We start from the raw sequence: 57,671 nt of genomic DNA, 5'->3' as shown, positions 1-57,671 counted from the left end.
TTTTACAGGCTCGAGAAAAGGATAGGCAAAAGGAGAAACTGTTCCATCAAAATCAACAATTTGAATTCCTTTTTCAGTTTCAGAAAAATAATATTTATCATAAGCCATTAGTACATTTTTGGCAGTATTAGGTTTTACGTTTAATGTGCTGTCAATAACGGTATCATAATATGGATTGGGTTTTCCGATTTCTACATTACTTTTCTGTGCCCAAATTTCATTTTTCTTTTTTACATATAAATAGCTTTGAAAATCTTTATACAATTTTAATAGAATCTTTTTATCTGTATTGAGATCAAAATACCCAAATTGATTATCACTATTAAGATAAATCATATTTTTATCAAGATGAGTTATTACAGGATAACTACAAATTTCAATCGCTTTATTATCATCTAAGCGAAATAATTTGTCATTATATTTTGCAAGATTGGTCTGCTCAGGAATTGTTTGCTCACCTAAAAATTGTTTTTTTGTTATAAGATAAAGCTGTTTATTGTGGTTAAAAAGTGATTTTAGACTTTCGCCTTCCTCAAAAGTATATATCAGCTTACCATTTACATTAAACAAAAAATCTTTATAGGACATACTAATGCTGTCTATTAGAGAATATCCAATATAAAAAATCTGCTTTGATGTAGAAGGATAAGGTTTGCCAACTAAATATCGATCTATTGCGGCATACTTTGCAGGAATAAGAACTTGTTTAGTTTCTGTAACCATTACGCCGCTATTAGAACCTTTCATAAATATAGAATAGGGCGTATCTGAAAAAGGGTAATATTTTAATTTTGCCTTGCACGAATTAAAAAGAATGCAAGATAAAATCAGCAATACATAAAGTATATTTTTCATAGACTTACTTTTATTATAATGATATAATAAATTGTAAAAAGGTTGGGATTGGTACGTTTTTATTTGAAAAAACAAAACCTCCAGATAAAGCATTTGGAGGTTTTGTTTATAGTATGTAAAAAACTTAGTCCCGATAGCTATCGGGATAGTATCTCAGCATCTTAAATCGAATTCCGATCAATAAAATTAAAAGGCACTTTAAACTGACCTTTTTCTTTATTCAAAATCATTCTCGCAGCAGTTTCTCCCATAATATTAAAATCAGTAGACATTACGGTGATGCCCAGTAATTCTTTTAAAGGCGTATCATTATAAGAAATAACTCCGATGTCTTTTCCTAAAACATATTCCTCATCGCGAATCTGTTTCATTAAATTAACCAAATCAGATTCTTCAATAGTAATAAATAAGTCCCCCTTTTTAAGAATCATATCATCATAAACTTCACTAAGAATTTCAAAGTTGATTTCATGTTCAACACAAAATTTTCTAAAACCATGCAGAATTCTTCTCGGATATGGGTAAACCGCTTTATCAGGATAAACTAAAATTAATTTTTTGTATTTAGTGATTTTCGTTAAACCCTCTTTCAGTGCGTTGTAAATATCATTTTCAAAATCCTGATAAATTTTAATGATTTCACCTTCATGCGAAAGTTTGATATTATCCATTAAAACCAGTTTCTCTTCCGGAATTCTCTGAATCGCTTTGGCAACTTCATCCGTAAAACTCAAATGTTTTAATTCATCTGTTTTAAAATGCGTCGTAATAACATAATAATCATAAGCGCCTTCAAACTTATCCAGTAAATTTAAAAACAGCGTTTCGTCGCAATGATAAATATGAAGATCAGTATGCGCGTTGGCACCAAGAGTATCAATAAACGAGCTGTAGGTTTTCATTTTATAAGCGCTCAGTTTATTAAATAAGAACAAGATATTTACTTTCGACTCCAGTTTTGTTCGGGTAATATAATAGCCTTTTCCTCTAATCGAAGATATGATTTTTCTTTCCTTTAAAATATTATAAGCTTTTTCAACCGTATCGCGCGACATATAAAACTCTTCGCTGAAACTGTTTATAGAAGGGATTTTTTGGTTGATTTTTAAATTTCCGTTAGAAATATTCTGCAAAATCGAGTCAACAATTTGTTTGTATTTGGGAATCCTCGAATCTTCGTCTATTTTAATTAATTTAATCATGCTGGTATTTTGCAATCTGTTTCAGGTTAGGGGGCATGAAACAAAATTTTTTTAATTATAATTTTATAAAAAGCAATCCTAAAAACGGCTTTATATACTGATTTTACTACTTTCCTTACAAACAACAGCGATAAAATAAAAGTACTCTTTATTTTCAGGCAGTTATACTAAATAGTGGATATAATAATTACGAAATCGATTGCTAAAGTAGCACTTTTAAATTTATTTTTCGAATACAATTGCATTGATCTTTGCAATTAATGCGCACTTTTAACAAAAAATACACGAATCATAAAGGATAGTACAGGACAGTTTTCTTTTCTACATTATATTATTTTACAAAACGAAATTAACTATCGCAATTAACCACAAACAAAATTATTAAATGGGATCATTATTAGGAATCATTTTTCATTCTATCGGAGGATTTTCTTCGGGTAGTTTTTATATGCCTTTTAAAAAAGTTAAAGATTGGGCTTGGGAAAGCTACTGGCTCGTAGGTGGTTTTTTTTCCTGGTTAATTGTACCGCCAATTGCTGCTTATTTAACGATTCCAAATTTTACTGAAATTATTATATCAGCGTCGCCAGCCATCAAAACCTTTACTTTTTCAATGGGACTGATCTGGGGAATAGGCGGATTAACATACGGTCTTGGCGTTCGTTATTTAGGAATGTCTTTGGGAAATTCAATTACATTGGGATTTTGTTCTGCTTTTGGAGCTTTAGTCCCTTCAATATATTACGATTTTAATCCGGCAGAAGGCAAAATTTCATTTTCTCATATGCTTTCTAATTCTGGCGGACAGCTGGTTTTATTGGGAGTAGCAGTATGCTTGTTGGGAATAGCGATTTCTGGAAAAGCAGGAATGCTAAAAGAAAAAGATTTTGCGACAGGTCATGAAGATAAAGACAAAGATTTCAGTTTAGCAAAAGGTTTAACTGTAGCGGTAATTTCAGGAATTTTAAGTTCTTTTTTTAATTACGGAATCGAAGCCGGAAAACCAATGGCAGAACAGGCCGTAATAAATGGCTGTAACCCGTTATTTCAAAATAACGTAACCTATATTGTTTTACTTTGGGGAGGTTTAACCACCAATTTTATCTGGTGTTTGTATCTTAATTTCAAAAACAAATCAATTGGAGATTACTTCAATGTAGCAACGCCAATTACTAAAAACGTTTTGTATTCTGCTCTTGCCGGAACAATGTGGTTCTTGCAGTTTTTCTTCTACGGAATGGGCGAAAGCAAATTAGGAAACGGTGCCAGTTCATGGATTCTGCATATGGCAACCATTATTTTAACAGCAAATTTTTGGGGATTCTATTTGAAAGAGTGGCAGGGTGTTTCGCAAAAAACATTCAGAACTTTTATTTGGGGAATCGGATTGATAATGCTTTCGATCGTTTTAGTCGGAATTGGGAATTCTTTGTAAATACTTGAAAAAATATATGATAACAATGTCAAATACAAATACAAAAAATATGAATTTTAAGCATGTGAGCTATCTTTGGGATGAAGCTAAAGCAGCAGCATTAGCAGGAGATGAAGTAGCGCTTTTCATTTATCGTTCGAACCTTTTAGGAGCCGATTTAAGATTGACTAACTATGGAGGAGGAAATACTTCTGTAAAAATTACAGACAAAGATCCCTTAACAGGAGCAAGTTCAGAAGTTATGTGGATTAAAGGTTCTGGAGGAGATATTGGTACATTGACAAAATCTGGCTGTGCAGCATTGTATTTAGACAGATTACGTAATCTTGAAAACGTTTACAGAGGAATCGAGTTTGAAGATGAAATGGTAGAATTATTCAATCATTGTATTTTCGATCTGGCTTCAAAAGCACCATCTATCGATACGCCTTTACATGGTTTTTTACCATTCAAACATATTGACCACCTTCATCCGGATGCAGCAATTGCAATCGCTGCTGCAAAAGACGGAGCAAAAATCACCGAAGAATTATTTGACGGAGAAATTGGCTGGGTAGGCTGGCAGCGTCCGGGCTTTGACTTAGGACTTCAGTTAAGAAGCTGTTTAGAAGAAGCTGCAAAAAAAGGAAAAAAACTACGCGGCATCATGTTAGGTTCTCACGGTCTTTTTACCTGGGGAGATACTGCGTACGAAAGTTATATTAATACGCTGGAAGTAATCGAGAAATGTGCCGAATATTTAGAAAATAACTACGGTAAAAAACGTCCGGTTTTTGGAGGCCAGAAAATCGAAAGCCTTCCGGAAGCAGACCGTAAATTAAAAGCTGCAAAAGTTGCCCCAATTTTAAGAGGTTTCTGTTCATCAGAACGTCAAATGATTGGACATTATACAGATGATGCAAGAGTATTGGAATTCATCAATTCAAACGATCTTTCAAAATTAGCTCCATTAGGAACTTCTTGTCCGGATCACTTTTTAAGAACAAAAATCAGTCCCCTGGTTTTAACATTAGATCCAAACGAAGATTTATCAGATGTTGATGCGGTAAAAGCAAAATTAGCTCCGGCTTTTGAAGCTTACCGTGCCATGTACAAAGACTATTATAATGCCTGCAAGAAATCAAATTCACCTGCAATGCGTGACCCAAATCCGGTGGTAATTTTATATCCGGGAGTTGGAATGTTCACTTTTGCAAAAGATAAAACGATGGCGCGTTTGGCATCAGAATATTATATCAATGCCGTAAATGTAATGAAAGGTGCAGAAGCTGTTTCAGAATATACTTCACTGCCGCACCAGGAAGCATTTGATATTGAATATTGGTTATTAGAAGAAGCAAAATTACAACGTATGCCAAAACCAAAAGCATTGTCTGGCAGAGTAGCTGTAATTACAGGTTCTGCTGGCGGAATTGGTAAAGCTATCGCGAAGAAATTTGCTCAGGAAGGTGCTTGTGTAGTAATCAATGATATCAACGAAGAGCGTTTAGAAGGTGCAACAGCTGAGTTTATTAAAGCTTTTGGTAAAGATGCAGTTTCAAGCACTTTATTGAATGTTACAGATGAAAAAAGCACAGAATTAGCTTTAGACCAAGCTTCTTTAGCTTTTGGAGGTGTAGATATTATTGTAAACAATGCAGGAATCAGTATTTCTAAATCTATTGCAGAACATACACTTGAAGAGTGGGACAGATTATACGATATCTTGGTAAAAGGACAATTTATTGTTTCTAAAGCCGGAATCGAAGTAATGCGCAAACAAGGTTTTGGAGGCGATATTGTAAATATCGTTTCTAAAAATGCAGTTGTAGCCGGACCAAATAATCCGGGTTACGGTTCTGCAAAAGCCGCTCAGGCGCATTTAACACGTTTAATGGCAGCCGAATTAGGAGCCGATAAAATTCGTGTAAACACCGTAAATCCTGATGCTGTAATCTCAGACTCCAATATTTGGTCTGGCGGATGGGCAGAAGGTCGTGCAAAAGCATACGGAATCACGGTAGAAGAATTACCGGCTTACTATGCAAAACGTACGTTATTGAATGAAATCATATTGCCGGATGATATTGCAAATGCTTGTTTTGCGTTTGTTGGAGGTTTCCTGAACAAATCAACAGGAAATGCCTTAAACGTAGACGGCGGCGTTGCAATGGGCTTTTATAGATAAAAATTATTTAAGTTTTTTTATAAGTTTGTTTAAGCAAAAGTGGTTTTTTGTGGTCTAGCGTTCGAATTTTTTCGAACGTTAGATTTTTTTAGACATCCCATTTTTATAAGCAGACCAATTACCATAAAATAGTAAAGTTAAACCAGAGTTCAGTATAAAAAATTTAAGCTGAAAATATTGAAAATATTGACATAGAACGCGGATAAAACGGATTCGCTATCGCAAAAATGCTGATCTACACAGATTTTTTAATTCATTATTATAAAAAATCCGTCTTTTTCCGCGTCTTCGCGATAGCGAATCCGTAAAATCAGCGTCTAAAATTCATATATTGTAACTCTATTAAAATATCAATAACTATGTTAATCGGATCAAACCACATCGAATCTCATAACGAGGGATTATTAAAAAAACACCAAAACAAACTTGTTTTTACAGCATCAGAAATTGATAATACAGAGTCGATTATTAAAAAACTAATCGATTTTCAAATCGCAATTCCATCTTGGGCTTTAGGAACAGGAGGAACACGATTCGGACGTTTTGCAGGAGGAGGAGAACCACGTTCAATCGAAGAAAAAATCGAAGATGTTGGGTTACTTCATAAATTAAACAATGCTTCAGGTGCCATTTCGCTTCATATTCCGTGGGATATTCCACAAGATTATAAAGCAATCAAAACATTAGCATCACAGCACAATTTAAAGTTTGATGCCATGAACTCGAATACATTTCAGGATCAGGCAGATGCGGAACATACATACAAATACGGATCGTTACAAAACGTAAATAAAGCCGTTCGTAAACAGGCAATTGCACACAATATTGAAGTTATAAAACACGGAATCGAATTAGGATCAGAATCTTTAACTGTTTGGCTGGCTGATGGTTCTAATTTTCCTGGACAGTTAAACTTCCGTAAAGCGTACCAAAATACCTTAGAAAGTTTAGAAGAAATCTACGATGCATTACCTTCAAACTGGAAACTATTTTTAGAATACAAATGTGCCGAACCTAACTTTTATTCCACAACAGTTGCAGACTGGGGACAATCCTATTCTTACGTGAAAAAATTAGGCGATAAAGCACAAACTTTAGTCGATTTAGGACATCATTTACCAAACGCTAATATCGAACAGATCGTTTCATTATTATTAATGGAAAACAAACTGGGTGGATTCCACTTTAACGATTCAAAATATGGAGACGACGATTTAACAGCCGGAGCCTTAAAACCATATCAATTATTCTTGATCTTCAATGAATTAGTTGAAGGAATGGATGCAAGAGGAATGAACCATGCCAAAGATTTAGGCTGGATGATCGACGCATCGCACAACATTAAAGATCCATTAGAAGATTTATTACAATCTGTTGAAGCCATTATGATTGCTTACGCGCAGGCACTTTCTGTAGATAGAAAAGCATTAGAACAAGCACAGCAGGAAAATGACGTAGTAAAAGCACAGGAAATTCTTCAAAACGCTTTCCGTACAGATGTTCGCGCATTAGTTGCCGAAGCTCGTTTACGTTCAGGAGCGGCTTTAAATCCAGTAGAATTATACAGAAGTCTTTCTGTTAGAAAAAATCTTATTGGAGAAAGAGGATTAAAAACATTGGCAACAGGCTTATAATTATAAATTATTAATTGTTAATTATAAATTATAAGTTGATACCAATGTTGCTTATATTGGTTGTTTAATGTAAAAACAAAAATACTTAGCAAAATCATAATCCATAATTAACAATTAATAATTCACAATTCACAATTAAAAAAAAATGAATGTAGTTGCAATTTTTGATATTGGTAAAACAAACAAAAAGGTATTTTTATTTGATGAAAACTATAGAATTGTTTGGGAGAAATCAGTCAATTTTGACGAAACAGTCGACGAAGACGGTTTTCCCTGCGAAGATATAGAGCTGCTTAAAAACTGGATTTTTGAGCGCTTGTCAGAAATAAAAGCCTTAACTAATTATGTTTTAAAAGCCATCAATTTTAGTACTTACGGTGCTAGTTTTGTCTACATTGATAAAGAAGGAAAAGTTTTAACTCCTCTGTATAATTATTTAAAAGATTATCCGGAGGATTTAAAAAACGACTTCTATAAAAAATACAAAGGAAAAGAAGCATTTGCTGTAAAAACAGCTTCTCCCGTTTTGGGAAGTCTAAATTCAGGAATGCAGATTTACCGTTTGAAAGAAGAAAAACCGGACTTGTTTAAAAAGGTAGCATATTGTCTGCATCTTCCGCAATTTTTGAGTTTTCTTTTAACCAATGAAGCTTACGCCGATATTACAAGCGTTGGCTGTCATACCAATCTTTGGAATTTCAAAAAAATGAAATACCACAAATGGTTAAAAAGTGAAAAAATTTCAGGTAAAATTCCACCGTTTTATAACGGAAAAGATGTTATAAAAACAAAAGATGGTTTAGCAGTAGGAGCAGGACTTCACGATAGTTCATCGGCGATAATTCCGTATACCATAAACTTTACAGAACCGTTTGTTTTATTATCAACAGGAACCTGGAGTATTTCCTTAAATCCATTCAATAATAAGCCGTTGACTTTTGAAGAGTTACAAAACGATTGTTTGTGTTATTTACAATACACAGAAAAGCCTGTAAAAGCGGCAAGACTTTTTGCAGGAAACGAACACGAAGTACAGACCAAACGTTTAGCAGAACATTTTAACGTTCCGGTTGATACGTACAAAGACGTTTATTTTGATAAAAATGTTGTTTCAAATTTACGCGCATTAAACTTTCAAATCATTTATCCTAAAAAATATAATTTTGATATTCTGAAAGAATGTCCTTTTCAAAACAGAGACCTTTCAACATTCAAAAATTACGAAATCGCTTATCATCAATTAATGTTAGATTTGGTAGAACAGCAGGTTTTTTCAACTAACTTAGTCATTCATAACAGCCCTGTAAAGAAAATTTTTGTAGACGGAGGTTTCAGCAAAAATTCCATTTATATGAATTTATTAGCCGAAGCTTTTCCGGATGTTGAAGTTTATGCTGCATCGATGGCGCAGGCAAGTGCTTTAGGAGCAGCATTGGCAATTCATCAAAACTGGAATCCTAAACCAATCCAGAATGATTTAATTGATTTGAAGTTTTATAAGCATTAACATAATAACGCAGATAAATAGATTAAGAATTAAAATGTGCGTTAAATTGAGATAGTATTGTCATTTCGACGAAGGAGAAATCTTCGCGAGAAGCTCGACAAAGATTGGACTTTAGTTACGGAGTTACTTACGAAGATTTCTCCTTCGTCGAAATGACAAACGAACGAGTAGATTCATTCAGATTTAATTTTCGAAAACCAGCATGTATCTGTTTAATCTGCCAAATCTGCGGGCTAAAAATAAAATAATAAAAAATGAAAATCGGACTATTTATACCGTGTTATGTCGATCAGTTTTACCCAAAAGTAGGTATTGCGACATACGAACTTTTACAGAAATTAGGCTGTGAAGTTCATTTTCCGATGGGACAAACCTGTTGCGGACAGCCAATGGCAAACAGCGGTTATGCACATTTAACCAAAGGCTGTGATGCCAACTTTGTCGCTAATTTTACCGGATTCGATTATATCGTATGCCCTTCAGGAAGTTGTGTACTGCATGTAAAAGACCATTTGCATGACGAAAAAAATGAAGAAGCCGCAACAAAAATTAGAAGCACCGTTTTTGAATTAACAGAATTTATAACTGATATTTTAAAAATTGACCACATAGACGGAAGTTTTCCTTTTAAAGTAGGAATGCACGTAAGCTGCCACGGACAACGCGGATTACATCTTTCTCAAATGTCAGAACTAAACGCGCCATTTTTCTCAAAACCTGAACAATTACTGCATAATATAAAAGGACTTGATTTAGTTGCTTTAACGAGAAAAGACGAATGCTGTGGTTTTGGAGGAACATTTTGTGTGACCGAAGAAGCTATTTCTGTAAAAATGGGACAAGACCGAATTAAAGATCACGAAAGCCACAATGTAGATTATATTACAGGTGGCGATATGTCGTGTTTAATGCATTTAGACGGAATTTTGAAAAGACAAAAAAGCCGAATAAAAACGATACATATTGCTGAAATTTTAAATTCACTCGAAAATTAAAATAGATGTTGAGTATAAAATTTAACCGCAAAGTTCGCAAAGTTTTACGCAAGGTTCGCAAAGTTAATTTTAATCCTTGCGCAGCTTGCGTTTTTTTCTTTGCGCACTTTGCGGTTAAATAAACACTATCATAAACATTTCAAAATTGACTTTTAAATAATTAAAAATGTCATCAGAAAAAATAATACAGCACAGCGAAGCCGCAGCAAAGTTCAACAAAGATGTAGAGCGTGTCAACTGGCATGATGAAACACTTTGGTTTGTTCGTGCAAAGCGTGATAAATCGGCACATCAAATTAAGGATTGGGAATTATTACGTGAAACCGCATCCAAAATAAAAGCCAATGTACTCTCAAATATTCACGATTATTTAGTTGAATTTGAAGCCAATGCACAAAGAAACGGAATCATTGTACACTGGGCAGCCGATGCAAAAGAACACAACGAAATTGTACATTCGATCATGGCAAAACATGATGTAAAGCAAATGGTGAAATCAAAATCAATGCTTACAGAAGAATGTCATTTAAACGATTATTTAGCCGAAAAAGGCATAGAAGTTATCGACTCAGATTTAGGAGAATATATTGTACAGCTTCGTAAAGAACCGCCAAGTCATATAGTTTTACCAGCGATTCATCTTAAAAAAGAAGATGTAAGTGAAACTTTCCACGAACATTTAGGAACAGAAAAAGGAAATTTTGATCCACAGTATTTGACCGAATCAGCACGTCATAGTTTAAGAAACACCTTCTTAACCCGAAAAGTAGCTTTAACCGGAGTTAATTTTGCCATTGCAGAAACCGGAGAATTTGTAGTCTGCACCAATGAAGGAAATGCGGATATGGGCGCGCATTTAGCCGATGTTCATATCGCGTGTATGGGATTTGAAAAACTGATCCCGCAGCGCAAACATTTGGGTGTTTTCCTGAGATTATTGGCAAGAAGCGCAACGGGGCAGCCTATAACCACTTTTTCAAGCCATTTCAAGAAACCAAGAGACGGAAAAGAACTTCACATAGTTATTGTCGACAACGGCAGAAGCAAGCAGTTAGGAAGAGAAGATTTTAGAAATTCCCTAAAATGTATTCGCTGCGGTGCCTGTATGAACACTTGTCCGGTTTACAGACGAAGCGGTGGACACAGTTACCATAATGCAGTTGCCGGACCAATTGGTTCTATTTTAGCACCCAATTTAGACATGAGCAAAAATGCCGATCTGCCTTTTGCAAGCACACTTTGCGGTTCCTGTACCAATGTTTGTCCGGTTAAGATTGATATTCACGATCAATTGTACAAATGGCGTCAGGTTTTGGTAAAAGACGGTTATACACCAAAAGGTAAAACAATTGCAATGAAAACGATGGCAACGGTTTTAGCCAATCCAACAATTTTTAATATCGCAGGAAAATCAGGAAGATTTGTAATGAAAAATGTTCCGGGAATGGTCAATAATAAATTGAATAAATGGTACGACCAGCGAGAGATGCCAGATGTTCCCGAGGAATCTTTTAGAGAATGGTACAAGAAAAATTCGAGAGAATCTAAAGCAAAAGACAATGAGTAGTAAAGCCGAAATTTTAAATAGAATAAAACTAAACCAACCCGATTTAGTGACAGATCTGCCGGATTTAAGTGTTTTAGGTTCAGAAGATTTTGATATACTTGAAACCTATAAAACAGTTTTAAAAGGTATTGGTGGAGATCCTGTTGAGGTTTCTAATTACAGTGAAATCATCAATTATATAAAATCAAATTACAATCTTCAAAAGAGATTAATTACAACACTTCCTGAACTTTCAGAAATTGCTTCTTTAGACTGGAATAATGTTGATCCGCATTCACTTCAGGATGTTGAATTAACGGTTGTAAAAGCCCATTTTGGAGTTGCAGAAAACAGTGCACTTTGGGTAACCGATGATATTTTAGGACAGCGAATTGCGCCTTTTATTGCACAGTATTTAGCTATAATTGTTCATAAAAAAGATATTGTCCGTACGATGCAGCAAGCTTATGAAAGAATCGGAAATCAGGAATATGGTTTCGGGACTTTTATTGCCGGACCTTCAAAAACTGCTGATATTGAGCAGTCGCTGGTTTTAGGTGCGCATGGAGCGCGAGGGTTGATTGTGTTTTTATTGGATTAAATAAGTGTAGTCCCTACGGGACAAATTTTCGAGGTGTAATCGTGGAATGCTACCGATATTTAATCTCTCCGAGATATTTTGTTGAAATAGATAAAACGTTACAAATTAATTCCGTTAGGAGTTTTATAGGTAGAAAAAACGATAGGATTGACGATTAAAGATACTCCCTTAGGAGTTTCATATCGGTAGAAAACAACGATAGAGTTATCCGCTAAATATACCCCGCTAGGGGTTTAATATCGGTAGAAAAGAAATCAAAGTATAGCAGAGATACTCCGCTAGGAGTATATGGTCGGTAGAAAAAATAAAATTTCAGCACATAACGCATACTCCGTTAGGAGTATTTGAATGATTACAAAAAAATAATAATTATATAAAAAGAGGATTTTTAAATCCTCTTTTTTTTAATACTAGATTTGCTAAACAAAGCTTTAACCTGTAAAAACATTAATTAGTAATTTATAAACATGAAGAAAATTTTATTGGTCGTTATAATTGTTTCCTCTTTCATTAGTTGTAAAAACAACGATGCTGAAAAGGCAGTTGCGAAAAAAACTCCGGTCATTTCAAATAAACCTAATGAAAATATTCAAGATGATAAAAACAATTACAAAGAAAATAATGATGATAAACTTCTGGATTCTATAAAGACAAAATTTTCAAAAGTTTATGAATATAAGGAATTGAATGATGACGAACGAACAACTCAATGGTTAGGAATTACATATCTAGAAAATGATTGTATTGATTTTTATCTTTACAGTGACACTTCTCCTTGCACAACAGAATATTATGGGAAAGCTTGTGCCATTAAAAATGATACAATAAATACTGTAGAGAAAAGCAATGTTGATAAACTCATATTTATTCAGGAAGAAACAGAACATAAGCTCTCAATAATTTTGGACAACAAAAAGAATCAGGCAATAATAGATTATATACGGAAAGATTCCCTAGAAACAGATTGTCTGCCAGTTGATGATACTGTTATGAAGTTGATGAAATAATAAAAAGAGGATTTTTAAAATCCTCTTTTTATTATACAATAATCAATTCCTAGGTCAGTTTTAATTAAAAGTATAACTTTATATTTCAGGATTAACAAAAACAAATTAGGAATGAGTAACGAAAAAAAGCTTAAAGCGATTGCTTACGGAGAAGTGCTGTGGGATGTTTTTACCAACGAAAAAAAGATAGGAGGCGCACCGTTGAATGTAGCTTTAAGAATGAGATCATTGGGATGTGATGTTGCTATGATTAGCTGCGTAGGAAACGACGAAGACGGAAAAGCCATCATAGAAACCGTAAAAGATTTAGGACTCGAAACCGCTTCCATAATTACTTCAGAAGATTTCCCAACCGGATTAGTAAACGTAACTTTAGACAAAACCGGATCTGCAACTTACGAAATAAAATATCCATCGGCTTGGGATAAAATTATATTAAATAACGAAGCAAGAAAACTTACTAATGATGCTGATGTTTTAATTTACGGAAGTTTGGTCTGCAGAGATGAGGTTTCCAGAAAATCATTAGAAGAACTTTTACAAACAAATACTTATAAAGTTTTCGATGTCAATTTAAGAAAGCCGCATTATACCTATGAAATCCTTGAGCAATTAATGAAATCAGCCAATTTTGTTAAGTTCAACGATGAAGAAATCTTAGAAATAGCATCGGTATTAAACTTCCCACATACCAATTTAAAAGAGAATATGAATTTCATCTCATCTTTGGCAGACGTAAAAGGAATATGTGTTACAAGAGGAAAAGATGGCGCTTTGCTATTATGGGAAGGTGTTTTTTATGAAAATAACGGTTATCCAATTGTGGTTGCTGATACTGTTGGTGCCGGAGATTCTTTTTTAGCCACTTTAGTAACCTCTTTACTTACGGATAAAAAACCGCAGCAAGCTTTAGATTTTGCCTGTGCAATGGGAGCTTTGGTTGCGGGTTCGCCTGGTGCAAATCCTAAAATTTCTTTATCTGATATTGAGAATATAATGAAGGAGAAATAGAGTAAAGTAATTTCACTTTTGTATTGTTTATCTTCAAAGTTTGTCATTCCGAGGAACGAGGAATCTTCGTTGCAAGATCGACAAAGATAGGATCGGAGCTACTTGAGAAGATTCCTCGTTCCTCGGAATGACAAAATTGCGAAATGATGATGGTTTTATGTGAAAACATTTTATAGGTATAACTTTATTAAAAACAATCAACCGCTATAAAAATCCTATAAACAAAGGGCAAAATATAATTTTTATATTGTAATTTTTGTAAAATACTGTCAAATTAGCTTATAATTGTACTTTTTACAAGTATTTTAAAAATTAGACTTTGAAGCATTTTGTTCTATATCTTCTACTAATAGGCTTTTCATTTTCAGGATATTCGCAAGATTATCCCGTTAAGTTTTTGGATATATCTGACGGATTATCAAATAATTCCGTAACCACGATATTTCAGGACAGCGAAGGTTTTATGTGGTTTGGAACTTACGATGGTTTAAACCGATATGACGGCTACAATTTCAAAGTTTTTAGAAACCGAATCAACGATCCAAAATCATTATTGTTTAATGCGATTTACAATATCGAAGGCGATTCTAAAAACAACATTTGGGTGGGAGGAAACAACGGAGTTTGTATTTATAATAAAACCTCGGCTACATTTCATTCGGTTGAATATACATCTTCCAATAAAAAAACAAAAAACTTAAAAGACATTGTACATCAGATGCGGTCTGTTTCTGATAAACTGTTTTTAATTGCTTCTCAAAATCTAGGATTAGTTGCGTTCGAAAATGGTTCATTTGTTGGGAAACCAATTCCGCTTACTGTTTTAGGAAACCAAATCAACGTCAATAATTACGATGCGATAGCCATTCAGGAAAATAAAAATAAATCGGGAAGCTGGGTTTATATTCGAAATGTGGGACTTTGCAATTACACTTATAATTCAAAGAAATTGCAAGTTGTTTTTCCGCTTTCGATTGGCGTAAAAGCAATGAAATTATCTTTAGATGGAAATCTTTGGTTCGGAACCGACGAAGGACTTTTTCTGTTTAATACCAAAACCGGAGCACTTTCTGATAATTATTTCTCAAACAAATGCAGTGTAACGGATATTCTCGCAGACAAAAAAGGAGAAATCTGGGTAACGACAGATGGCTGCGGCATTTTTCAGGTTATTGGAAACAATAAAAAAGCAGTGCCTTATAATTCAGTAAAAAACAATCCACTGGCAAAAAGCAATTCGGTTTGGAGTTTATACGAAGATAAATCCGGTAACAAATGGTTTGGTTCCCTTCGAGGCGGAATCAGTATGCTGAGCGATACGCCAAAATATTTTAAAAGCATCAGATACAATGGAAAAGATCCTGCCGAAAACTTTATTTTGTCTTTTTGCGAAGATGAAAAAAAGAATTTATGGGTTGGGACAGACGGCGCAGGTTTAAAATATTGGGACCGAAAAAACAATACTTATATAAACTACAACAAGGCACTCTCAAGCAGCTTTATTACCGGAATTGTTCGTGATAACAATAATGATATCTGGCTTTCTACCTGGGCTGGCGGCGTAAACCGAATCAATAAGCAAAATAATACCGTAACAAAATTTTCTTGTTACAATCCGTACACCAAACAAGTGGAGAAAAACATTTGGTTTGTTTACAAAGATTCAAAAGCAAATATTTGGGCAAGCGCCACTAATGAAGGTGCTTTGTACCTTTTTGACCGAGCCCAAAACAATTTTGTTCTTTTTGATAAAAATGTGACCAACCTGCAATCTATTATAGAAACAAGCGACGGGAAACTTTGGGGTGGAAATTATACTTCATTATTTTCGATAGAAAAAAACACCAAAAAGATTACCAAAACTACAATAGGAAATCCTGTTCGATGTATTCATGAAGACAAAGACAAAAATCTTTGGCTGGGAACGCAGGAAGGCGGTTTGCTTTTATTTGACCGAAAAACAAATAAATTCAAAAGATTTACATCTGATGACGGACTTCCATCCAACACCATTTTAAGGTTATTTGAAGATAAAGAAGGAAATCTTTGGATGAGTACGTATAATGGTATTTGTCGATTTGATAAAAAGAGAAAAACCTTCCGTAATTTTTCTGTAAATGACGGACTTCAAAGCAATCAGTTTAGTTTTAATGCCGGACTTCAATTATCTACAGGAGAATTTCTTTTTGGCGGAATAAACGGTTTTAATATCTTTTTTCCTGAAGCCATTAAAGGGTTCAATCAAAAGAATAATGTTTTGCTGACTGATTTTTATGTAAACAATCAGCCAATTGAAGAAAGCAAAGCCGAAATTAGAACTGATTCTGAAAAAATAAAAGAAGTCGAACTGGCTTACGATCAAACCACTTTATCTTTAGAATTTGTTGCCTTAGATTATAATAATGCCGACAAAATAAATTATGCTTATTTTTTAGAAAACTGGGACGAACAATGGAATTATGTGGGTCAGGCCCGAAAAGCAAATTACTCCAGACTTCCGGAAGGAAAATATACTTTTAAAGTAAAAACAACCAATTTTAAAGGAGGCTGGAACAAAGAAGTCAGCCTTGTTTCGATACAAGTTCTGCCGCCTTGGTACAGAACCTGGTGGGCTTATTTATTGTATATTTTGAGTATTGCCGGACTTCTTTTCGTTTATCTCGATTATCATAAAAACAAAGAAAAGCTAAAATATAAAGTCAAAATTGCCGAACTGGAAAGCAAGAAAGAAAAAGAAATTGCCGAAAAGCAATCTTCGATGTTTACTTATATTTCACATGAATTTAGAACACCGCTTTCGCTGATTATAAATCCGTTGAAAAAAGCAGTTCAGAAAGAAGACGTCCAAAATGGTTCTTCGGGAAGTGATTTGGCCATTGCGCACCGAAATGCTAGAAGACTTTTAAGTCTGGTAGATCAGCTTTTACTTTTTAGAAAAGCAGAAAATGATGCCGATTCGCTGCGTTTATCGCCAATAAATGTGAATAACCTTTGTAATGAAGTGTATCAATGTTTTGTAAATCAGGCAAAAGATAAAAACATCGATTATAATTTTACGATTCCCGATCATGAAATTGTGATTATTGGCGATTATGAAAAAATTGAGATTTCCTTATTCAACTTAATGTCAAATGCTTTTAAGTACACACCAATTGGCGGCGAAATTAATCTTATAGTAACAGAAAGTGATGAGGAGGTTTTTCTTGAAATTTCGGATAACGGCGACGGAATCGAGAAAAAAGATATTGAGGTAATTTTTGAAAAATTCAAACAAATCAATTCAAAAGTTTCAATAGGAACCGGTTTCGGAATTGGGCTTTTTATTGTCAAATATTTTGTAGACAAACATAAAGGAAAAGTAAGCTGCGAAAGTGAAATTGGAAAAGGAAGTATATTTAAACTAGCTTTTCTAAAAGGAAACAGTCATTTTGAAAATGTCGAAATTACAAATGAAGCTCCGCAAAGAAGCCAGTTATTTGATGAATTAATAATTGACGATTCCGAAGAAAATAATGCAACTTCAAACACTATAGTTTCAGAAAGTGATTTCCAAAAAATCATGCTTACTGAAAAACGCACCGTTTTAATTATTGATGATAATGCTGAAATCAGAGCGTATCTGATAAAATTATTCTCAGAAAACTATGTCGTTTACAGTGCCGAAAATGGAGAAGAAGGTTTAAAACTAACCAAAAAACACATGCCGGATCTTGTAATCAGCGATATTACAATGGAAGAAATGGACGGTTTAGAATTATGCCGAAAAATAAAAGAAAGCAACGACTTGTCTCACATTCCGGTGATTCTGCTCACGGCATCAAAAAATCCTGAAACTCATTTGCAGGGAATAAATGACGGTGCTGATGATTATATCACAAAACCATTTGATGATGATATACTTAAAGCACGTGTAGAATCTTTATTGCGAAATAGAAGCAACCTGAGAACTTATTTCTTAGACAGCATTACACTTAAGGAAAACACCCAAAAAGTTCCGGTAGAATATCAGGAAATGCTAAAAAAATGTATTGACATTGTAGAAGCTAATATTCATAAAAGAGATTTTACCATCAAAAACTTTGCGCTCGAAATGGGAATGAGCCACAGAACGCTTTATACCAAAATCAAGATCATTTCGGGACAAACTTTAAATGCTTTTATACGTTCAGTACGTATTCGAAGAGCTGCCATGTTAATGCTGACTGAAGATATGAATATTACTCAGGCAAGTGCCGAAGTTGGCTTTGAAGATCCAAAATATTTCAGACAGCAGTTTGTAAAACTCTTTGGAATGACACCATCAGAATACATTAAAAAATACAAGAGTTCTTTCAACTCAGATCTCAATATTATCAAATAATAAGGTTCTATTATCATTTACTTGTAACTCGACAAAGATTGGTCATTGCGAAAAACGAAGCAATCTCACGTGCTGAATCAATTAGTAATTTTTGTTAGTGTGATTGCTTCGTTCCTCGCAATGACAAACGGTATAAAACAAAAAACGCAAACGTTTTAATCTCAAAAAAACATGAAATTTAATAATTACGTATTGTGTAAAAATATGCTGATATTTTTTCATAGTCCTTAAAATTTAACTCAAAATAATGGTTAATTGCAAATTTGACCTCCTTTTTTTTCCATTTTACCCCTGCTGGAGAGTTTGAATTAAACATTTCTTTGCAGTAATAGTAATGAAGTTAGTCACATTACTATGTTATAATCATAAGTGTTTGTTTCGATAAGTTTTTTAGCCGTTTAAAAAATTGAGCCTTTTTTAAACAATAAGTAAGAGTTGGTTTTACAGTATAACTTATAATACCCGCAGCTCTTAAAAACTGCGGGTAAAATAACAAACAGCAAGACTTAAAAGATGAAAGAGTAAAGAAGAAAGAAAAAAAGGAAAAAAATATACTAACAATTAACCAAACTCACCAATATGAAAATAACAAGATAACCAATTGCAGTCTGTTTTGCCTCAGGAACAGATAAACCAAACTTAAAAAATGACCTACAAGTTTAAACCAACTTACGTTTTTAGAAAACGACAAACTAACTAAACCTAACTTTAAAAATTAAGAAATGAAAAAAAATGTATTTTTATTTTTTCTTACCCTTTTTGCCATCTTTTTTACCGGATGTCAAAATAACGAATCAGGATTTCCAAGTTCTGATAATCCTACGGTAGTTGTATCAACAAAAGAAATTTATGGTGCACCAAGCAGAAAATTTGAAATCAAAGCCGCTCTGGCTGACGATTTAGGATTAAAAAGCGTAGAGATTCAAATTCCCGAATTATCGCTTGATAAAGTAATCTCATTTGCAACAGATCCTCTTTTAAAATCATACGATTTGAGTTACTTTTTTGAAGTTCCGGCAAACAGAGGAACTTCTGAAGCATTCAAAATAAAATTAATTATTACAGATGTTTCTGGAAATGTGGTAAACGAAGAAGCTAATCTGCGTTTAGACGGCGAATTTGCAGCGCCATCCATAACAATGGTTACGCCAAAAGAAGGTGCCGTTATCTTGTTATCAACAAGTAACCAAATGCCGGTAAATTTTGTAGTAAATGACGATTCAGGAATTGATTATGTTCAGGTGAAATGTGAAGCGCTTGGTATTGATGAAACAGTTACTTTAGCAGGTTCGCCTCAATCATACACTTTTAATAAAACCTACACACTGCCTGTAACGGCTGCAGATTATGTATTGACGATTACAGCAAAAGATAAATTTGCGATTCCGAATACAGGAACTTTAAGCGTAAATATTGTAGCAACAAACGAATATCCGGCGCTTTATTTATGCGACCAGCCAAAAGGTGCAAACCTAACGACAGATGCAGTTGGAGTTCCGATGTATTTCCATGAAAAGAGCGGACAGGATTTCGAATTCAAATACTATGCTGATAAAGACAATAAAGAAATTTATTTCTTAGGTCAGGAATCCGATTTTGCACCACATTGTTTTGGTTTAAATACTTCTGGAGAATTAGTTGACGATGTTGCTTCAACAGCAATTATTCTGCCAACAAAAGGATATTATAGTATAAAAGTAAATCCAAATACTTTAAAATATACAGCTACAAAATACACACCTTCAAGCAAAGTCTGGGCCGATATTGCGAACGGATTATGGCATGATGACGAAGCTTTAAGAAGACCATTCGTGAGTGTTTGCGGCGGAGGAATTCAGGGCGCAGATTGGGATACATGGACGGCTTGGGTTCAAACAGGACTGCATTTAGCAAATAATCCAAACAACCCTTATCAATTAGTGGGAGAATATACTTTGACAGGACAAATGGAAGCAACTTTTACAGGTCAATGGTGGAGCCCTTCATGGAGATTAATTAAAAATGGTATTTGTACCATGTCACCGGGCGAAAACGGAAATGCCAAATACCCAGCAGCGGCCGGAGTTTACAAAGTAGTTCTTGATACAGAGTTAGAGAGAGTTTTTATAACAAAGAAATAATTTGTTATCAGGCTTTTATAACATTAATAAATAAAACATCTCAATATGAAATTTAAATATATATGGTTTTTTATTGCCCTTTTGTGTACTGCTGTATCATTTGGACAAATAAAAATAAAAGGAACTGTGAAGGATAAAGCAAATGTACCAATTCCGGGAGTAAACGTAATTGTAAAAGGAACTTCAACATCTGCAGCGACTGATTTCGACGGAAATTATACAATCAATATTCCAAACAAAAATGCTCAAATCGAGTTTTCATTTGTGGGTTTTACAACTCAATTAATAGCTGTTGGCGATAAAACCGAGATCAATATTGTACTTCAGGAATCAAGCCAGGCCTTAGACGAAATCGTAGTTGTAGGTTATGCCGCTGTAAAAAAGAGCGATGTAACGAGTTCAATTTCTTCTATAAAAGGAAAAGAATTACAAACCATGACAGTTGGTAACGTAACTGAATCATTACAGGGAAAAGTTTCCGGAGTTCAGGTTACAGGACAAGGCGGGCCGGGTGCACAGCCAAGAGTTTTAATTCGTGGAATTTCTACAGTAAACTTAAGTACGGATCCGCTTTATGTGGTAGACGGAATCCCAATGGGAACCAGTATCAATTTCTTAAGCAATAACGAAATTGAATCTATGGAAGTTTTAAAAGATGCTTCTGCAAGTGCTATTTATGGTTCTCGTGCATCAAACGGAGTTATCCTGATTACGACTAAAAAAGGTAAAGCAGGAAAAACCAGATTCAATTTTGATTTGAGTTCTGGTATGCAGATTATGAAAAACCCATACGATATGGCTGATGCCGAAGGTTATGCAACGATAATGAATAAGGCTTATAACAATTCAGGTTATTCAGATTATCTGCCAAATCCTTCTCAATACAAAGGCAAAACAACAGACTGGTGGAGAGCCGGAATTAAAACCGGAACTCCTGTAACGAATGCTTCTTTTGGAGTAAGCGGCGGTTCAGACAAACATACTTATGCTATAAGTCTGAATTACTATAACTCAGAGTCTATGTACGGAATAGGCGGATGGGAAAGAGTGACCATGAGAATTGCAAATGATTTTAAATTCTCTGATAAATTCTCAGCCGGAATCACTTTAAACCCTCGTTACGAAACTTGGGGCGCACCTGGAAACTGGGCAGATTTTGATAAAATTGATCCAATTACGCCAATTTACAAACCTGCCGATCAGTTAACAGGATTAGAAAATGAATACAGCATTTATGCACGTTCTCCATCATATGTATGGAATCCGGTTGCAGCCGTAAACCGTTACGATGATTACACAGATCAGTACAATTTAAATACAAACGGATATTTACAATACGAACCCATAAAAGGGTTGGTAATTCGTACGCAGGCTTCTGTTGAGGTTGGAGATAAAATTTGGAGCAAATTTACGCCGGATTTCGTAATCGATGCCGCACACGAAAAAGCAGAAATCAATACAATCGAAAGAAGAGCTACAAACAATGTAGACTGGACTTGGCAGAATACGGTAACCTACAACAAAACATTTGGAGGAAAACACAACGCTTCTTTAATGATTGGTAATACAATGGAAGAATACAACGGAAACGATGTTTGGGGTTACGGAGAAGGTGTGCCAAATAACTCAGATTCTATGAGAGAGTTAAATGCCGCAACAAAAAACCGTAACAGCGGCGGAAACAGCTGGTCAAGTTCTATAATGTCTTATCTCTCACGTTTTTCTTATAACTACGATGGTAAATATTATTTCACAGGAACTTTTAGACGAGATGGTTCTTCAAAATTCATGGCGAATAACAAATGGGCAAATTTCCCTTCGGCTTCTGTTTCATGGAGAATTTTAAACGAAGGATTTATGGAAAAAACCAAAGATGTTTTAAGCGATTTAAGATTTAGAGCAGGTTGGGGTAAAGTCGGAAATCAAAATTTACCAAGCGCTGTTTATCAGTCAAACATTGGTCAGGGATTTTATATAATCGACGGACAGGTTGTTGATACTTCTTTCCCATCATCTATGGCGAATAAAGATATTAAATGGGAAACGGTTGAAGATATGAGTTTTGGAATTGATTTCGGATTATGGAAAAACAAACTTTCAGGATCATTAGAATATTATCAAAAGAAAACGCACGATATGTTGTTCCTTAAACAATTTCCAACCTATAGCGGATTCCCTGGATTTTCTACCATGTGGACAAACGTAGGCTCCATGCAGTCAAGCGGTATAGATTTATTAATTTCTTATAAAGATAAAAAAGGTGATTTCTCATACGGTGTAGACTTAACTTTTACAACCGTAAATGTCGAAATGCTTTCTCTGTCATCTGAAGGAGAAAAATTATACGGAGCAAGCAACAGAACTTTAACCGTAAAAGGTGAAGAACCGGGATATTTCTACGGATATGTTGCAGATGGTTTATTCCAAAACCAAACGGAATTAAATTCTCATACAGACGAACATGGAACAAAATTACAGCCGTATGCACAATTAGGAGATATTCGTTTTAAAGATGTAAACGGCGATGGAAAACTGGATGACAAAGACAGAACTAAAATTGGTTCTCCGTGGGCAGATTACAATGTAGGTTTGAATTTGAATTTTGGATACAAAAACTTTGATTTAGTAGCGAATTTCTATTCAAGTATTGGAAATGATATCGTAAACCAAAACATTTCAGATTTATACAACGGAGCAAGTTTAACAAACAAAGTAAACGGTTTAGATCAAATGGCCTGGCACGGTGAAGGAACTTCAAATTACATTCCGCGTTTATCAAAAGACGATAATAATGAGAACTACACAAAATTCTCCTCTCTGTATGTTGAAGACGGTTCTTTTGTACGCATGAAAAACCTTCAGTTAGGGTATTCATTCTACAACAAATTTGGTTTAGATAAATTGAGAATTTCGTTATCCGGACAAAATTTATGGACATGGACAAATTACACAGGAGTTGATCCTGAAGTAGCCGGCGGAGATCCTAATACAGGAGACAGAGTAAAAGGATCAGGTTTTGGCGGATGGAATTATCCTGTACAGCCAACAATCCTGATGGGTCTTAATGTTGCATTTTAATAAAAAACGATCATGAAAAAAATACTAGTATCCATAATAGCTTTAGCTGCATTTACAGTTTCTTGTGACGATTTTATCGAAAAAGAAGAAAGAGGAACGCAGACTTTAGAAAACTATTTTCAAACTGCGCAGGAATGCGAAAATTATGCTAATGAATTAACACAGCGTTTGTTATTAGCAAAAGACTGGTGGACATTAACGGCCCCGAGAGTTACCAACGAAATGTCTACAGATGATGCCTGGATGGGAAACACAGGACAGGACAGCGGTGCACACAGACCTTGTTCTCAATACATCATTACGCCGGATAATATGGGAGATATGAACAGTATTTATACCGCTCATTTTTACACCATTCAATCAGCAAATATTGGTTTAGAGAAAATGGCAAACTCGCCAATTTCAGATGCACAGAGAAATCAATATATGGGAGAATCATTATTCGTTCGTGCTTATTGTTACTACGAATTGGTAAACCTTTTTGGCGGAGTTCCATTATACACAAAATCTTTAGGAACAGGCGATTTAAATTTACAACGCAGTTCTGCTGCAGATGTTTATGCTCAAATTGAAGCCGATCTTAAAGAAGCAGCATCAAGATTAGAAAGCGCTCCCGTAAAAAAAGACGGAAGAATAAACAAATGGGCAGCGTATGCATTATTAGCGCGTGTAACTTTATTTCAGGAAAAATGGGCTGATGCTAAATTATATTCCAACAAAGTAATTACAGAAGGGCCTTTTCAATTAGAAGCTGATTTCTTAAATATCTGGAATGTAAACAATCATAACGGAGTTGAATCAATTTTGGAAGCGCAGTCATCATCTGTACAAGATAAAAGTTTAGGAGCCGCTTTACCTACATTAGCCGGAGCAAGAGGCGAAGACAAGAAAAATTTCCCAAGCAATGATGCCCAGGATGTTTTGGACGGATGGGGATGGTGCATGCCAACCAGCGATTTAGAAAACGCTTATTTATCTGAAAATGATGAAATCCGTCGCAAAAGCACCATTACAAAATGGGGAGAACCTGCTTATGGAGATGAGACTTTAAACCCAACACATAAATTCAGTTTAAACGATAATAAATCAGGACGTATCTGTCGTAAATATTATATTCCAATAGCAACACGTCGTGCATTAGATAAAAAAGACGGACACTTACCATTAAACATTCCGTTGATTCGTCTGGCAGAAATGTATTTGACAAGAGCAGAAGCAAATTACCATACAGGCGGCGATGCATTGGCAGATATTAATATCATTAGAGCGCGTGTACAATTAACGTCAAAAACTGGAATTTCCGGCCCAACTCTTTTAAGACAAATCTACAAAGAGCGTCGTTTAGAATTAGCTTTTGAAGGATTACGTTTATTTGATATTCGTCGTGAAAAAGACCCAACAACAGGAAAACCGGTAATCGAATCTCTAATGGGACCAAACGGAACTTTCGTTCAATACAATTTGAATTCTACAGATCCGTATGAAACTACAAACACCAGAGAATCACAAGACAAAGGAATCAATTTTAATCCGGCTAAAAACTTATTGTGGCCAATTCCACAATTAGAAATTGACTTAAGCGGCGGATTAATCACTCAAAATCCAGGGTATTAAAATGAAGTTTTTAAATAACAATAAAGTAAGTCTGCTGTGTGCAGGCTTGCTTTTCGCCAGCACTTTATTAGTAAGCTGCGATTCTGAAAATAATGGAGATTCAAATTCAGAACCCGGAACGGCAGAATTAAAGGTAAATCTGGATATGCCTTTGCAGACAATGGAAAGCTTTGGAGCTTCTGATGCGTGGCAATGTAATTTTATCGGGAAAAACTGGCCTTCAGACAAAAGAAACAAAATTGCCGATTTACTATTCAGCAAAGATTTTGATGCCGATGGAAACCCAAAAGGAATTGGATTATCATTATGGCGCTTCAATCTTGGAGCAGGAAGTTCAGAACAAGGAGATGCCAGTGATATTACAGATGAATGGAGACGCACAGAATGTTTTACAACAGATGGTGTAAGTTATAATATGAACAAACAAGCCGGACAGGTTTGGTTTATGAAAGCAGCCAGAGAACGTGGTGTCGAAAAATTATTGGCTTTCGCCAATAGCGCTCCGGTTTATTTAACCCAAAACGGAAAAGCACACGCCACCATCAAAGAATTTTACAATTTAAAAGATGGAAAAATGCCGGATTTGGCTGATTTCTGGGCAAACGCTTTAGATAAATTAAAAACAGAACAAGGTTTAACAATCGATTATGTAAGTCCGTTTAACGAACCGCAATACGAATGGGACGGAACAAATCAGGAAGGTTCTCCGGCTACAAACGCTAATATTTACAATTTTGTAAATGTTCTTTCTCCAAAATTACAATCAAAAGGAGTTGAAGCACAAATCGTTGTTGGCGAAGCTGGAGCTTACGAACCCTTGTATAAAACAGTTTCGGGTAAAGAAAGCAGATCCAACCAAGTTGATTATTTCTTTGGAGCCAATTCTGCTAAAAAAATCAGCGGATTAAGCAACGTAAAGAAAACCATTTCAGCACACAGTTACTGGCAGGCTTGGCCTTTAAACGAAATGGTTTCGTCAAGACAATTAGCAGCTTCCAGAATTCAGGGAGCAGGAAACATCAGTCTTTGGTCGTCTGAATATTGCGTTCTGGAAAGTCCGGGAACTTCAGAATTACCGGGCGGAGCAGGAGCAGGAAGAGATTTAGGAATGTCATTGGCACTTTGGACAGCAAGAATTATCAATACAGATATTGCAGTTGGAGGAGTTACGTCATGGCAATGGTGGACAGCGATTAGCCGAGGTGATTACAAAGACGGTTTAATTCACGTAGACGATGGCGCAAGCAATGGAGCCGGAAACTCAGATTATTGCAAAAATGATGGTTACATCAGAGATTCAAAAACACTTTGGGCGCTAGGAAACTTTTCATTCTTCGTAAAACCTGGAATGGTAAGAATTCAAATTCCAAGTATAGATAATGCCACTTCCGTGAATGATGTAATGGTAACTGCATACAAAGACGCAGCAAATAAAAAGTTGGTTGTTGTTGCCGTTAACATCAGCAAATCGGCGAAAGCCTATAAATTAAACCTTGCCGGAGGAGCTTTAGTCGATAACAAATTAACGCCTTATACCACTTCTGAAACTTTGAGTTTGAAAAAAGGAACTGCTGTTGATGCGGCGAGTTTTGAGATTCCGGCTAGAGCAGTTGTGACTTATGTAGGAACGTATAAATAAAGGTTCTGATACTAAGTTTCTAAGGAACTAAGGTTTTTGAAAAGTTGAGATAAGATTGGACATAACCACAATCTTGTCATTTCGAGGAACGAGAAATCTTCGCAAGAAGCTCGACAAAGATTGTCGCTTTTGATTGTGGAGCTACTTGCGAAGATTCCTCCTCCGTCGGAATGACAAACATTGTGAAAAAATATAGAATTAAAAAATGAGAAAAATATATATCTCGCTTTTATTGATAACAAGTTCGCTGTCATTTGCACAGCGAACTGCTATCATCAGCACAGATAATGTTGTACAAACCATGGATGGTTTTGGAGGTTCTGATGCCTGGAGAACTCAGTTTGTGGGGAAAAATTGGCCGGAACAAAAAAAGAACGCTATTGCTGATTTGCTTTTCAGCAAAGAAATTGATGCAGACGGAAATCCAAAAGGAATTGGGCTTTCAATCTGGAGATTTAACCTTGGTGCCGGAAGTACAGAACAAGGAGAAAACAGTAAAGTTTCTGACGAATGGAGAAGAAGCGAATGTTTCCTAAATGCCGACGGAACTTACGATTTTTCGAAACAAGAAGGGCAGAGATGGTTTTTGCAGGCAGCCAAAAAACGAGGTGTCGATAAATTCCTGATTTTTACAAATAGTCCGCCAGTTTCGATGACAAACAACGGATTATCTTTTGCATCCCAAAAGAATAAACTGAATCTAAAAGATGGAGCAATTCCAAAATTTGCCGATTTCTTAGTTCAAAGTATTCAGGGATTAGAGAAAAAAGAAGGAATCAAATTCGATTATATAAGTCCAATCAACGAACCGCAATGGGAATGGATGCCAAATAACGGTGACAAAAACAGTCAGGAAGGAACTCCGGCGACAAACGACGAAATTTATGCTTTGACGAAATCACTTTCTGAAAAACTCAAAGCCAATAAAATGAGTACAGAAATTGTAATTGCCGAAGCCGCCCAAATCAATTATTTATATGAAAATGTAAATGCCGAAAACAGAGACAATCAAATCGATTATTTCTTCGGAAAATCAAAAACGAATATTTCGAAACTTTCCAATGTAAAAAATGTCATTTTAGGACACAGCTATTTTACGACGTGGCCTGTTGAAAAACAAGTTTTAAGCCGAAAGCTAATCGCTGCAAATATCAAACAAAACCCGGGATTGAAATATTGGCAATCAGAATATTGCATTTTAGAAAATCCGGGAGAAGCAGAAATTCCGGGTGGATCAGGAGGAGGAAGAGATTTAGGAATGCAGACCGCTTTATTTGTAGCACGTTTAATTCACAACGATATTGCGGTTGCCAACGCCGCTTCTTGGCAATGGTGGACATCCCTAACCAGAGTTGATTACAAAGACGGCTTAATTTATCTCGACGACGGAAAAAGCAACGGAGGAACAGAACCCAATTATGTTAGAAACGACGGAGAATTTCACGATTCAAAACTGCTTTGGGCTTTAGGAAATTATTCTCTTTTCGTTCGTCCCGGAATGCAGAGAATTGACGTTCCAAACCAAAACGAACTAGATGCCGCAAATGATGTAATGTTGACGGCGTATAAAGACGTTCAAAATAAAAAACTAATTGTAGTAGCAGTCAACTGTGGAAAATCTCCCCAAAAATACAAGTTCAATTTATCAAAAGGAACCCTAAAAAACAACGAATTCACACCATACATAACATCTGAAAATTCAAACCTAAAAAGAACAGCAACTCAGAAAATTAATGATTTAGAAATCCCAGCAAGGTCTGTAGTGACATTTGTGGGAGAATTTCAATAAAAATAAAAGTTTGTTTCAAGTTTCAGGTTTCAAGTTAGCAGGGAACCTGAAACCTGAAACCTGAAACAAAAACTTAGAACCTTAGCATCTCAGCACCTTAGAACCTTAAAAAAATGTTTACAAAAAAAATCATATTACCCGTACTTCTCTTCTCGTGCATATCGGCATTTAGTCAGATATCATTTGGAGATTCACAGAAAATAAATGACAACTGGAAATTCAATCTTCAGGAAACTCCGGATGCAAAAAATACAAGTTTTGATGACAGCAAATGGCAATCAGTAAACGTTCCGCATGACTGGAGCGTAAAAGGACAATTGAGCCCAACATTGGCAAGCTGTACAGGATATTTGCCAGGCGGAATTGGCTGGTACAGAAAATCAGTAACTATTCCGCAAAGCAAAAGCGGCGAAAAAGTCTATTTATACTTTGAAGGCGTATACAACAGGAGCGAAGTTTTCATTAACGGACATTCGTTAGGCAAACGTCCAAACGGGTATATTTCTTTTGCTTATGATGCCACGCAATATGTAAAATTTGGAGGAGAAAATACCATTTCGGTTCGCGTTGACCACAGCCAAAGTGCCGATTCACGCTGGTATACCGGTTCAGGAATTTACAGGGATGTTTGGTTGGTATATGCAAATCCCGTTCATATTGGACAATGGGGCGTATACGCTTATCCGGAAGTAAAAAACGGAACAGGAACTTTAAATGTTGAGGTTGATGTAGAAAATGATTCAAAAGCAAAATCAAGTCTTACTATTGTAAACGAATTGATTTCAAAAGATGGAAAATCGGTTGCAAAATCTTCTTCAAAAGTGGAAGTTGCAGCCAATCAAAACGGAAAAATTTCAACTAAATTAAGCGTAAAAAATCCTCAAATATGGGATTTAGAAAACCCGAATTTATATCAGCTAAAAACAACCGTTTTAAAAGATGGAAAACAAATCGATCAAACCGTTACTAAAACAGGTTTTAGAACCTTCACTTTCGATCCAAACAATGGTTTTGCCTTAAACGGAAAATGGATGAAAATGAAAGGCGTTTGTCTGCATCACGATGCCGGAGTTTTAGGTTCGGCAGTTCCTCGTGAAGTTTGGGAAACAAGATTGAAAACACTAAAAGAAATTGGTGTAAATGCCATCCGTACAAGCCATAATCCGCAAGCTCCCGTCTTCTACGAACTTTGTGATGCATTAGGAATTTTAGTTTTAAACGAAGCTTATGATGAATGGGAATTCCCAAAACGTAAATGGTTAGAAGGCTGGAATTACGGAACTCCGGGATTTGAAGGTTCGTTTGATATTTTTGCAGAATACGCAGAAAAAGATTTAGAAGACTTTGTTCGCCGTGACAGAAATCATTTATCAGTTTTTGGATGGAGTATTGGTAACGAAGTAGATTATCCAAACGATCCGTATTCGCATCCGGTTTTAGATAAAGGAAAAGACGGTTTTGGACAGGCAGCTTACGGAGGTTACAAAAAAGATGCACCAGATGCTATGCGCCTTGGAGCCATTGCAAAACGTTTAGTCGCAGCAGTAAAAAAATACGATAAATCGCGCCCAACAACTGCCGGATTAGCTGGAGTTGCTATGTCTAACGAAACAGAATATCCGGGAGCTTTAGACATTACAGGATACAATTACACAGAAAGCAAATATCAATCAGATCACGAAAAATATCCAAACAGAGTTATTTTCGGAAGTGAAAATGTGCATGATATGGAACCTTGGCTTGCCGTAAAAAACAACAAACACATTTTCGGACAGTTTTTATGGACAGGAATTGATTATTTAGGAGAATCAGGAAGATGGCCTTCAAGAGGATTTTACTCTGGTTTAGTTGATTTTGCAGGCGTTATCAAACCTAGGGGATATTTCCGTCAGTCATTATGGTCAGACAAACCAATGGCGTATATTGGAACTTATCCGCTAACAAATGAAAAAGAGATTTCTAAAGATGCATGGGCAATTTGGAATTATAAAGACGGAGAAAAAATTCGTGTAGTTTGTTATACAAATGCCGTAAAAGCACGTTTAGAATTAAACGGAAAAGTAGTGGGCGAAACTAAACTTTACGACGAAAAAACCGGAATTATTTATTGGGATATTCCTTTTGCTTCAGGAAAATTAGAAGTAATTGGTTTAGATAAAAATGACAAAGAAGTAAGCAGATACGCCATTACAACAACGCAGCAACCAGTTGAATTAACCATTGCCGATAAAAATATCACGATTTCTAAAGATAAAGGTGTTGCCAAAATAATGGTTCAGGTAAAAGATCAAAACGGTTTGCCTGTAATGCTTTCAGATAACGAAGTGACTTGCACAATAAACGGCCCTGGAATTTTATTAGGACTTGAAGCAGGAAATAACAGCGACATGACAGATTACACAGATAATGTACAGCGTGTATTTCACGGACATATTGCGGCATATATTCAGGCAACAGGAGAAGCACAGCCAATTAAAGTAACCTTCACAAGCCAATGGTTAAAACCAGTTGAGGTTACGATTAATGTAAAGTAGAAAAATTTAAACACATAGGAACATAGATTTTGGGAGCATATAAAAGGCGTTTCACTTGCATTAACAATCATAGGTTTTGCGTGAAACTATGTGTGAAAAACTAGTTTTTTTTGATCATCTTTTGCAAAAAAGAAAAATCTATGTTTCTATGTGTGTAAAACAATTAACCTGTCTGTATTATTTGGTATATCAGGCAGGTTAATTGCGTGTAATAAAATTTAATTTATTACATTTAAAATGTAATATTCACATTTATTTAAATTCAAATGAAAATAAAAAATATTGTTACGCTGTTTGCAGGAGTTGTTTTGATATCGGTTTCAGCCAATTCACAAAACAAAGCCTTCCAAAAAGACGAATTCAAACAATGGGCACAAACCCCGCCAATGGGCTGGAACAGCTGGGATTGTTACGGACCAACCGTTGAAGAACACGAAGTAAAAGCCAACGCCGATTATATGGCAAAGAACCTAAAGAAATTTGGCTGGGAATATGTCGTTGTAGACATTCGATGGTTTGTAGAAAATGATAAAGCAGGAGGTTACAACCAAACAGATCCGCGTTATGTAATTGATCAATACGGAAGATATTTGCCGGCAGTAAACCGTTTTCCATCAGCAAAAGACGGACAGGGATTCAAACCTTTAGCCGATTATATCCATAAAAAAGGTTTAAAATTCGGAATCCATATCATGCGCGGAATCCCGAAAAAAGCCGTTGAAGACAAACTGCCAATAAAAGACGCAAACGGAATTACGGCAGACCAAATTTATACCACAGCTTTACAATGCGAATGGTTAAAAGACAATTATACAATTGTTGCAGACAAACCGGGAGCGCAGGAATATTACAATTCAATATTCGAATTGTACGCACAATGGGGCGTAGATTTTATTAAAATTGATGATTTATCAAGACCGTATCACGAAGGCGAAATTAACTTAATAAGAAATGCAATCGACAAATGCGGACGCAAAATCGTATTAAGCACTTCACCTGGAGAAACGCCAATCGAAGCCGCACCGCACGTAACCACGCACGCCAATATGTGGCGTATGGTTGATGATGTTTGGGATACTTGGCCGCACATCACACATTTAATGGACGTGGCACAAAAATGGTATCCATACATTGCGCCGGGAACATGGCCGGATTGTGATATGATTCCGCTTGGTCGTATTTCGGTAAGAGGAGAAAGAGGCGAAGACAGAATGACGCGTTTAACAAAAGACGAACAATACACGTTGATTACGTTTTTCAATATCTTCAAATCACCATTGTTTTTTGGCGGAGATTTACCAAGTAACGACGCTTTTACTTTATCATTATTAACCAACAAAAATGTGGTAAAAATGCATAATGAAAGCACAGCCGTAAAGCAGCTTTTCCAAAAAGATGGTAAAATTGCCATAACTTCAAAAAATGCAAAAGACGGAAGTATTTATCTGGCTTTATTTAATATTTCAGATTCGGCAATGCAGAATGTTTCGGTAAATCTTTCTGATCTTGGTATTTCAGGAGAAGCGGATATTTTAAATATGTGGACAAACGAAAAATCCAAAACAACGTCAACAACAATTGCCGCCGATTTAAAACCGCACAGTTCCGTTTTATATCAAATAAAAAGTAAAAAATAATGAAGAAAGCACATTTTAGCCTTGTATTATTTTTATCGATTTTTAATTTTTTACAAGCCCAGAATACAAAAGGAATTCCGCCCGTAATTGCAGAGAAAGATTTAACAGCCTATTTATTCGTTTATTTCACAGGGAATTCTGTTGAAGAAGAGGCAGTTCGTTTTGCCGTAAGTGCAGATGGTTATCATTATTATCATCTTAACGATAATAAACCCGTTTTAGACAGCAAAACAATCAGTTCAACCGGAGGTGTTCGAGATCCGCATATTTTAAGAGGCGACGATGGGAAAACCTTTTATATGGTTTTGACCGATATGACTTCTTCAAAAGGCTGGAACAGCAACCGCGCGATGGTTTTATTAAAAAGTACCGATTTAGTAAACTGGAAAAGCAGTGTTGTAAATATTCAAACCACTTTTTCAGGAAACGAAAATTTAAAACGAGTTTGGGCAGCGCAGACTATTTATGATGCTAAAATAGGAAAATATTTAATCTATTTCAGTCTGCAATATGCAGGAGGGCCAGATAAAATTTATTACGCTTACGCGAATAAGGATTTCACAGCTCTGGAAAGTGCACCAAAATTATTGTTTGTTCCAAAATCAGAAAGAGCCTGTATTGATGGCGATATAATTGAAAAAGACGGAGTTTATCATCTTTTTTATAAAACAGAAACAGAAACCGCAGGAATAAAAGTTGCTACAACAACAGATTTAACTTCGGGAAATTGGACTGAAAATGATAATTATTTACAGCAGACAAAAGACGGAGTTGAAGGTTCAAGCGTTTTCAAACTAAACAATTCAGACGAATATATTCTAATGTATGATGTTTATACAAAAGGAAGATATCAGTTTACTAAAACCAAAGACTTAGAAAATTTTACTGTAATTGATAATGATATTTCAATGGATTTTAATCCGCGTCACGGAACGATTTTACCTATTACGCGTTCTGAATTAAAGAGAATTACAGACAAATGGGGAATGCCCGCAAAATATCCCAAAGTAAACAATAACCCAGCTTTAGAAGGTTATTACGCCGATCCGGAAATTCTGTACTCCAACAAAACAAAAAAATATTATATCTACCCAACAAGCGATGGTTTTGACGGCTGGTCTGGAAATTATTTCAAGACTTTTTCTTCAGATAATTTAAAAGACTGGAAAGACGAAGGAATTATTCTCGATCTTAGAAAAGATGTAAGCTGGGCAAACCGCAATGCGTGGGCGCCTTGTATTGTAGAGAAAAAGATAAAAGGTAAATACCAATATTTCTATTATTTCACAGCGGCGCAAAAAATAGGCGTAGCAGTTTCTGATAATCCTGCAGGACCTTTTAAAGACAGCGGAAAAGCATTAGTAAACACAAGACCCGAAGGCGTAAAAGGAGGTCAGGAAATCGATCCTGATGTTTTTACAGATCCTAAAACTGGAAAAAGTTATTTGTACTGGGGAAATGGATATATGGCTGTCGCCGAATTAAATGCTGATATGGTTTCGATAAAAGAGGGAACAACAAAAGTAATTACAGTTGATGACACTTTTCGCGAAGGAACTTATATAATTTACAGAAAAGGAACATATTATTTCCTGTGGAGCGAAGACGATACCAGAAGTCCGAATTATAAAGTAAGGTACGGAACTTCAAAATCGTCTTTGGGCCCAATTGAAATTCCAAAAAATAATATTGTCATTCAGGGAAAACCAGATATCGGAATTCACGCAACGGGACATAATTCTGTTTTGCAAATTCCAAATAAAGACGAATGGTATCTTGTTTACCATAGATTTTCTTATCCAACCGGAATTAAAATGGGAGATGCAGGAGGATTTCATCGTGAAGTCTGCATCGATAAATTAGAGTTTAATCCAGACGGAAGTATAAAAGAAGTAATCCCAACTCATGCCGGAGTCGACAGTTTAAAATAAATTTTGTAACTTTATCCTTTCTAAAAGCCATTCCTCACAAAGGAGTGGCTTTTTTTATGTATTACTTATATAAGTAAAACGCCATACTGAACTTTTAAATCATAAGGTAAAATTTATAATTAGATTTAATTACAACCTCTGGTTATATTCTATAAGCTGACTTGTAAGAAAAAAAAGCTGATTATGCGTAATATTGCGAAATGATGTGCTGTTTACCACTGCAGTATTTTCAAATGTATTCATTTAAGCCGAAAACAATTTTTTAGAAAACTTTCTCACCAAGTTTTCTTTAAAGAGATTTAATTATTTATCATTATGTTCATTTCTCTCACTCATGATCAGGTACAATTTCAGTACGGATCAAAACAATGGCAGTACAATTTTAACGAAATTGTAGAACTTGGACTGCTCAAAAAAAAGAAAACCTATCTTTTTGAAAACGGCGCTTTTACAGCCGTAACAGTTTTAGCCTATTACTGCATGATTTTCACCAATGTAATGGAGCTGTATTATTTAATTCCAACTTTACTGTGCTATTCTTTTTTGATTGTTATGCGATTCAATAACAAATCAGAATTCGACTATTTTGTGATTGTAAAAGACATTTACAAAAAAGAAACTAAAGTAAAAATAAGCGCCTTAGACCGGCCTGCAATTGGAAAACAAATCGACCAATACTTAAACTTTGAATTCGAACGGATTTTAAAAACAACCAACTAAATATAGAAATGAACCAACTATTAACTGAGATTTCCAGTTACGATCTGGCTTTTATAGTTATTGCTCTCGTATATGGTTTCATAATTATAATCAGAAAAAAATAAGCAAATCCTGTTTCATCGACCTACAGAAACAGCAATTGTAATTACCCCAAAATAAAGCTGCAATACCCCCCTAAGTTCAGTTGCGGCTGTTTAAGTTACAAACGCCCTCCCTCCAAATCAAACTTATGGCAACTTCAATAAAAAACAAAATAAAAAGCATTAGAGAGTTAAAAAATTACACTCAGGAATATATGGCAGATCAACTTGGTGTCACTCAGGCAGGTTATAGTAAAATAGAAAAAGGAAGAACAATATTATCCTATGTTAAATTAGTAGAAATAGCAAGGATTTTAGAAGTAAGTGTAGAAGATATTATAAGTTTTGACAGTCAAAGATATTTCAATAACTACAATACAGTAAAAGGAAACAGTAACAACGGAAGCATATTAATTAATTCCAGCAATGACGAAGCATTAAAAGAACTGTATGAAGATAAAATAAAACTTCTCGAAAAACTTTTAAACAAAACAGAAGAAGAACTAGACCGTTATAAAATGAAGTTTGGTGACATATAAACTAAAAACGAGGCTGTAGAGCCTCGTTTTTTTGATATCATTTTGCAATTAATTATGCAGTCTGATCATCTGTATCTGCATCAGGAGCATTCTTTTTTACTGACTCGATTCCGTTTTCTCTGGCAGCAGTGCTTTCATACATTTCACTAGCACCAATATTTTGTCCGTTGCTGGCTTTTAAATTAAAATACGGTTTGCCATTACTAGATTCTTTTCTGTCATAACGATTATCGTCCTGAGAGTTTGTTTTAACAGATTCAATTCCGTTTAAGGCCGCTGCTTTTGTCGAATAACCTTCGCTGGTCAAGATTGTCTGGCCATTACCAGCTTTTAAATTGAATTGAAATTCACCATTGGTTCTTTTAGTAATTACAAATTTTCCCATGTAGTTTTTTATTTAAGTTAACTAAAATATTTTGCTATTGATAAAAATACAAAACTTCATAATACAAATGATATTGCAAGAAAAAATAATCATTTATAATTTGTTAAGTTAATTGATTTTTTAATATAAGAAAATTCGGTAAATTTGAAATAATATTAAAATTAAAGAATATGAAAAATGTATTGATTTTGCTAATCACTGCAGTTCAGTTTTTATCTTGCAACAGCAAGAAAAATGAGGAAAAAACGAATACTTCAGTATCAGATTCAACAAGTACAAAGATCGAAAAGAGCACAGCCGAAAATGTTTTGGTTTACGAAGGATTACTGCCTTGTGCAGATTGCAGCGGTATTCAAACCGTTCTTAAAATTTATCAGGGAAACGGGACAATGGAAGGGCAAAAGTTTGAATTATCAAGTATTTACAAAGGAAAATCACCTGAAAAAGAGTTTGTTGAAAAAGGAAATTTTAATACAGAACGAGGGTTAGAAAACGATCCCGATGGAACCATTTTTGTTTTGAATTGGGATAAACCAGTCGAAAAACAATCCTATTATGGCTATTTAAGTTCAGACACCAAGAAAATCTATATGCTGGACCGCGACAGAAAAATAATAAAATCAAAACTGAATTATTCTTTAGATCTAAAAAAATAAATCAAACCGATTTTAATTAAGAATATTATAAACTTAAATCGCTTTACTGCCTTTAAGTTTATAATATTTTTTATTTTTAGAGGATGAAAGAACATCAATACCAATTTCTGTTGATGGACATTTATTTTTATGAAAGAAATCAGCGAAATTCTTAAAGCATACACAGAAGCAAAATCGGCAGGAAAAAAAACAGCTCTGGCAACAGTCATTAAAGTTGAAGGATCGTCATATCGCCAGCCCGGAGCACGCATGCTTGTTACAGAAGATGGAGAACTAACAGGTGCCATAAGCGGTGGCTGTCTGGAAGGCGATGCATTACGAAAAGCACTGCTGTCCATTCATCAAAAACAAAACAAACTTATTACTTATAATACGAATAATGAAGACGATATTGAAGTAGGTTTACAGCTTGGCTGCAACGGAATTGTTCATATTCTATTTGAATATATTGATGAAGAAGCATCAAAAAATCCCATACAGCTTTTACAGCAATTAGAATTAGAAAGAAAAGAAGCCGTAGTTGTGACTATTTTCTCTTTAAAAAGAAATGCCATTCAGCAAGGAACAACACTTTTTTACAGAGAAGAAAATCAAATTCTAAATCATAATGATGAGGTTTTAGACTTAATTTCAGATATAAATCAAGTCTTGAAAACCAAAACATCGATTGTAAAAAAACTTCAAGCAGAAAACGAAAACGAAGCTTTAATAGAATATATAAATCCGCCAATTTCACTTGTAATTGCCGGAGCAGGAAACGATGTTCAGCCTTTGGTTAAAATAGCATCCATTTTAGGTTGGAAAATTACTGTTAGAGACGGACGCGCGACACATACAATAGAAAAACGTTTTCCAAAAGCAGACAAAGTAAATGCCGTAAAATCAGAAGAATTTCTGGAAAATATTACCATCGATCATCAAACGTATTTCGTTTTGATGACGCACAATTATAAATACGATTTAGCAGTTTTAAAATCACTTTTAAAAACAGATTGTCAATACATTGGAATTCTCGGCCCAAAAACAAAATTAAACCGAATGCTGGACGATCTTCAAAATGAAGGAATTAATGTAAGCGAAGAACAATTAGAACGAATTTACAGTCCGGTTGGCTTAGATATTGGAGCCGAAACATCCGAAGAAATTGCACTTTCAATTGTATCAGAAATTAAAGCTTTTTCGGCAGGAAAAACCGGAACTTCTTTAAAATATAAAGCAGGTAAAATTCATGACGAAATTCATTATGAAAGATCAATTTCAAAATAAAACCGCTATTATAATTTTAGCCGCAGGTAATTCCTCAAGATTAGGAAGGCCAAAGCAGCTATTAGAATACAAAGACTCAACGCTTTTAAAAAACACGATTTCTGAAGCTCTAAAAGTACCCAATTTATTTACAATAGTTGTAACAGGCGCCAATCATAAAGAAATAGAAAAACAACTTAATACTGAAGAAATAAACATTTGTTTTAATCCCGAATGGGAAACCGGAATGGCATCTTCAATTGTAAAAGGATTAAATGAATTATTGCTTTTAAAACCCGATTGCGATGAATGTATTTTTGCCGTTTGTGATCAGCCTTTTGTGACCAATTTAATTTTTGAACATTTAATTTTCGAATATTATAAAACCGAAAAAGGAATTATAGCTTCGGCTTATTCTGAAACCTTAGGAACTCCGGTTTTATTTCATAGAAAATATTTCAATGAATTGCTTGAATTGAGTGGGCAGGAAGGAGCAAAAAAAATAATTAAAAAGCATCAAAATGACGTTTTTTCAATTCCTTTCGAAAAAGGCAATATTGATATTGATACAGAAGAAGATTACAACAAGTTAATTTCTGAGTAGTTATATGTTTTAATCTCGCAAAGTTTTTTTGCCCACAGGTTTTGCGGATTAAAACAGGTTTAAGCAGATTTATTTTTTCAATTTGAAATTATTTAATCTGCGTTTATCAGTATAAATCTGTAAAACCTGTGGGCAAAAAAACTTCGTGTCTTAGTGCCTTAGTGGCAAAACCAATTGCCGAGCCAAGCTCAAAACCCGCTCAACAGCAATATCAATTTCTTCAGAATTAGTAAATCTTCCCAAACTAAATCGAATCGAACTCAAAGCCTCTTCATCAGATAATCCCATTGCTTTTAAAACATGCGAAGGTTCAGACGTAACAGCAGAACAAGAAGCTCCATTTGAAACCGAAATATTACCCAAAGCCATAATAAGCTTTTCTGAATTTACACCCGGAAAACAAATATTAGAAGTATTATAAACTCGGTTTTGAATATTTGCATTTACAAAAGAACCTTTAAATTGTAATAAACCCTTTTCTAGTTTATTACGTAATATTTCGATTCTGTTTTTATCTCTTTCTAATTCATTTACAGCTATTTCAGCAGCTTTACCTAAACCGATAATTCCGGGAACGTTAAGCGTACCGCTGCGTAATTTGCGCTGATGTCCGCCGCCAAGAATTTGAGGGAGTAATTTTATTTTGGCTTTCGCCGAAATATACAAAGCACCAATACCTTTTGGTCCATAAAATTTATGTGCCGACAATGTCAAAAGATCAATCCCTAAAGTTTTTACGTCAATAGAAATTCTCCCCGCCGCCTGAGTTGCATCACACAAAAACAATACATTTTTGCTTTTAAGAATCGTAGAAATTTCGTTGACATTTTGTATGACACCTGTTTCATTATTAGAAAGCATTCCTATGAAAACCAGTGTTTTATCTGTGATAATTTCATTTAAAAGATTAAGATCTAAAATCCCTTCACGATTAACAGGTAAGTAGCTGACTTCAAAGCCAATACTTTCCATAAAACGACAAGTTTCAAGAACAGCTTTGTGTTCTGAAGCTACCGTTACAATATGTTTTCGTTCCTGATCGGCAAGACCTTTTATCGCCAGATTTATAGCTTCTGTAGCACCCGAAGTAAAAACAATTTCATCAGCATCGGCATTAATCAAATCAGCGGTTTGCCATGCAGCATTTTCAACAGCTTCGTTTACCGATAATCCTGCAATATGCTGACTTGTAGAATTGGCATAAAAATCAGTAAAATAAGGAAGCATAGCTTTTAAAACCCGTTCATCAACGCGGGTTGTAGCATTATTGTCAAGGTAAATATTTTGTTGATGCGGCATAATTAAAAGCTTAATCTTGTAAAAATACAATTTTCGATGTAAATAATAAATCTGTTTCTGGGGCTAGTTTTTTTAACGCAAAGGGCGCAAAGGTTTTTATCGCAAAGCGCGCAGAGGTTTTTTTAAAGTTAATTATCTAGATAATTGCAAAGTTCGCAAAGCTTTATCAATCCCAGCTTTGCGAACTTTGCCTTCGCTTACATAAAGTGAGATAAAAAAACTTTGCGCACTTTGCGTTAAAAAAAACACACCACAATCCAGCTTTGCAAACTTTGCCTTCGCTTAACATAAAGTGAGATAAAAAATCTTTGCGCGCTTTGCGTTAAAAAACACCCGCCGAGTATCAATTCCAGCTTTGCGAACTTTGCCTTCATTTACCACAAACTGAGATAATAAACCTTAGCGTTCTTTGCGTTAAAACCCACACCGAAATTGTAATTATTCTAAATAAGCACAATGTTTGAATTTCATAACTTTTTGTGGATTAAGATTGTTAAATTTGTTAGAATACCCAAGAGTTTTTGCTAATTTAAAAGAGAGATGGAATGGCTTCTAAAAAAACAAATCCAGATAAAGTAACAGAGAATGACTCAAATTCTCGTCGTGACTTTATAAAAAAATCAGGACTTTTTACCGCCCTTGCTCTGGCGCCGCCTTCGCTGGTTATGGCTTCAGAGAATAAGTGGGATGAAAAAATAGCGGAGTATTTAGAAACAGTACCGCTTTCTATTGAAGTAAATGGCAAAAAACATAATCTTAATATCGAGCCGAGAACCACTTTACTTGATTTATTAAGAGAACAATTATTGCTGACCGGAACAAAAAAAGGTTGTGACCACGGACAATGCGGTGCGTGTACGGTTCACGTAAACGGAACCCGAATTTTGTCGTGCCTGACTTTGGCAACTATGCAACAAAATGCTCAGGTTACCACAATCGAAGGACTTTCAAAAGGAAAAAAACTGCATCCAATGCAGGAAGCTTTCATTAAACACGACGGATTTCAATGTGGTTACTGTACACCCGGACAAATCATGTCGGGAATTGCCTGTATCAAAGAAGGCCATGCCAACAGCCGAGAAGAAATTAGAGAATATATGAGCGGAAACATCTGCCGATGCGGAGCTTATCATAATATCGTTGATGCAATAACTGAAGTGAAGGAAGGAGGAAAGGAATTATGAAAAATTTTCAAATAATTAAGGCATTATCTTCGAGTTCAGCAGTATCGAACATCAGCAAAGAAAAAGAAGCTATGTTTATTGCCGGCGGAACAAATTTGGTAGATTTAATGAAAAAGAATGTGGTGGCTCCAGACAAACTGGTAGACATTACAGGATTAGATTTAAAGAAAATAGAATTCCTAAGCGGAAAAGTTTCAATAGGAGCCTTGGCTAAAAACAGTCAGGTTGCCGAAGACGCATCGATAAAAGAGAAGCATCCTTTGCTGGCTTTGGCTTTAGCAGCCGGGGCATCTCAGCAAATCAGGCATATGGCAACTGTTGGCGGTAATATGCTGCAAAAAACACGTTGCTCGTATTTTTATAATACGGATATGCCATGCAATAAGCGAACTCCCAAAAGTGGCTGCGGTGCCATTGGAGGTTCTAACAGAATGCACGCTATTTTTGGAGCTTCGGACAGTTGTATTGCGGTTCATCCGAGTGATATGTGTGTGGCATTAGCGGCATTAGATGCAACTGTTTTAGTCGAAGGACCAAAAGGAAAACGACAAATAAAATTTACAGATTTTCATCGTTTACCGGGAAATACACCGGAGAAAGACAATACTTTAGAAAATAAAGAATTGATAACTTCGGTTGAAATTCCAGATAATAATTTCACCAAAAATGTGCATTATTTAAAAGTTCGTGACAGGACGAGTTATGCTTTTGCATTAGTGTCTGTTGCTGCGGCTTTAGATATAAAAAATAATGTAATAAATGATGTTCGACTGGCAATGGGCGGTGTAGCACATAAACCATGGAGATTAACTGAAGCAGAAGAATTCCTGAAAGGAAAAACAGTTTCAGAAGAGATATTTAAAAAAGCGGCAGATTTGTCTATGAAAGGTGCAAAAGCATACGGAGGCAATGATTTTAAATTAACGCTTGGTCCAAATGCAATAACAGAAGCACTTACAATAGCAGCATCAAAATAATTAGAATTATGAGCAAGACAAGTAATATTAATAGAGTTGACGGATTTGCTAAAGTAACGGGATCAGCAACTTATTCTGCCGAATATAAAACGCCCGGAGTAGTGTATGCCTGTTTAGTTGGAAGCACGATTGCAAAAGGAAGAATCAAAACCATCGATACTAAAAAAGCAGAATGGGCGCCGGGAGTTCTGGCTGTCATTACGCATTTAAATGTAGACAAACCTGCCGGATATCAAAAAGCAAAAGACAAACATAATTTTGGCCAGCCCCTGCAGATTTTCAAAGATGATTCGGTTTTGTATTATGATCAGCCAATTGCGTTGGTAATTGCCGATACTTTTGAGCGTATGCAATATGCAGCGAGTTTAATTAAAGCCGATTATTTTAAAGAAGAACATTCGACTGAACTTCAAAAAGCTGCGGATAAAGAGAAAAAAGTAGAAACAGATAAAGGGAATGATTACCACAGAGGAGTTCATGACGGTTATAAAAATGCAGAAGTAATTTTAGAAGCTGATTATACGATTCCAACTGAAGTTCATAACCCAATGGAGCTGGCGAATATTATCGCAAAATGGGATGGAAACAAACCAATTTTATACACCAAAAGTCAAGGTGTTGAAGGAACGCGCAGAAGTGTTGCCGGAGTTTTTGATGTGCCAGCTGAAGATGTAGAAGTACACTCTGAATATCTTGGAGGTGCATTTGGAATGGGATTACACACATGGCCTTATGAAATCGCAGCATTAATTGGTGCAAAGAAATTAAATCGCCCTGTAAAATTAGTTTTGCACCGCGAGCAAATGTTTACGAATGTTGGTTTCAGACCTTATACCATTCAGAAAATGGGTTTAGGCGCAACAAAAGCAGGAAAACTAACTGGTTTAACTCATGAAGCTGTTGCGATGACTTCCAGTTATGAAGATTTCATGGAAGGAACGGTAAACATGTCCCGATTTATTTATGATTGTGAAAATGTTTCGACACGTTACAGAATTGTTCCGTTAGACACTTGTACGCCAATCTGGATGCGTGGTCCGGGTGAGGCAACAGGTTCTTTTGCATTAGAATGTGCAATGGACGAACTGGCCTATAAATTAAACTTAGATCCAATTGAATTTCGAAAGCTGAATTATGCTGAGAAAGATTTGGAACAAAATAAACCGTGGAGTAGTAAATATCTTTTAGAATGTTACGAAGGCGGAATGGAACGCATTGGCTGGAAAAACCGTAAAAACGAACCGGGTTCTGTGAAAGAAGGAGACTGGCTTGTAGGTTACGGAATGGGAACCGGAACTTTTGGTTGCTACAGAAGTCCAACTTCTGTAAAAGCAAAATTTTTGCCCGATGGAAATTTAGTGCTCCAGTGCAGTGTAAACGATATGGGGCCGGGAACGGCAACCATGATGACGGCAATTGGTGCTGAAATAACTGGTTTACCTGCTGAGAATATAATTATCGAAATGGGAAAAAGCGGATTGCCAAAAGGTCCAACGCAAGGAGGTTCGGCAACGACTTCATCTGTTGGTTCTGCAGTTCATGATGCCTGTAATTTATTGGTAAGTAAAGTGTTGGGATTAGCGACTGAAAACCCGGCTTTAAAAGGAACTCCAATTACAGATTTAACTTTTGCAAATGGAATCGTTTCTTCAACAAAAGATACTGCTAAAACTGTTGCTTTGACTTCTTTACTTAGTGCTAATAAATTAGATGGATTAGAAGTTGAAAATCAATCAAAAGCTACAGAAGAAGCTAAGAAATATTCTATTTATTCGTTTTCAGTTCACTTTGTAAAAGTATTAGTGAATCCGAATTTGGGTAAAATACGTTTGGCGCATGTTGTTTCATGTGCTGATATCGGAACGGTTATCAACCAAAAAACTTCTGCAGGACAAATGTACGGCGGTGCAGTAGGAGGTATCGGAATGGGATTAATGGAAGCATTGGAAATCGATCATCGTTTCGGTCGTCCAATCAACAATAATTTCGCCGATTATCATGTTCCCGTAAATGCGGATATTGAAAAACAGGAAGTTTTCTTCGTCAATAAAAAAGACCCAATCAGTAACCCAATGGGAACAAAAGGTCTTGGCGAAACGGCTTTGGTTGGAATGGCGCCTGCAATTGCAAATGCTGTTTTTAACGCAACCGGAAAACGTGTACGAGACTTGCCAATTACATTGGATAAAATAATTGCTTAATTGTTAATTGTAAATGGTTAATTGTAAATGGTTAATTGTAAATTTTAGTTGGTAATTACCATTTACAATTAACCATTAATAACTAATCATTCCCTACTTTTTTTTATTGAAAGATGGCAGGATATATTTTTGAATCAATTCATCGCTTGGTGATTGTGAGTTATAATTTCCGCCAGTAATAACGGTTATCATATTTTGATCTTCCCAAATATAAATTTTCTGACCACCGTTACCTTGGGCAGCTTTTCCATCATATCGAACACCATCAACATTCAGGTATTTTAGCCACCATAAATAACCATAATTCACACCTTGCACAACAGAATGTTTTGTTAAGGATTCCTCAACCCAGTCTTTAGAGATTACTTGTTTCCCGTTCCAAACTCCTTTATTAAGATACAGCATTCCTAATTTTGCCATATCTCTTGAATTCAAATAAACCTGACAGAAAGTTTCGGCACTTGATGCATCGGGTTTAAAATTCCATTTAAAATTTTTAATGCCCAAATCTTTAAAAAGAGTCTGTTTGGCAAATTCAGGTAAAGGCATTTTTGTTGCTCTTTCAATGATTTTTCCCAATGTTATAGGATTTCCCGAACAATACATTCCTTTGCCGCCCGGAACATCTATCATCGGAAGATCTAAGGTAAATTGTATCCAGTCATCAGAATAGTTCATAGTAGTTTCATTCCCAACTGACTTTGGATTGCTCACATCACAATCAAGTCCGCTTTGATTCGTTAAAAGATTTTCAATGGTAATCTGCCTTTTGTCAGAAGTAAGGTTTTTAAACGTATAATCAGGAAAATAAGAAAGTACCGTTTCATTTTTATTTTTGATAAATCCTTTATCTATAGCAATTCCTGTAAGTGCCGAGACAAAGCTTTTGGTAGCCGAACGAATTTCATGAAGTTTGGTTTTGTTGTATTCATAAAAGTATTCTTCAAAAACCAGTTTTCCATCTTTAATAATCAAAACGCTGTGAACGTTAGGATAAGTTCCGTTAACAATTTTTTGCATCATTTCGTGTAATAATGCTTTGTCCAGACCAGACTGATCAAGATTCCCGGTTACTAAACCATCAAGATCTTTCTTAGGCTGCTGATATACATATTTATAATCTTTAGAAGCATTAAGTCTTGGATACCACATTTCTTTCGGGAAAACGACTTTTTTACTAATTAATTTGAAGGTTTTTCCATCAGAAGTATAACCTGTAATCGCAGCAGTATTATTTCTGACAAAAGTTACTTTTTCTTTTGACATATTCAGGAAAATATCTTTCTCCTGAGGTTTTAATGAATACTTACTTTCATTGATGATAGCATATAAAATAGTATCTTTTGGTGACGCGGCAATTTGCAGTGTGGTATTATTTTCATATTCATAAATACCTTCATACTCTTTTAATTGTTCGTATGTAATTTTAAATTTTTGCTGAGAATAGCCGTAGAAAACGGACAATAAAAAAAATAAAAGTAAAGTGGTTTTTTTCATTCTTTTTGGTTTATGGTTAGTTAATAGTTAGTTATGGTATAATTGACTCTTATAAAAGCATAAAAAAAGAGACACTTAATTTAATTAGTGTCTCTTTGTATATAACTTTATAATCGTAAACAATTATTTAACCGTAATAGGCAATTCAGCAGTTGTTTTATCCCATCCAATAACCAAATTAGCTACATTACCTTGAGTTGTAAAAGCAATTGATAAAGCTTCGATTACTTCATTTACTGGTTTTACAGGAACAGAAACCCTAACAACATCTTTACTCTCGTCATAAGCATAAGCACCCCATAAATCAATTTCTTTATTGATAATGATAGTCCATTTATCTTTTTCAGGAATAGCAAATAAACTGTAAGTTCCTGCTGGAATATTTTTTCCACCAATTGTTACTGCTTTGTAAAATTTGATTTCTGTATTTTCATTAGCACCAACTCTCCAAACTTCACCAAATTTCACGATATCGCCAAAAACAGTTCTTCCTTTTACAGAAGGTCTTGCGTAAATAACTTTTACAATCGGACTAGGATTATCTGTTTTTTTGAATTTAACAGCTTTGTTTGGGAAATAAGAAATATCAACCGGACTTGCATCAAGCGGAGCAAATTTTACTACATCTTGAGCTTGAACTGTAAAGGCAGCAAATAAAGTAACTGCCATTAAATAAAATTTTTTCATAAGGTTACAATTTTTAGAATAACTACAAAGTAAGTTAATAATGAAGAAAAATCATATAAATACAGTCTGTTTTTTGTTAATGAATTGGTAATGGTTCTTAATTTACTTTTCTTCTTTTTTCTTTTTGTCGTACCAATTCTGCATAATGTAAAAAGCCTTTTTCTTTTCACCATCATTTGAAATTAGACCTTTACGATTGTAACCGTCCTGAATACCCGGAAGAAGTCTTTTTGGAGATCTGAAATCAACCAAAATCCACGGACTTAATCCGCTTAAGTGAGGTATTTTTTCAATCATCTTCAAATTCTGAATGTATAAATATTCCTGATATTCTTCCGTCCAGCGTTCGGTTTTATCTCCGTGAAATCCTGCTTTTGCGTCTCCTCCAAATTCAGAAACAAAAACCGGTTTGTTATATGGTGTAGTCCAGAATGTTTTTTCAGCATTTTCTAAGTTACCGCCATACCATCCTAAATATTGGTTAAAAGCAATAATGTCAAGTGATTTACCAATTTCATCGTCAATTTTTCCGTTACGCGTTAATAAAGCCGCACTGATTAATCTTGTATTATCCAGAGATTTTGTATGCGTTACTAAATTCGTGATAAAAGTGTTTCTGGCATCAGAAATTGGAGTTTCATTTGCCATAGACCAAATCACGATACTCGCTCTGTTTTTATCTCTTGTAATGGCAGCGGTTAACTGATCTTGGGCATTTTTATAGGTATTTTCATTTTTAAATTCTACCGTCCAGTAAACCGGAATTTCTTCCCAAACCATTAATCCCATTTTATCAGCTTCTCTAATAATGTTTTCGTTATGCGGATAATGCGCCAAACGAACATAATTACAGCCTAATTCTTTTGCCCAGTTTAATAAACGTAAAGCATCTTCCTGAGAATTTGCGCGTCCACCTTTTGCATTTTCTTCGTGAATCGAAATTCCTCTTAAAAAGACTTGTTTTCCATTCAATAAAATTTTGTCTTCCTGTGTTTCAATTGTTCTAAAACCAATTTTATCATTTAATTTCTTTCCGTTAAAATCGATTGTAACATCATATAATTTCGGATTTTCCGGTGACCAATAAGAGATTTTTTTCGCTGGAATTTCAAAATTTAAAATTCCATCAGCACCAATTTTTCCTTTGTAATTAATCCTTAATTCTGGAATAGAAATCGAAGCCTGATTTTGTGCCGGATTCAAATTATTGATTTTGATAAAACCAGAAATAACATTGGCATTATTCTTTTTAAGCTGAATGGTGTAATCTTCAATAAATGCAGATTCTTCTTCGATTAAAGTAACATCACGCGTAATTCCGCCATAATTCCACCAATCAGTATTAACTGTTGGAACGTCTTCTTTATGGCGCGTATTATCTACTTTAATAACCAAATAATTGTCTTTTGGTTGTACAATCCCGGTAACTTCATAATTAAATGGTGTAAAACCGCCTTCGTGAGTTCCCAGTTTTTTTCCGTTTAAGTAAACATCTGCTTTGTAATTGATGGCTCCCAAATACACGAAAAGGCGCTTATTAGCGGCCAAATTGTAGTCGAAAGATTTTTTGAACCAAACATTTCCTTCGTAATATTTTAGTTCTGTAACTTGTGAATTCCAGTCGCCCGGAATATTTATTGTTGGTGATTTATCAAAATCATATTCTACTAATTCCTGTTTGTTTTGCGCATGATAATTAGTAAAAAATGCGCCTTTTGCCGGTTTTTCCTGTTTGTCGTATTGGTCAAGGTGAAAGCTGTAAAATCCTGTTTGATAAGGATCAACAATGTAATTCCAAACGCCGTTTAAAGAAGTTGTGTTTCGGTTTGGAACGTTTGAAATTAAACCTTGTGATTGTCCAATAAAGGCTGAAGTCAGCAGTAAAAGGGTAATTAGTTTTTTCATTTTGCAATATTTATTTTTTAATCATTTTTATACCTTTCGAAAAGGTATTCTCTTTTTTGAATTTGATAATGTAAAGCCCCGATTTTAAAGACGATACATTTACATTTTCAGATAGGCTATCGTGGGTAATAACTTGTTTTCCGCTGCTGTCGTAAATGCTTAATCCGGTATATTGATTTAAGATAACTTCTGACAGCTGTAGTTTATCTCCAACAGGATTCGGAAATTGTAAAGATATATTTTCTGCCGCATGTTCTTTTGAAGATAAAGTAGTCAATTCTTCGATACTAAAATCAGAAAAACGCATAGCTTCGTCTCTCATATTTGCAATATCAGCAAGACTGCGATAAATTCCCCATTTAGGACGAATAAAAGAATTTGCTGCATAGGTAACACCAGCTGTCGATGTATAAGCAGGACGAATAGTTTGAATATTAGCATTGCTGTAATCCATTAAAACAGTTCCATCGCTTACTTTTTTTATTATGATGGAAAAGGTTCCCTGTAATCCGACTTTTATGGTTTCTACAGCTTCAACCCAAACACCTTCAAACAATGACATGTTTAGATTTTGATATTTTATGGTTGAAGCAGCGGCATCTTTATCATAAATTAATTCCAATCGAGTTCCTCCATTAGATAATTTTCTCAATGTCAAAGTAAAAAGAGGATCGTCATCGTCGCCGTCTACCGCTTTTACCTGATGTATGTGTGTAAAACTTGTTGTAGGTTTAAATCCTGCGGGCACTTTAAAACGCCATTTATACTGTACCGTTTCGCCAATAATTCCTTTTAAATTATCTGGAGAAGGGTTGTATGATTTAATCTCAACACGCTGTCTGTCCGTTTTTCCTGCTACAGGTTCATTATCCGGAGGTGTATTACTCACATGAGAATAAAACTCAAAAACATTTTTGTTTAGTTCCGTATCAAAAACCTCGGCAATATGACGTCCAAAACCTGGATGAATCGCATCTGGAGCTTCAATAGCCCCGTTTGCCGTTCCTGGAGCTAATGCGTTTGTAATTAATTCATAAGTGCCAACTCCGTCAGGACCATCGGCATTTAATGTTACTACTTGTGCATTGCCAGCAAAACTTGTCAATACTAAAACGATACTATAAAAAGAGGTATTTTTCATAAGTTTTTAGTTTAATTGATGTTTTTAATTTATTCTCATTTTTGTCATTTCGAGGAACGAGAAATCACACGCGGGGATCGACAAAGATTGGCAACATTCTGTGCGGAGTTTCGTGTGCGATTTCTCGTTCCTCGAAATGACAAAACTATATCTAAAAAATCTGCTCAATCTGCAAAATCTGCGTGAAACAACTTTTTTAATTCACTGGAATCTTCAAATATTCTCCTTTAAAACTCTGGTTCAACGCCGTCATTTCAATAGGATCACCAGAACCATCAGAAATAACTTCAATAGAAGCTTTTCCATTCGCCATTCTAATTGATTCACTTCCAGTTGGTGTTCCTTGATTCTTCAAAGTTTTTCCACCTTTTAAACATTGGAAATAAACACTTTCTTCATAATCTAAGCAACGTAAATTGTTATTATCAATCGCAATTGCCGTAACCAGATAATTACCGTTTTTTAGTTTCTCTGAAGACAATTGTAAAGACGAAGCTGTATCATTTTTATTGAAACGATAATTAACCTTAATCGTATCAGAAACCATTTTACCGTCTTTATTTTTACCAATAGCAACTAAAACATTTTCTCCTTTTTTAAAGTTGACATCCCAAGTTAACCCATTTGCAGGATAAAGAGCAAGATTTCTTAGTTTTTCGCCAAGAGATTTTCCGTCATGAAATAAGGTAACTTTTTCGCAATTACTAAAAACATTGATTGTTCTTGGTGTATTTTCAGGACCTTGACGTTCTGTCCAGGTATGCGATTCTATGTAAGCGAAAGGCTCTTTGCCCCAATAACTTTTAAAAACATAATATGCATCTTTCGGGTTTCCGTTTCGGTCCACCAAACCTTTTTGGTTCATATACGGAATATCATCTTCCGGACGTAAAGGCGTTGCAAAATCCTTAAATGCCCATTGTACATTTCCCACAAAATTTGGGTCATTCTCGGATATATGCAAGTGCCAGTCAAATAAATCAACGATATAATTTTCGCTCCAATCTCCAATTTGGGCAATATTCGCAACTTTAGTTTGTACAATTGCTTCTTCCCAGCCTTCCGCTTTAATAACATTTTCGCCTGTTACTGGGTTTTCGCTGTGACGGCCTACATGGCTGTCTCCGCCATATTCAGCGTGGATGAAATGTTTATATTCTTTTTTATAAACATCAATTGCTTTTTGGTAGCTTTTGTAACTTCCAGAATACCAGCCAGACCAGATAGAAGGGGAGAATACATCCACAATATGTGAACCTTCATAATATTTTCTAATTGCCGTTTTTCTGGTTGGGTCCAGTTTATGCGCAATGTCGTTTAGTTCCGTTAAAAAGACATTTGTTTTTTCGGTATTGTCACCATTAGGGAAATCAGGAAGCCAGTTCATTTCATTTCCAAGCGACCAGATTATAATACTTGGATGATTATAATTTTGGTTGATGATTTCTTTGAGCATATTTTTAGTATTTGTCTGCCAAAGTTCATCACCAATTCCGCCGCGGCACCACGGCAATTCATCCCAAACTAAAAGCCCAAGTTCATCACAAGCTTTGTAAATTTCAGGATCTTGCGGATAATGTGCTAAACGAACAAAATTTGCACCCATATCTTTTATCGATTTCATATCGGCCCAATGTTGTGCGTTGCTCATTGCAGCACCAACTCCGGCTTGTTCTTCATGACGATGTGTTCCGCGAATCAATAAACGTTTTCCGTTTAAATAGAAAGGACCGTGATCTTTAAACTCAAACCATCTAAAACCTACTTTCTCAGAAACGCTGTCTTTAATTTGATTTTTTTCAGATAAAACAGCCGTTAAGGAATATAAATTCGGTTTTTCGGTATCCCAAAGTTCCGGGTTTTTGATGTTTTCAAAAGTGATTGTCGAAGTTTTATCAGAAACAGGAATAGTTTTACTGGCTACTTTTTTTCCTTTCGGATTTTTAAGTGTTACGGTTAACGATAAATCTTTTGAATTATCAACATTTACAAAAGAAGAAACAACTTGTACCGAAGCATTTTTAGCCGAAACTTCCGGCGTTGTAATCTTCAAATTATCAATATGATTTTTGTATTTCGAAACGAACCAAACATCACGCGTGATTCCGCCATAAATAAAGAAATCACTTTTTTGAGATGGAATAATTTCGATGTCGTAACTATTATCAACGCGAACAAAAATATCGTTGTTTCCTTCTTTAATAAAGTTAGTAATATCTATAGAAAAGCCAATATAACCACCAATGTGTCCGCCGGCTTCTTTTCCGTTTACATACACTTTTGTTGTAATATTTGAACCTTCAAAGTATAGCGAATACACTTTGTTTTTATCAATTTGCGGAATATTTAATTTCTTTTGATACCAGCTTGCGTCACGTCTGTAACCCGGATATAAGTCGGTTGCATCTTCGGCGTTCCAAGTATGTGGTAAATTTATGGAAGTCCAGTTTGAAGCCTTTTGAGCTTCGGTAAGATTTGAAGTATGATTTTCAAGATACAGCCAGTTGTCGTTTAAATTCATCTTTGTCTGAGCAAAACTGCTGCTCAGACAAATCTGAAAAAAAACAAAAAGCGCAAAAATTGAAAATGTATTGTTTTGATATAATGAGTTCTTCATAAGTTTTTTTAGGTTCTAAGGTTCTAAGGTTCTAAGATACTGAGGTGCTGAGGCTAAAAAAACCTTAGTCCCTCAGTATCTTAGCACCTCAGTCCCTTAACTTACTTTTTTCTAAGTAACGCTTCCAGAAAATAATAGTCGGCGTAGATTATTGGTTCGTCAATTTCGTCGTGTTTTGGCCAGTTTCCTGTACTGTGATCGAATAGAAAAGGAGCCTTAATTTTAGAATCTAAAATATATTTATCAGTTTGAACCGAAGCCATTAGTTTATCGGCGAAAGCCAGATAACTTTTATTTTGTGTATAACTGTACAATTCGTATAATCCTGATGCCATAACCATTGCGGCTGAAACATCTCGCGGTGAATTTGGAATACTCGGATCTTTTAAATCCCAATACGGAATTCCGTCTTCCGGCAGGTTTTTATTGGTCATAAAAAACTTTGCTGTTGCTTCGGCTTGTTTTAAATAAGCCGGATCTTTTGTATATCTGTACGACATTGTAAATCCGTAAACTGCCCAGCCTTGTCCGCGTGCCCAAACTGAATCGTCGTTGAAACCTTGTAAAGTAGTTTTCTTTCTAACTTCACCTGTATTCGGATTATAATCAATTACGTGATAACAGCTGTTGTCTTCCCTAAATTGATTTTTTAAAGTGGTATTAGCGTGTTGAATGGCTACATCACGGTATTTTGGATTTCCTGATAATTTAGATGCTTCAAAAAGCAATTCCAGATTCATCATATTATCAATGATAACTGGGTAATCCCAAATTTCTTTGTTGAAATCCCAAGAACGGATTGAACCTACTTTTGGATTAAACCTTGTGCATAAAGTTTCAGCGCCTTTAATAATTACCGCTTCGTACTCTTTCTTGTTTTCCACTTTCAGCGCTTCTCCGAAACTGCAAAACACTTTAAAACCTACGTCATGCGAATTACTGTTAACACTTTCCTTTTTGCTGAAAGGAGTCCATTTTTGAGCTTGTTCTTTATATTTTGAATCGCCAGTCAATCGGTATAACTGCCAAAGATTTCCGGCAAAAAAACCGCTTGTCCAGTCTCTCGAAGGGACTTTGCGAATCTCATTGGTTTTGATATTCATACTTCTTGGCATCGACAGAGAATCAACCGGATAATCGAGTAACATTTTGTAACGCGTTTCCAGAAGATTATTTGTTACCGCAGGGGTATTTTTTGTTTGAGAATTAATCCCGGACTTGCACGCTGTTACCAGCGATGCAAACCCAAGGAATAAAATGAAACTAACTCTATTCATACTACTAATTAATCTTTATTTTTAGTTTCTATACTAAGTTTTTGAACGCGGATGAAACGGATTCGCAATCGCGAAAACGCTGATTTTCGCCGATTTTTTTAAACTAGATTTTAAAAATCCGTTTTTTTCTGTGTCTTCGCGATAGCGAATCCGTTTCATCTGCGTTCAATAATAATTTTTACTAATTAAACACCGGATGATTTAACACATAGAAACATAGTTATCATGTGTAAATGATATGTCATTTATTTTATTGGCTCACGTAAATAAAAAACCTATGCTTCTATGTGTTAAATAATTACATCCAGCTCCTTTACTAACTAATCTAATTTTTTAGTAACCAGGATTATTTGGTTTTAAATTTGGATTTATTGCCAATTCTGTTCCCGGCAATGGCCATAAATAATCTTTATCAGGATTAAAATTAGCATGTGGTTCTAAACCAGCAGGACCAAATACTTCAGGGCCATTTTTCAATCTTTTGATATCATACCATCTGATGTATTCAAAAGCTAATTCTAATCTTCTTTCGTCAATAACCATTTTTTTGAAATCAGCTTTTGACAAACCTGGTGTTACATTTGCAGGGAAAGAAACTTGTCTTCCTCCTTTATTTCTTGCTCTTGCACGAACTCGGTTTACATAACCATCAGCTTCTGCAGTTCCCGGATTAATTTCGTTTAAAGCTTCGGCTGCTGTCAATAAAACTTCGGCATAACGCATTGTAATATAATTGTGCTGAGAAGTTCTTCCGTTTGCACCTGCTTTTCCCGGAAAACGGAAATATTTTGCAATATGCGGACGAGGCGCTTTTTCGTTATCGCTTGAAGGATAAACCTGCAATGATCCGCCCGGACCGGTTTTCTTTCTAATAATGGTATCAAAACTTACAGCTCTTCTGTAATCTCTTTGATCCCAAGTATTAAATACTTTTAATGAAGGAACGGCAACAGAAAATCCTTGTCCGTAGCTGTAACTGTCATCTTTTAATGAACCTGTAAAAAACGCTGTATAATCCTGACCGTAATTTCCAGATGTTAAGTTATTAAAATCTACTGTAAATAATGGTTCTTTTAACGAAGCAGCTTTTGTGGCGTTAAATAAATCCTGAAAATCTGCATCAAGACCTAAACCAAATTTTGTTTCGTTTGTGATAACATATTTCGCTTCATCATATGCTTTTTGATATTGACCCAAAGTTAAATAAACAGAAGCTAAATATCCTGCTGCAGTACCTTTTCCAGGAACGGCTTTTACTTTTGGTTTATCATCCAGCCATTGTTTTGCAAATTCTAAATCGGCAATAATTTTAGGATAAACATCAGCTTCTTTTGTTTTACTGATAGAGTTTACCTGAGAAACATCGTTTACTACAAAATCAATGTACGGAATATCTCCAAAAAGACGTACTAAATGATAGTAAGTAAAAGCTCTTGCAAAATAAGCCTGAGCTACAATTGCGTTTACTTTTGCAGGATCTCCGGGCGTTTTTTTAGCGCCTTCAATAGCCTGATTTGCTGCTGTAATGATTACATACGACTGTGGCCAAAAGTTAGCTACAAGTGCATTTGTATCGTTCATACTCATATCGTTTACATCGATACGTGCGGCTTGTGTAGTTCTATCACCAATGTCAGACATATCGTCGCGAAGCATTAAGGCAATTGTAAATTCTCTTCCCCAATAATTGTTATGTGCAATGTTTGCAAAAGCTCCGTTTACAGCTGCCTGTAAATCGTCGGTATTATTGAAAAAGTTTTCTGGACGAATTACTCCCACCGGATGTTCTTCTAAATCAGAACATGCAAAAAAGGTAAGTGTTCCCAAGAAAAGAAAAGCTATATATTTTTTCATGATATTTTTGTTGTTAGAATTTTACGTTTAGACCCATTGTAAACGTTCTCACGTTTGGATAACCTCCATAATCCAATCCTAAGTTGGTATTACTTCTTGAGTTGTTGTCGTTTAAGTAACTTGTTTCTGGGTCAGTTCCCGGATAATCAGTAATCGTCCAAAGGTTTTGTGCACTGATGTAAAAACGAACTTTGCTTAATCCGAATTTAGAAACAACATTCTCACTTAAACTATATCCTAAAGAGATGTTTTTTAAACGGATGTAACTTCCGTCATAAACAAATCTAGACGTAACTCTTTTTGTTCTTGCTGCATTTTTAGGAACATTTGTATCTGTATTTGTTGGGGTCCATGCATCTAAAACTTCTGTTGTAGCATTGTTGTTTCCAGACGCTAATTCCATTAAAGTATAGTTTAGGATTTGTCCGCCTTCTGAACCTTGGAAGAAAATATTCAAATCAAGATTTTTATACGTGAAATCATTGTTTAAACCAAAGATGAAATCAGGATTTGGATTTCCAATAATCGTTTTATCTTGCGAATCTAATTTTCCGTCACCATTGTAATCTCTGAATTTTTCACCTCCTGCAGTCGTTTCAAAGTTCCCAGGTAAAACAGTTTCTCCCTGTTGAATTACACCATCATAAATAAACCCGAAGAAAGAACCAACCGGCTCACCAACTCTCAAAATTTGAGATTCTGTAGCCAAGAAATGACCTGGAGTTGAGTTGATCAATAAATCTTTGTTATCAGCTAATTTTAATACTTTGTTTTTGTTTGAAGAAATATTAAAACTTGTATTCCATGTAAAATCCTGACCAATAAAGTTTTTAGAATTAATACCCAATTCCCATCCTTTGTTTTCTAATTCTCCAACGTTTTGAAGCTGAGAAGCAATTCCGGAAACTCCCGGAAGCGGTCTGTTGAATAATAAATCTTTTGTGATCGTTTTATAGTAATCTGCCGTAATACTGATTCTGTTATCAAATAAACCTAAATCAATTCCGTAATCTTGCTGGTATGAAGTTTCCCATTTCAAATTCGGATTATCCAAAGATGTCAATTGAACCGCATTTACAATAACGTCACCACTCACATCATAAATTTCTGAGAATCTTGAAAGAGTAGAGTAGGCACCAATAGATGGATTTCCTGTTGCTCCGTAACTCGCTCTCAATTTAAGATTAGAAATAGTTTTGCTGTCTTTTAAGAAATTTTCTTTTCCGATATTCCATCCAATTGCTCCAGAAGGGAAAGTTCCGTATTTGTAGTTTTTACTAAAGCTTGAAGAACCATCTCGTCTGGCCGTAAACGTTAGTAAATACTTATCATCATAATCAAAATTCAACCTTCCGAAAGCAGAAATTAATTCAGTTTCAGATAAATTAGAATCCGGTTTTAAGAATACAGTTCCTGCACCAAGATTTCTATATGAATTCGTATTTGTTAAAAATCCTCTTGAAGCTGCGAATGAACTTTCGTTTTTGTTCTTTTGGTATGAATAACCTCCAAGAACCGTTAAAACCCCTTTTTCGATAATTTCACGTTTAAAAGTCAAATAATTCTCTGTTAAGAAAGAAGAAAATCTAGTGTTGTTTACAGAAGCTTCTCCTTTAATATTTTTTCCAGCAATTAAAGTTGAAGGAATAAATCTTCCTGTTTGAGAATTATTATCTGTTAAACCTAAAGTCGTTTTAAAATCTAAATCCTTAGTGATTTTGTATTGTGCAAAGAAATTGTTTCTGTTTACAATAGAAACTGTTTCCAGAATATTTTCCATTGCCGTTGCATACGGGTTGTCAATGTCATCACCAATTGGTGCTGTTGTTGTATACGTTCCGTCTTCATTATAAATTCCTTTGTCTGGCATAAAACGGTAAGCCGATGCAATTACACCCGCAGCTCCAGTTCCTCCGGCTCCAGTCTGGCTCACAATTCCGTCCTTGTTTTGTTTACTTGTAAAAGTGTTTAAACCTACTTTGAATTTAGGGGATAAATCAGCTTCAAGATTGGCAACAATCGTATATCTGTCAATTCCTGAATTAATTACAACACCATTTTGGTTGAAATAAGTTCCGGAAACATAATATTTCACAGTATCAGATCCACCTGAAAATGATAATTGTGTATTCGAAATCATT

The 57,671-nt window shown here is 35.2% G+C and carries 38 protein-coding genes (2 of these 38 running past the window's edge); 26 read left to right on the top strand and 12 right to left on the bottom strand.

The features are described from left to right. Positions 1-855, bottom strand: partial view of a hypothetical protein gene (locus tag J2Y38_RS17145; RefSeq protein ID WP_309844875.1) — the 5' portion only. 459 nt of this gene lie to the left of the window's left edge; 855 of the gene's 1,314 nt are visible here — the first part of the coding sequence; its start codon is at positions 853-855; its stop codon lies off the left edge, out of view. A gap of 161 nt (positions 856-1,016) precedes the next feature. Next, on the bottom strand, positions 1,017-2,057 hold the full coding sequence (locus tag J2Y38_RS17140; protein ID WP_309844873.1) for a GntR family transcriptional regulator: 1,041 nt from the start codon (positions 2,055-2,057) through the stop codon (positions 1,017-1,019). Between the two features lie 385 nt (positions 2,058-2,442). On the opposite strand from J2Y38_RS17140, the gene rhaT reads away from it, so the two are divergent. The 20 genes from rhaT (at position 2,443) to J2Y38_RS17040 (ending at position 36,001) form a co-directional block, all read left to right on the top strand. Then, a complete protein-coding gene (rhaT, locus tag J2Y38_RS17135; RefSeq protein ID WP_309844871.1) occupies positions 2,443-3,492 on the top strand; it encodes an L-rhamnose/proton symporter RhaT in 1,050 nt (349 codons plus the stop codon). A gap of 25 nt (positions 3,493-3,517) precedes the next feature. Then, positions 3,518-5,659, top strand: coding sequence for a bifunctional aldolase/short-chain dehydrogenase (locus J2Y38_RS17130; protein ID WP_309844869.1), 2,142 nt, complete (start codon positions 3,518-3,520; stop codon positions 5,657-5,659). 359 nt (positions 5,660-6,018) lie between these two features. Further along, positions 6,019-7,293, top strand: a complete 1,275-nt coding sequence (locus tag J2Y38_RS17125; RefSeq protein WP_180856700.1) for a TIM barrel protein — start codon at positions 6,019-6,021, stop codon at positions 7,291-7,293. Positions 7,294-7,438: 145 nt separating this feature from the next. Next, positions 7,439-8,800, top strand: coding sequence for an FGGY-family carbohydrate kinase (locus J2Y38_RS17120; protein ID WP_309844866.1), 1,362 nt, complete (start codon positions 7,439-7,441; stop codon positions 8,798-8,800). 254 nt (positions 8,801-9,054) lie between these two features. Beyond that, complete coding sequence (locus J2Y38_RS17115; RefSeq protein ID WP_309844864.1) at positions 9,055-9,795, top strand: (Fe-S)-binding protein; 741 nt, start codon at positions 9,055-9,057, stop codon at positions 9,793-9,795. Positions 9,796-9,961: 166 nt separating this feature from the next. Then, a complete protein-coding gene (locus J2Y38_RS17110; protein ID WP_309844863.1) occupies positions 9,962-11,362 on the top strand; it encodes a lactate utilization protein B in 1,401 nt (466 codons plus the stop codon). Further along, positions 11,355-11,942: an LUD domain-containing protein gene (locus J2Y38_RS17105; RefSeq protein ID WP_309844860.1), complete on the top strand. Its 588-nt coding sequence runs from the start codon at positions 11,355-11,357 to the stop codon at positions 11,940-11,942. The genes J2Y38_RS17110 and J2Y38_RS17105 overlap by 8 nt, the downstream gene beginning before the upstream one ends. A gap of 467 nt (positions 11,943-12,409) precedes the next feature. After that, positions 12,410-12,949 (top strand): hypothetical protein, encoded by a 540-nt coding sequence (locus J2Y38_RS17100; protein WP_309844859.1) that lies wholly within the window; start codon positions 12,410-12,412, stop codon positions 12,947-12,949. A gap of 111 nt (positions 12,950-13,060) precedes the next feature. Continuing rightward, positions 13,061-13,960 (top strand): carbohydrate kinase, encoded by a 900-nt coding sequence (locus J2Y38_RS17095; RefSeq protein WP_309844855.1) that lies wholly within the window; start codon positions 13,061-13,063, stop codon positions 13,958-13,960. Positions 13,961-14,279: 319 nt separating this feature from the next. Continuing rightward, entirely contained in the window at positions 14,280-18,320 is a 4,041-nt protein-coding gene (locus tag J2Y38_RS17090) for a two-component regulator propeller domain-containing protein (RefSeq protein WP_309844852.1), read from the top strand. A 722-nt stretch (positions 18,321-19,042) separates the two neighbouring features. Beyond that, positions 19,043-20,440: a hypothetical protein gene (locus J2Y38_RS17085; protein ID WP_309844851.1), complete on the top strand. Its 1,398-nt coding sequence runs from the start codon at positions 19,043-19,045 to the stop codon at positions 20,438-20,440. Between the two features lie 45 nt (positions 20,441-20,485). After that, the gene (locus J2Y38_RS17080) at positions 20,486-23,518 is read left to right on the top strand and encodes a TonB-dependent receptor (protein ID WP_309844848.1); all 3,033 of its coding nucleotides are present in this window, start codon (positions 20,486-20,488) and stop codon (positions 23,516-23,518) included. A 12-nt stretch (positions 23,519-23,530) separates the two neighbouring features. Further along, positions 23,531-25,132 carry a RagB/SusD family nutrient uptake outer membrane protein gene (locus J2Y38_RS17075; protein ID WP_309844846.1) on the top strand — a complete coding sequence of 534 codons (1,602 nt, stop codon included), beginning with the start codon at positions 23,531-23,533 and terminating at the stop codon, positions 25,130-25,132. Between the two features lies 1 nt (position 25,133). Beyond that, positions 25,134-26,771 carry a glycoside hydrolase gene (locus J2Y38_RS17070; RefSeq protein WP_309844845.1) on the top strand — a complete coding sequence of 546 codons (1,638 nt, stop codon included), beginning with the start codon at positions 25,134-25,136 and terminating at the stop codon, positions 26,769-26,771. A gap of 205 nt (positions 26,772-26,976) precedes the next feature. Beyond that, on the top strand, positions 26,977-28,560 hold the full coding sequence (locus tag J2Y38_RS17065; RefSeq protein WP_309844842.1) for a glycoside hydrolase: 1,584 nt from the start codon (positions 26,977-26,979) through the stop codon (positions 28,558-28,560). A 113-nt stretch (positions 28,561-28,673) separates the two neighbouring features. Beyond that, entirely contained in the window at positions 28,674-31,094 is a 2,421-nt protein-coding gene (locus J2Y38_RS17060; RefSeq protein ID WP_309844840.1) for a sugar-binding domain-containing protein, read from the top strand. Positions 31,095-31,360: 266 nt separating this feature from the next. Beyond that, positions 31,361-32,731: a glycoside hydrolase family 27 protein gene (locus J2Y38_RS17055; protein WP_309844838.1), complete on the top strand. Its 1,371-nt coding sequence runs from the start codon at positions 31,361-31,363 to the stop codon at positions 32,729-32,731. Next, positions 32,731-34,662, top strand: coding sequence for a family 43 glycosylhydrolase (locus tag J2Y38_RS17050; RefSeq protein WP_309844837.1), 1,932 nt, complete (start codon positions 32,731-32,733; stop codon positions 34,660-34,662). The genes J2Y38_RS17055 and J2Y38_RS17050 overlap by 1 nt, the downstream gene beginning before the upstream one ends. Before the next feature lie 315 nt (positions 34,663-34,977). Then, positions 34,978-35,382 carry a hypothetical protein gene (locus tag J2Y38_RS17045; RefSeq protein ID WP_309844835.1) on the top strand — a complete coding sequence of 135 codons (405 nt, stop codon included), beginning with the start codon at positions 34,978-34,980 and terminating at the stop codon, positions 35,380-35,382. A gap of 229 nt (positions 35,383-35,611) precedes the next feature. Further along, a complete protein-coding gene (locus J2Y38_RS17040; protein ID WP_309844834.1) occupies positions 35,612-36,001 on the top strand; it encodes a helix-turn-helix transcriptional regulator in 390 nt (129 codons plus the stop codon). A gap of 52 nt (positions 36,002-36,053) precedes the next feature. On the opposite strand, the gene J2Y38_RS17035 is transcribed toward J2Y38_RS17040, so the two are convergent. Further along, positions 36,054-36,386: a YegP family protein gene (locus J2Y38_RS17035; protein ID WP_309844832.1), complete on the bottom strand. Its 333-nt coding sequence runs from the start codon at positions 36,384-36,386 to the stop codon at positions 36,054-36,056. A gap of 170 nt (positions 36,387-36,556) precedes the next feature. On the opposite strand from J2Y38_RS17035, the gene J2Y38_RS17030 reads away from it, so the two are divergent. From J2Y38_RS17030 to J2Y38_RS17020, 3 genes are all read left to right on the top strand, one after another. After that, the gene (locus tag J2Y38_RS17030; protein ID WP_309844830.1) at positions 36,557-37,042 is read left to right on the top strand and encodes a copper resistance protein NlpE N-terminal domain-containing protein; all 486 of its coding nucleotides are present in this window, start codon (positions 36,557-36,559) and stop codon (positions 37,040-37,042) included. A gap of 129 nt (positions 37,043-37,171) precedes the next feature. Further along, positions 37,172-38,308 carry an XdhC/CoxI family protein gene (locus J2Y38_RS17025; protein WP_309844828.1) on the top strand — a complete coding sequence of 379 codons (1,137 nt, stop codon included), beginning with the start codon at positions 37,172-37,174 and terminating at the stop codon, positions 38,306-38,308. Further along, positions 38,271-38,891 (top strand): nucleotidyltransferase family protein, encoded by a 621-nt coding sequence (locus J2Y38_RS17020; RefSeq protein ID WP_309844825.1) that lies wholly within the window; start codon positions 38,271-38,273, stop codon positions 38,889-38,891. Before J2Y38_RS17025 ends, J2Y38_RS17020 begins: the two co-directional genes overlap by 38 nt. A 150-nt stretch (positions 38,892-39,041) precedes the next feature. Here J2Y38_RS17020 and J2Y38_RS17015 read toward each other — a convergent pair whose 3' ends face one another. Beyond that, a complete protein-coding gene (locus J2Y38_RS17015) occupies positions 39,042-40,190 on the bottom strand; it encodes a cysteine desulfurase family protein (protein WP_309844824.1) in 1,149 nt (382 codons plus the stop codon). 545 nt (positions 40,191-40,735) lie between these two features. Between J2Y38_RS17015 and J2Y38_RS17010 the strand changes: the two genes are divergently transcribed. The 3 genes from J2Y38_RS17010 to J2Y38_RS17000 are packed head-to-tail and all read left to right on the top strand — an operon-like array spanning position 40,736 to position 44,552. Then, on the top strand, positions 40,736-41,374 hold the full coding sequence (locus J2Y38_RS17010) for a 2Fe-2S iron-sulfur cluster-binding protein (RefSeq protein WP_180856682.1): 639 nt from the start codon (positions 40,736-40,738) through the stop codon (positions 41,372-41,374). After that, entirely contained in the window at positions 41,371-42,351 is a 981-nt protein-coding gene (locus J2Y38_RS17005) for a xanthine dehydrogenase family protein subunit M (RefSeq protein WP_309844821.1), read from the top strand. Before J2Y38_RS17010 ends, J2Y38_RS17005 begins: the two co-directional genes overlap by 4 nt. Positions 42,352-42,359: 8 nt before the next feature. Next, positions 42,360-44,552: a xanthine dehydrogenase family protein molybdopterin-binding subunit gene (locus J2Y38_RS17000; protein ID WP_309844818.1), complete on the top strand. Its 2,193-nt coding sequence runs from the start codon at positions 42,360-42,362 to the stop codon at positions 44,550-44,552. Between the two features lie 93 nt (positions 44,553-44,645). On the opposite strand, the gene J2Y38_RS16995 is transcribed toward J2Y38_RS17000, so the two are convergent. The 8 genes from J2Y38_RS16995 to J2Y38_RS16960 all read right to left on the bottom strand — a co-directional run. Further along, positions 44,646-46,049 (bottom strand): serine hydrolase, encoded by a 1,404-nt coding sequence (locus J2Y38_RS16995; protein ID WP_309844816.1) that lies wholly within the window; start codon positions 46,047-46,049, stop codon positions 44,646-44,648. Between the two features lie 123 nt (positions 46,050-46,172). Further along, positions 46,173-46,736 (bottom strand): DUF2911 domain-containing protein, encoded by a 564-nt coding sequence (locus tag J2Y38_RS16990; protein WP_309844815.1) that lies wholly within the window; start codon positions 46,734-46,736, stop codon positions 46,173-46,175. Between the two features lie 102 nt (positions 46,737-46,838). After that, positions 46,839-48,641 (bottom strand): glycoside hydrolase family 2 TIM barrel-domain containing protein, encoded by a 1,803-nt coding sequence (locus J2Y38_RS16985; RefSeq protein WP_309844813.1) that lies wholly within the window; start codon positions 48,639-48,641, stop codon positions 46,839-46,841. 10 nt (positions 48,642-48,651) lie between these two features. Further along, complete coding sequence (locus J2Y38_RS16980; RefSeq protein ID WP_309844812.1) at positions 48,652-49,782, bottom strand: T9SS type A sorting domain-containing protein; 1,131 nt, start codon at positions 49,780-49,782, stop codon at positions 48,652-48,654. Positions 49,783-49,978: 196 nt separating this feature from the next. After that, a complete protein-coding gene (locus J2Y38_RS16975) occupies positions 49,979-52,399 on the bottom strand; it encodes a glycoside hydrolase family 2 TIM barrel-domain containing protein (protein WP_309844810.1) in 2,421 nt (806 codons plus the stop codon). Positions 52,400-52,500: 101 nt separating this feature from the next. After that, a complete protein-coding gene (locus J2Y38_RS16970; protein WP_309844808.1) occupies positions 52,501-53,676 on the bottom strand; it encodes a glycoside hydrolase family 88 protein in 1,176 nt (391 codons plus the stop codon). Between the two features lie 333 nt (positions 53,677-54,009). Further along, entirely contained in the window at positions 54,010-55,530 is a 1,521-nt protein-coding gene (locus tag J2Y38_RS16965; RefSeq protein ID WP_309844806.1) for a RagB/SusD family nutrient uptake outer membrane protein, read from the bottom strand. 13 nt (positions 55,531-55,543) lie between these two features. Next, positions 55,544-57,671, bottom strand: partial view of a TonB-dependent receptor gene (locus tag J2Y38_RS16960; protein ID WP_309844804.1) — the 3' portion only. It continues 875 nt past the right edge of the window; 2,128 of the gene's 3,003 nt are visible here — the last part of the coding sequence; the start codon falls outside the window, past its right edge — the gene reads right to left on this strand; it ends in the stop codon at positions 55,544-55,546.

The sequence above is a fragment of the Flavobacterium sp. 2755 genome (assembly GCF_031455715.1).
Taxonomy (GTDB): domain Bacteria; phylum Bacteroidota; class Bacteroidia; order Flavobacteriales; family Flavobacteriaceae; genus Flavobacterium.
This window is presented reverse-complemented; position numbering and strand designations above follow the sequence as displayed.

Excerpts from the sequence above, each read along its gene's own strand:
- J2Y38_RS17140 (WP_309844873.1), bottom strand. The coding sequence starts at position 2,057 with ATGATTAAATTAATTAAAATAGACGAAGATTCGAGGATTCCCAAATAC.
- rhaT (WP_309844871.1), top strand. The coding sequence starts at position 2,443 with ATGGGATCATTATTAGGAATCATTTTTCATTCTATCGGAGGATTTTCT.
- J2Y38_RS17130 (WP_309844869.1), top strand. The coding sequence starts at position 3,518 with ATGTCAAATACAAATACAAAAAATATGAATTTTAAGCATGTGAGCTAT.
- J2Y38_RS17125 (WP_180856700.1), top strand. The coding sequence starts at position 6,019 with ATGTTAATCGGATCAAACCACATCGAATCTCATAACGAGGGATTATTA.
- J2Y38_RS17120 (WP_309844866.1), top strand. The coding sequence starts at position 7,439 with ATGAATGTAGTTGCAATTTTTGATATTGGTAAAACAAACAAAAAGGTA.
- J2Y38_RS17115 (WP_309844864.1), top strand. The coding sequence starts at position 9,055 with ATGAAAATCGGACTATTTATACCGTGTTATGTCGATCAGTTTTACCCA.
- J2Y38_RS17110 (WP_309844863.1), top strand. The coding sequence starts at position 9,962 with ATGTCATCAGAAAAAATAATACAGCACAGCGAAGCCGCAGCAAAGTTC.
- J2Y38_RS17105 (WP_309844860.1), top strand. The coding sequence starts at position 11,355 with ATGAGTAGTAAAGCCGAAATTTTAAATAGAATAAAACTAAACCAACCC.
- J2Y38_RS17100 (WP_309844859.1), top strand. The coding sequence starts at position 12,410 with ATGAAGAAAATTTTATTGGTCGTTATAATTGTTTCCTCTTTCATTAGT.
- J2Y38_RS17095 (WP_309844855.1), top strand. The coding sequence starts at position 13,061 with ATGAGTAACGAAAAAAAGCTTAAAGCGATTGCTTACGGAGAAGTGCTG.
- J2Y38_RS17085 (WP_309844851.1), top strand. The coding sequence starts at position 19,043 with ATGAAAAAAAATGTATTTTTATTTTTTCTTACCCTTTTTGCCATCTTT.
- J2Y38_RS17080 (WP_309844848.1), top strand. The coding sequence starts at position 20,486 with ATGAAATTTAAATATATATGGTTTTTTATTGCCCTTTTGTGTACTGCT.
- J2Y38_RS17075 (WP_309844846.1), top strand. The coding sequence starts at position 23,531 with ATGAAAAAAATACTAGTATCCATAATAGCTTTAGCTGCATTTACAGTT.
- J2Y38_RS17070 (WP_309844845.1), top strand. The coding sequence starts at position 25,134 with ATGAAGTTTTTAAATAACAATAAAGTAAGTCTGCTGTGTGCAGGCTTG.
- J2Y38_RS17065 (WP_309844842.1), top strand. The coding sequence starts at position 26,977 with ATGAGAAAAATATATATCTCGCTTTTATTGATAACAAGTTCGCTGTCA.
- J2Y38_RS17060 (WP_309844840.1), top strand. The coding sequence starts at position 28,674 with ATGTTTACAAAAAAAATCATATTACCCGTACTTCTCTTCTCGTGCATA.
- J2Y38_RS17055 (WP_309844838.1), top strand. The coding sequence starts at position 31,361 with ATGAAAATAAAAAATATTGTTACGCTGTTTGCAGGAGTTGTTTTGATA.
- J2Y38_RS17050 (WP_309844837.1), top strand. The coding sequence starts at position 32,731 with ATGAAGAAAGCACATTTTAGCCTTGTATTATTTTTATCGATTTTTAAT.
- J2Y38_RS17045 (WP_309844835.1), top strand. The coding sequence starts at position 34,978 with ATGTTCATTTCTCTCACTCATGATCAGGTACAATTTCAGTACGGATCA.
- J2Y38_RS17040 (WP_309844834.1), top strand. The coding sequence starts at position 35,612 with ATGGCAACTTCAATAAAAAACAAAATAAAAAGCATTAGAGAGTTAAAA.
- J2Y38_RS17035 (WP_309844832.1), bottom strand. The coding sequence starts at position 36,386 with ATGGGAAAATTTGTAATTACTAAAAGAACCAATGGTGAATTTCAATTC.
- J2Y38_RS17030 (WP_309844830.1), top strand. The coding sequence starts at position 36,557 with ATGAAAAATGTATTGATTTTGCTAATCACTGCAGTTCAGTTTTTATCT.
- J2Y38_RS17025 (WP_309844828.1), top strand. The coding sequence starts at position 37,172 with ATGAAAGAAATCAGCGAAATTCTTAAAGCATACACAGAAGCAAAATCG.
- J2Y38_RS17020 (WP_309844825.1), top strand. The coding sequence starts at position 38,271 with ATGACGAAATTCATTATGAAAGATCAATTTCAAAATAAAACCGCTATT.
- J2Y38_RS17015 (WP_309844824.1), bottom strand. The coding sequence starts at position 40,190 with ATGCCGCATCAACAAAATATTTACCTTGACAATAATGCTACAACCCGC.
- J2Y38_RS17010 (WP_180856682.1), top strand. The coding sequence starts at position 40,736 with ATGGCTTCTAAAAAAACAAATCCAGATAAAGTAACAGAGAATGACTCA.
- J2Y38_RS17005 (WP_309844821.1), top strand. The coding sequence starts at position 41,371 with ATGAAAAATTTTCAAATAATTAAGGCATTATCTTCGAGTTCAGCAGTA.
- J2Y38_RS17000 (WP_309844818.1), top strand. The coding sequence starts at position 42,360 with ATGAGCAAGACAAGTAATATTAATAGAGTTGACGGATTTGCTAAAGTA.
- J2Y38_RS16995 (WP_309844816.1), bottom strand. The coding sequence starts at position 46,049 with ATGAAAAAAACCACTTTACTTTTATTTTTTTTATTGTCCGTTTTCTAC.
- J2Y38_RS16990 (WP_309844815.1), bottom strand. The coding sequence starts at position 46,736 with ATGAAAAAATTTTATTTAATGGCAGTTACTTTATTTGCTGCCTTTACA.
- J2Y38_RS16985 (WP_309844813.1), bottom strand. The coding sequence starts at position 48,641 with ATGAAAAAACTAATTACCCTTTTACTGCTGACTTCAGCCTTTATTGGA.
- J2Y38_RS16980 (WP_309844812.1), bottom strand. The coding sequence starts at position 49,782 with ATGAAAAATACCTCTTTTTATAGTATCGTTTTAGTATTGACAAGTTTT.
- J2Y38_RS16975 (WP_309844810.1), bottom strand. The coding sequence starts at position 52,399 with ATGAAGAACTCATTATATCAAAACAATACATTTTCAATTTTTGCGCTT.
- J2Y38_RS16970 (WP_309844808.1), bottom strand. The coding sequence starts at position 53,676 with ATGAATAGAGTTAGTTTCATTTTATTCCTTGGGTTTGCATCGCTGGTA.
- J2Y38_RS16965 (WP_309844806.1), bottom strand. The coding sequence starts at position 55,530 with ATGAAAAAATATATAGCTTTTCTTTTCTTGGGAACACTTACCTTTTTT.